Below are 57,671 nucleotides of genomic sequence, written 5' to 3'. Positions count from 1 at the left end.
GTCGTCGAGTTCGCAAGAGGGCGATTGCCCGAACCGGCGTTTACGGTCGTCGAGCCACTCCTGCGCCGCTACTACGACTTCGCGGATGCGGACGATCTGCAAAGCCGCGGCATCGCGGATCTGTACGGCGCGGCCATGGCGCACTGGCAAACCGCGCAGCGCTTCGTGCCAGGCAGCGAACGCCTGCGTGTCTACAACCCGATACTCGAGCAGCACGGCTGGCACTCCGATCACACGGTGATCGAAATCGTCAACGACGACATGCCGTTCCTCGTCGATTCCGTGGCGATGGCCGTCAACCGCCTCGGCCTCTCGCTGCATTCGGTGCTGCACCCGGTGTTTCGGATCTGGCGCGGCAGTGACGGCGGCATCGAACGCGTAGCGCCAACGGACGCCTCTTCTTCGGACGACGGCCGCTCGCAACTCGCGTCGTTCATTCATTTCGAAGTGGATCGCTGTGGCGATGCCGCGAAGCTCGACGCATTGCGCAACGACATCGCGAAGGTGCTCGGCGATGTGCGCGCCGCCGTCGAAGACTGGCCGAAGATCGTCGAGATCGCGCGCGCGACGATCAAGGACATGGCCGTGCGCGAAACGAGCCCGGAAGGCGTCGAAGCGCGCGCGTTTCTCGAATGGATGGTCGCGGACCACTTCACGTTTCTCGGCCAGCGCGACTACGAACTCGTCACGCAAGACGGCCAGTACGGCTTGCGCGGCGTGGCGGGCTCGGGCGCGGGCATTCTGCGCGAATCGATGCGGCCGCAGGGCGGCTCCGACGTGACGCCGTTGCCGCCCGCCGCCGCCGACATCATCGCGGGCGCGCTTCCCATCTTTCTGACCAAGGCCAATTCGCGCGCGACGGTGCATCGTCCCGGCTATCTCGACTATGTCGGCGTGAAGCTCGTCGGACCGGACGGCAAGATTTCGGGCGAACGGCGGTTCATCGGGCTTTACACATCGACGGCCTATACCTCGCCGGCGTCGGAGATTCCGATCGTGCGCCGCAAATGCGCGAACATCGTGCGGCGCGCGGGTTTTCTGCCGAAAGGGCATCTCGGCAAATCGCTCGTGACCGTGCTGGAGACGTACCCACGCGACGAGCTTTTCCAGGCCGACGAGAACCAGCTCTATGACACCGCGATGGGCGTGCTGCGCTTGCAGGAGCATCAGCGCACGCGGATGTTCGTGCGGCGCGACCGCTTCGACCGTTTCGTGTCGTGCCTCGTGTTCGTGCCGCGCGACAAGTACAACACCGATCTGCGCCGGCGCATCGCGAGGCTGCTGATGGCGGCGTTCAACGGCACCAACGCCGAATTCACGCCGCTGCTATCCGAGTCGACGCTCGCGCGCATTCACTTCGTCGTGCATGCGGAGCCGGGCGCGATGCCCGACGTCGATACGCGCGAACTCGAGGCGCGGCTCATCCAGGTGGCGCGCCGCTGGCAGGACGATCTCGCCGACGCATTGCTCGACGCGTTTGGCGAAGAGCAGGGCAATCGCCTGTTGCAGCAGTACGGCGATTCGTTTCCCGCCGGCTACCGCGACGACTACCCGGCGCGCACGGCCGTGCGCGATATCGAACTGATCGAGCGCGTGCAGGGCACCGAGCATCTTGCGATGAACCTGTATCGTCCCATCGAATCGGGGCCGCGCTCATTCCGCTTCAAGGTATATCGCGTCGGCGAGCCGATCGCGCTGTCGCGCAGCCTGCCGATGCTCGAACATCTCGGTGTGCGCGTCGATGAAGAGCGGCCCTATCTGATCCAGGCGACGGGTGCCGCGCCTGCGTGGATTCACGACTTCGGCCTGGAGCTCGCCGACGACACGGAGTTCGACATCGAGCGCGCGAAGGATCTGTTCGAAGATGCATTCGAGCGCGTATGGACGGGCGACATCGAGAACGACAACTTCAATCGCCTCGTGCTGCGCGCGCAACTGAGCGCACGCGAGGTGACGATCTTGCGCGCGTACGCGAAGTACTTGCGGCAGGTCGGCTCGACCTTCAGCGATGCGTATATCGAGCGCGCGCTGACGGGCAATCCGGCGATCGCGCGGATGCTGGTGGATCTGTTCGTCGCGCGCTCGGAGCCGGCGACGGGCGCGACGCGCGACGCGCGCATCGACAAGATGCTGCAAACGATCGAAGCCGCGCTGGACCAGGTGCCGAATCTCGACGAGGACCGCATCCTGCGCCAGTTCCTCGGCGTGATCAATGCGACGCGGCGCACGAACTACTACCGGCGCGATGCGGTCGGGAATCCGCGTCCGTATCTGTCGTTCAAGTTCGATCCGGCGAAGGTGCCGGGCCTGCCCGAGCCCAAGCCGATGTTCGAAATATGGGTGTATTCGCCGCGCGTCGAAGGCGTGCATCTGCGCGGCGGACGCGTCGCGCGCGGCGGCTTGCGCTGGTCCGATCGGCGCGAGGATTTCCGCACCGAGGTGCTCGGCCTGATGAAGGCGCAGATGGTGAAGAACGTCGTGATCGTGCCCGTCGGATCGAAGGGCGGCTTCGTCGTGAAGAACCCGCCGCCGCCGACCGATCGCGAAGCGTGGATGCGCGAAGGCGTCGCGTGCTATCAGACGTTCCTGCGCGGCCTGCTCGATCTCACCGACAACCTCTCGGCCGGCGCGATCATGCCGCCGCCCGATATCGTGCGCCATGATCCCGACGATCCGTATCTCGTCGTCGCCGCCGACAAGGGCACGGCCACCTTCTCCGATTACGCGAACGCGATTTCGCAAGAGTACGGCTTCTGGCTCGACGATGCGTTCGCATCGGGCGGCTCGGTCGGCTATGACCACAAGAAAATGGGCATCACCGCGCGCGGCGCGTGGGAATCGGTGAAGCGCCATTTCCGCGAAATGGGCATCGATACGCAATCGACCGATTTCACGGTGGTCGGCGTCGGCGATATGTCGGGCGACGTGTTCGGCAACGGCATGCTGCTGTCGCCGCATATCCGCCTTATCGCTGCGTTCGATCACCGGCACGTCTTTCTCGATCCGAATCCCGATCCTGCCGCGAGCTTTGCCGAACGCGAGCGTCTGTTCGCACTGGAACGCTCGAGCTGGGCCGACTACGACCCGTCGCTGATCTCGGCGGGCGGCGGCGTGTTCGCGCGCAGCGCGAAGACGATCCCGCTTTCGGCCGCCGTGCAGTCGATGCTCGGCATCACGGCCGCCGCGCTGGCGCCGGCGGAACTGATACGCGCGATCCTTCATGCGCCCGTCGATCTTCTGTACAACGGCGGCATCGGCACCTACGTGAAGGCGAGCCGCGAAACGCATGCGCAGGTCGGCGACAAGACCAACGACGCCGTGCGCGTGAACGGTTGCGATCTGCGCTGCAAGGTGGTTGCGGAAGGCGGCAATCTCGGCCTCACGCAACTGGGGCGCATCGAATTCGCGCAGCACGGCGGCCGCGTGAATACGGATGCGATCGACAATTCGGCGGGCGTCGATTGCTCCGACCATGAAGTGAACATCAAGATCCTGCTCGGCCTCGTGGTCGCGGACGGCGAGATGACGGAGAAGCAGCGCAATGCGCTGCTCGCCGAAATGACGGAAGAAGTCGGCCTGCTCGTGTTGCAGGACAACTACTATCAGACCCAGGCGCTGTCGATTGCGGGACGCTACGCCGCCGAGATGCTCGACGTCGAAACGCGAATGATGCGTTACCTCGAACGCAATGGCCGCCTGAATCGCGTGATCGAGTTCCTGCCCACCGACGATGAACTCAACGAACGTCATGCGGCGAAACAGGGTTTGACGTCGCCCGAGCGCGCGGTGCTGCTCGCATACAGCAAGATGTGGCTCTACGATGCGCTGCTCGAATCCGATGTGCCCGAAGATCCCCTCGTCGCGGACATGCTGGTCGATTACTTTCCGAAGCCGCTGCGTCAGCGCTTCGGCGAGCCGATGCGGCGCCATCCGTTGCGCCGCGAAATTCTCGCGACGCATCTGACGAATGCGCTGATCAATCGCGTCGGTCCCGCGTTCGTGCTGCGGATGATGGAAGAAGCCGATGTGAGTCCCGGCGACATCGTGCGCGCGTGCATCGTCGCGCGCGACATCTTCGATCTGAACGACGTATGGCGCAACATCGATGCGCTCGACAACCGCGTTGCCGACGACGTGCAGGCGCGCATGTTCGTCGAGATCACGAAGCTGCTGGAGCGCGCGGCGCTGTGGATTCTGCGCCATCTGAAGTCGGGCGACGTGAAGGACGCGAGCGTGACCGATTTGATCACGCGTTGCCGCGATGCCGCGCAACGGCTCGCGCCGCAACTGCCGATGCTGCTGCCCGCGGCGGATATCGAAGCGTTGTCCGAGCGGCAGCGCGTGCTCGTCGATGCGGGCGTCGACAGCGAGCTTGCCGTGCGCGTGGCGAGCGGCGACATTCCCGCCGCGTTGCTCGATATCGCGGAAGTCGCGTCGGCGACGCAGCGCAGTATCGAGCTGGTGGCGGGCGTGTATTTCGCGTTGGGCACGCAGCTGAACTATGGCTGGATCGGCGAACGCGCCGCGGAACTGCCGACGCCGGCGAACTGGGACGTGATCGCGCGCGCGGGCGCGCTGGCCGAACTCGGGCGCCTGAAGCGCGCGCTCACCACGGGCGCGCTCGCCGAAACGCCCGACGCGAACGACGCGCAAGCCGTCGTCGACGCATGGCGCAGCAAGCGCGAAGCGGTGCTCGGGCGCTATGCGCAACTGCTGACGGACCTGCGCGCGGCAGGCGGCACGAGTCTTTCGATGCTGCTCGTCGTGGTCGGCGCGATGGCGACGCTCGAACGCCAGTGAGGAAGGGAAGGGCGGCGCGCCCGAAGACGGCGCGCGCCGCCGCGCATGCATGCGGCGCATGCCCGTGCGCCCTGTTCGGCAGCGATGCGGCGGATTGCCCGATAATAGTCGTTATCGACAATCCTTCGCTAAACGATCATGACCGAATCCGCTGCTACTTCCAACGTTGCGTCCGATGTGCCGCGTCTCACGAGCCTGTCGCATGGCGGCGGCTGCGGCTGCAAGATCGCGCCCGGCGTGCTGTCCGATCTGCTGAAGCGGAACATGCCGATGCCGTCGTTTCCCGACCTGCTGGTGGGCACGGAAACGGCGGATGACGCGGCCGTCTACCGCCTGAACGACGAGCAGGCGATCATCGCGACCACCGATTTCTTCATGCCGATCGTCGACGACCCGTATGATTTCGGCCGCATCGCCGCGACCAACGCGCTCTCCGATGTCTACGCGATGGGCGGCAAACCGATCCTCGCGCTCGCGCTGGTCGGCATGCCGATCAACGTGTTGCCGCACGACGTGATCGCGGCCGTGCTGCGCGGCGGCGAGGACGTCTGCGCGCAGGCGGGCATTCCCGTCGCGGGCGGCCATTCGATCGATTCCGTCGAGCCGATCTACGGTCTTGCCGCGCTCGGCGTCGTGCATCCGCAGCGCGTGAAGCGCAATGCGTCGGCGCAGGCAGGCGACGTGCTCGTGCTTGGCAAGCCGCTCGGCGTCGGCGTGCTGTCGGCGGCGCTGAAGAAAAATCAGCTCGACGAAGCGGGCTACGCCGCGATGATCGCCGCGACGACGAAACTCAATCGCCCAGGCACCGAACTCGCGGCGCTCGACGGCGTGCACGCGATGACGGACGTGACGGGCTTCGGCCTGCTCGGCCATGCGCTCGAACTCGCGCGCGGCGCGAAGCTGACGGCGCGTGTGCGCTACGCCGATCTGCCGTGGATCGCGGGCGTCGATGCACTCGCGGCGGCGGGCACGTTCACGGGCGCATCGGGCCGCAACTGGGCTTCGTATGGCGAAGACGCGCGTCTCGCCGACAGCCTGCCCGCGACGGCACGCACGCTGCTCACCGATCCGCAGACGTCGGGTGGCCTGCTCGTGTCGTGCTCGCCGTCCGTCGTCGATGAGGTGCTCGCGATCTTCCGCGCCGATGGTTTCGATCGCGCGGCCGTGATCGGCGAACTGCACGATGGCGCGCCGAGCGTCGAAGTCGTCTGATCCTGCTTCGCTTCCCTCGCATCACGACAACACGAAGAGCCCATGACAGAAGAATCACCGAAGGCCATTTTTTACGCGCTCGCGGCGAACCTCGGCATTGCACTGTGCAAGTTCGCCGCGGCGGCATTCACGGGCTCGGGCTCGATGTTCGCCGAAGCGATTCACTCGACGGCCGATTGCGGCAATCAGTTGCTGCTGCTATTCGGCCTGAAGCAGGCGCGCCGGCCGGCAAGCCTGTTGCATCCGCTCGGCGCGGGACGCGCGATCTACTTCTATTCGCTGATCGTCGCGTTGCTGCTGTTCTTCGTCGGCGGGGTGTTTTCCGTTTATGAAGGCGCGCATCGGCTCGTCGCGCGCGAGCCGTTGTCGCATGCGTATATCGCGCTCGGCGTGCTGGGCGTGTCGGTCGTGCTCGAAGCGTTTTCGCTGATGGGCGCGCTCAAGGAAATCCGCAAGACGAACCCAGACAAATCGATGTGGCGATGGTTTCGCGAGACGCGCGAATCGGAGCTGCTCGTCGTCACGGGCGAGGACGTGGCCGCGCTGCTGGGTCTCGCGATTGCATTCGCCGCAGTGCTTGCCACGATGGTGACGGGCAATCCCGCGTATGACGCGTGGGGCTCGATCGGCGTGGGCGTGCTGCTGATGGTGATCGCGTTCCTGGTTGCGCGCGAGGTGAAGTCGATGATCATCGGCGAATCCGCGAGCCCGGAAGTGCGGCGCGCGATCGAAGCGCATCTGCGTACACGCAACGAGATTCGCAGCATCATCAATCTGATCACGCTGCAATGGGGCCGGCACGTGGTGGTCGCGGTGCAGGCGGAGATGATCGATTACGAAAGCGGCCGCGCAATGGTCGATGCGATCAATGTCGTTGAAGCAGATATTCAAGCGAAGTTTCCGCAGGTGCGATGGGTCTTTTTCGAACCGGACGTGCCGAGAGTGCGCACCGAGGCTTCGCTCGATTAAAACGCGATGATTCTTTATATTTACCTTTCTTTTATGCGCAATAGCTATTCGATTCGCTAATTCGGAAATTGGCTAATGGAAAACAATTGAATGCCTTCTATACTTAGCTCCGCCCTTTTCCGCGAGGGCATGCATTCCATTCCCAATCGACGAATACGCATAAAGGAAGGATTTGTCATGGTGACTCGCACGGCTGGAGCTTTAACCGCATTGGCATTGGCCGCATGCTCGGCCATTTCGCCTCTCGCGAACGCGCAGGATGACGACGGCTTCGCTCAAGGCAATGGCGAGTCGAAAGGCCGTCCCGTCAAGGTGATGATCATTTCGATGTTCGGGCCGGAAGGGCAGGTGTGGCTCGACACGCTGGGCCCGTGGCAGGACATTTCCGTCGCGGGTCTTTCGCCCGATTATCCCGCCATTCATTGCAACAAGCAGGACATCTGCGTGATGACGACGGGCATGGGTCACGCGAATGCCGCTGCATCGACGATGGCGCTCGCATTTTCATCACGTTTCGATTTGCGGCACACGTATTTCATGGTCGCGGGCATTGCGGGTATCGATCCAATTCAGGGCACGGTTGGCTCCGCTGCCTGGGCCAGGTACCTTGTCGATTTCGGCATTCAATGGGAAATAGACGGACGCGAAATTCCTTCAGGCTGGAATACCGGTTATCTCGGCATCAATACGAAAAGCCCGACAGACAAGCCGCCGCTCGACTACAGAACGGAAGTGTTCCAGTTGAATCCACGACTCGCCGATACGGCTTTTGCGCTGTCGCGTAGCGTGGTGCTTTCGGACAATCCGCAAGCACAGGCGGCGCGCGCCAAATACAATTACGCGCCTGCTAATCGTCCGCCCGCTGTCATTCAGTGCGACACGCTTGCGGGCGATACATGGTGGTCCGGCACAAAGCTAGGCGAACGCGCGCGCGAATGGACGAAGATTCTCACGGACGGCAAGGGCGTCTACTGCACGACGCAGCAGGAAGACAATGCGACCTATGAAGCGCTGAAACGCGCGGCGAGCGTGCATCGTGTCGATCTGAATCGCGTGGCCGTATTGCGTGCGGGTTCGGATTTCGATCGTCCATACGATGGGCAGACGAGCGCGGACAATCTGCTCAACTACGCTGCGCAAGGCGGCTTCAATATTGCACTCGAAAACCTCTATCGCGCGGGTAATCCGCTCGTGCAGGATATCGCGTCGCATTGGGGCGAATGGCGCGATGGCGTGCCGCAACGCTAACGCTAAAACGCAAGACATCAAATCAGCATCTGGAAGCGCAAAGCGCTCAATCGTATAAAAGCGATTGAGCGCTTTGCTATTGCACAGTGCTTTCATGCACGCTTACCGTGCACTGATTGCGCACGCGCTGTGCAACTCAATGTGCACGATAAGGCGTCCACACGGGAATGTCCGCATTCCAGTCATCGAGTTCTGACGGGCTCATGATCGGCTCCTGCAATTAAAACGAAGATTGGGCTTACTGGCCGCGAGCGACGCGCACGCTGCGCTGTTCTCGTTCGTCGTTCTGCACGGCGAGACGCTCCGCTTGCGTGCGGCCAACGAGACCTTGTTCCGGATAGGAGGTCTTGTTCAGCGAGGGCAGCGTGCCGTCGCGATATGCATCGGCGACTTCCGCGCGAACTTCAGCACGCGACTTCTGCGCCGATGCGCCCTCCGAATGCTGCCACCACTGATCGTTGTACGAGCCTGCGCGGCCGATGCCGCCACCGCCTTGAGCGAATGCCGGTGCGCTGACGAGCAGCGAGAGAACAAGACCTGCCAGTAGATTGCGCTTCATGATTCACTCCTGTAGCTGTTTGCCGCGCCTCGATCGGGCGCCGCGACAGGGTGAAATGTAGGCTTCGACGTGCGGTCGATAAACCCGACTTTCGTGAAATGAATTGTCGTGATTTCGGAACAATCGCGGCGCGAAGCCGCGATCGTCCTTTTAAGACAAAGGCCGCGCGCACTACGCGACCCACTCCGACATGACGGGTGTCTTGATGTCCGGCGCGGACTCTTTCTGTTCGAACGTGCGCTGCGAGCAGGTCTTGTCGAGGCTCGCACGGCCGCTCAACAGCGGACAACCGTCGAACAGCTCCGCAATCCAGTCGACGAATACACGCACCTTCGACGACAGATGCCGGCTATGCGGATACACGACGGAAATCGGCATCGGCAGCGGTTTCAGATCGGGCAGTACTTCGACCAGCTGGCCCGAGCGCAGATGCGGCAGCACCATGAAGAGCGGCGGCTGGATCAGGCCGAAGCCTTCGAGGCCGCACGTCACGTAAGCGTCCGCATCATTCACGGACACCAGGCCCTTCATTTTCACTTCGATTTCCTTGCCGTCGACGAGAAACGACCAGTCTATAATCCGGCCCGTGCGGCTCGAAAAATAATTGACGGCCTTGTGGTGCTCGAGATCTTCGAGCGTCTGAGGAATGCCCGCGCGCTCGACATACGCCGGCGCTCCGCACGTGACGCCTTCGAATAACCCTATCCGTCGTGCTACCAAAGACGAATCCTGCAGCGCGCCGACGCGCACCACGCAATCAACGCCTTCCTGCAAGAGATCGACAGGGCGATCCGACAAGCCGAGTTGCAGATCGATATCCGGATACTTCGTGTGAAATTCGCACAATGCGGGAATGACGAGCAAACGTCCGATCGATCCCGGCATATCGATGCGCAGCTTGCCACTCGGCTTCTTGTTGCCGCTCTGGAAACTCGCTTCCGTCTCTTCGACGTCGGCAAGAATGCGCACGCAACGCTCGTAGTACGCGGCACCATCGGGCGTCAGCGACAGCCGGCGCGTCGTACGGTGCAACAGGCGCGTGCCGAGAAAAGCTTCGAGATTCTGGATGATCGTCGTGACGGAAGCGCGTGGCAGATCGAGCGTTTCCGCTGCCCGGGTGAAGCTGTTCGTATCGACGACCCGGGTGAACACTTGCATGGCCTGGAGCCGGTCCATTGCAAACCTCCGAAAGAGCCGGAGCACTGGTGAAGCATCCGCTTTAGTTGGCGGTGGCGCCGAATAAAGCCTTTCGATTGTTCAGGTGCACCGAATTGTGTTGCCGGATTATAGGCATTTATTTGGAAGTCTGCTGGACCCACAATTCGCACCATTCGATAGCTTCGCGCATTGCGCTGTTCGACATGGATGCATTCAACCCGCGCCACACCTTTGTACCGCCGGCCACTAGCCTGGCGGAAAACGCTGCGTCGCTCGATGTCACCGACGTGCAGATAGAAGGCTACGCGCAGGACATCACATTGCGCCTTTACCGGCGGGCCGCTGCAAAAAATGGCTTGCCAATCCTGCTCTATTTCCACGGCGGCGGTTTCGTGCGCGGCTCGCTCGAAGAAGCCGATTTCGCCGCGCGTTATTTCGCGCAGCACACGCCCGCACTCGTCGTGTCGGTCGGCTATTCGCTCGCGCCGCGGTTTCCGTTTCCCGCCGCGCCCGAAGATGCCCATCGCGCGGCGCTGTGGGTGCAGACACGCGCACGCGCGTTCGGCGGCAACACGAAGAAGATCGGCGTCGCGGGTCACGATGCGGGCGGTTCGCTAGCGAATTGCCTTGCGTTCATCGGCCGCGATCGCGGCGATGTGCGCATCGATGCGCAGGCGCTGTTCGGCCCGATGCTCGACCCGAGTCTCACGCGTCTTGGCGACGAGAAGCGCTTGAGCTCGGACATCACCGCGAGCGAATGCGCCGCGTGTTATCGCGCGTATCTGCCGCAAGCGGCGCAGCGCATGCACCCGTATGCGGCGCCGCTCGAATCGGTGCGGCTCAAGGGCTTGCCCGCGACGCTGATCGCGACCGCGCAAAACGACGTGCTGCACGTCGAAGCGGAGAAGTACGCGAGCAATCTGATCGAAGCGGGCGTGCAGACGCAGGTGGTGCGCTATCCGAGCGTGTCGCACGCGGCGCTCGCCAACCATTCCGCGGCGCTGCTAGAGGCCGTTCGATTCTTCCAGTGGCGCTTCGACGAGCGCTCACTCCGATAAACAAACTTCTCAACTAAATTCCGGAGTCTGACATGTCTGTTTTTCCTCTCTCGCGTTCGAAGCTGGCGCTCGCCGCGCTGGCCGTCATCGTGATCGCGGGGCTCGGCACGTTTGGCGCGATTCGCGTCGATGCGCGCGCGCCCGCGCAATCCGCGCCGACGATCGTCCCCGAAGTCGATGTCGCCACTGTCGTGCAGAAAACGATCACCGACTGGCAAACCTATTCGGGCCGTCTTCAGGCCGTCGAACGAGTCGACGTGCGGCCGCTCGTGTCGGGGACGATCGTGTCGGTGAACTTCCAGGACGGCGCGCTCGTGAAGAAGGGCGACGTGCTGTTCGTGATCGATCCGCGCCCGTACCAGGCGGAAGTCGATCGCGCGGCGGCGCAGCTTGCGGCGGCGCAGTCGCGCGCGGGCTACGCGCAAAGCGACTGGGAGCGCGCGCAGCGACTGATCGGCGATAGCGCGATTGCGAAGCGCGACTACGACGAGAAGCAGAACGGCGCGCGCGAAGCGAACGCGAACGTGAAGGCGGCGCAAGCGGCGCTCGAAGCCGCGCAGATCAATCTCGGCTACACGAAGATCGTCGCGCCCGTCGCGGGCCGCGTCTCGCGCGCGGAGATCACGGTCGGCAACGTCGTGAACGCGGGCGCAAGCGCCGCGCCGCTGACGACGCTCGTGTCCGTGTCGCCGATCTACGCGGAGTTCGACGCCGACGAGCAGACGTATCTGCGCTACATCAGCCAGGTGAAGAACGACAGCAAGGTGCCCGTCGAACTGGGCCTCGCGAACGAAACGGGCTACTCGCGCAAGGGCACGATCGAATCCGTCGACAACCGGCTGGATACGTCGTCTGGCACGATCCGCGTGCGCGCGCGTTTCGACAACGGCGACGGCTCGCTGGTGCCGGGCCTCTATGCGCGCGTGAAAGTGGGCGGCAGCGCGCCGCATTCGGCGCTGCTGATCGACGATGCCGCCGTCGGCACGGATCAGGACAAGAAGTTCGTGTTCGTCGTCGACAAGGACGAACACGTTGCGTATCGCGAAGTGCAGCTCGGCGATCTGCAAGGCAATCTGCGCGTCGTGAAAAGCGGGTTGCAGCCGGGCGATCGTATCGTCGTGAACGGCACGCAGCGCGTGCGTCCGGGTGCGCAGATTCGCGCGCACATGGTGGCGATGGGCAACGGCGACGCCGACAGCGCATCCGTTGCCGACGACGCGAAAGCAGAAAAAGACGCGCAACTCGACGCAACGAAGCAGAAGCACACCGAACCGCAAGCGCAATCGACTACGCAATCGGCGCCGCAAACGCAGGCGCAATCGCAGCCGCGCGCGAAGACGCACAAGGCGTCGTGAGCGCCGGCCAGCCGACGCAATCCTTCGATGCATGCGTAGAAAGCCGTAGGCGCTCCAACATCAAGAGCTTCACATGAACATATCCAAATTCTTCATCGACCGCCCCATCTTTGCTGGTGTTCTATCGGTCGTGATCCTGCTCGCGGGTATGATCGCGCTGTTCCAGCTGCCGATCTCCGAGTACCCGGAAGTGGTGCCGCCTTCCGTGGTGGTGCATGCGCAGTATCCGGGCGCGAACCCGAAGGTGATCGCCGAAGCTGTCGCGTCGCCGCTCGAAGAGCAGATCAACGGCGTCGAAAACATGCTGTACATGCAGTCGCAGGCGAATAGCGACGGCAATCTCACGTTGACGGTCACGTTCAAGCTCGGCACGAATCCCGACCTCGCGACGCAGCTCGTGCAGAACCGCGTGAACCAGGCATTGCCGCGTTTGCCGGAAGACGTGCAGCGTCTCGGCGTGACGACGATAAAGAGTTCGCCGACGCTGACGATGGTCGTCCACCTGATCTCGCCGAACGACCGCTACGACATGACGTATCTGCGCAACTACGCGCTGCTCAACGTGAAGGACCGTCTCGAGCGGATCAAGGGCGTCGGCGAGGTGCAGTTGTGGGGCGCAGGCGACTACTCGATGCGCGTGTGGCTCGATCCGCAGAAGGTCGCGCAACGCAATCTGACGGCAATGGAAGTCGTCAACGCAATTCGCGAGCAGAACATTCAGGTCGCGGCGGGCGTGATCGGCGCGTCGCCTTCGGTGCCGGGCACGCCGCTGCAACTGTCCGTCAATGCGCGTGGCCGTCTGAAGACGGAGGGCGAGTTCGGCGACATCGTCGTGAAGACCGCACCCGATGGTGCCGTCACGTACCTTCGCGACATCGCGCGCATCGAGCTTGCTGCTTCGGAATATGGCTTGCGCTCGCTGCTCGACAACAAGCCGGCTGTTGCAATGGCGATCAACCAGTCGCCGGGTGCGAACTCGCTGCAGATTTCCGACGAAGTCCGCGCGACGATGAAGGAGCTGAGCGCGGATTTCCCGGCTGGTGTCGAGTACCGGATCGTCTATGACCCGACGCAGTTCGTGCGTTCGAGTATCGAGGCCGTCGTGCACACGCTGCTCGAAGCAATTGCGCTCGTCGTGATCGTGGTGATCGTGTTCCTGCAAACGTGGCGCGCGTCGATCATTCCGTTGATCGCGGTGCCCGTGTCGATTGTCGGCACGTTCTCGCTGCTGCTCGCGTTCGGCTTCTCGATCAATGCGCTGTCGCTGTTCGGGATGGTGCTTGCGATCGGCATCGTGGTCGACGATGCGATCGTGGTCGTGGAGAACGTCGAGCGGAACATCGAGCGCGGGCTCAGTGCGCGCGATGCAACCTATAAGGCGATGCAGGAAGTGAGCGGGCCGATCATCGCAATCGCGCTCACGCTGGTCGCCGTGTTCGTGCCGCTCGCGTTCATGAGCGGTCTGACGGGTCAGTTCTACAAGCAGTTCGCAATGACGATCGCCATTTCGACGGTGATCTCGGCGTTCAACTCGCTGACGCTGTCGCCCGCGTTGTCGGCGATGCTGCTGCGCGGTCACGGCGCGAAGGAAGACATTCTCACGCGCGTGATGAACCGCGTGCTGGGACGCTTCTTCAAGGCGTTCAACAAGGTGTTCCATCGCGGCTCGGACAGCTACGGACGCGGCGTCAACGGCGTGCTCAAGCGCAAGGGCGCGATGCTCGTCGTCTATGCCGTGCTGCTCGGTCTGACGGTGCTCGTGTCGCGTGTCGTGCCGGGCGGCTTCGTTCCGGCGCAGGACAAGGAGTATCTGATCGCGTTCGCGCAGTTGCCCAACGGCGCATCGCTTGACCGCACCGAGAAGGTGATCCGCGACATGAGCGCGATTGCGCTGAAGCAGCCGGGCGTGGAAAACGCGGTGGCGTTCCCCGGCCTGTCTGTGAACGGCTTCACGAACAGTTCGAGCGCGGGCATCGTGTTCGTCGCGCTCAAGCCGTTCGATCAGCGCAAGGGTAAGGCGCTGTCGGCGGGCGCGATTGCGGGCGCATTGAACCAGCAATACGGCGCGATCAAGGACTCGTTCGTCGCGGTGTTCCCGCCGCCGCCCGTGCTCGGTCTCGGTACGCTGGGCGGCTTCAAGATGCAGCTGGAGGACCATGGCGCGCTCGGTTATGCAGAGCTGAACAAGGCGACGGAAGCGTTCATCAAGAAAGCCTCGGCGACGCCCGAACTCGGCCCGACGTTTTCGAGCTATCAGATCAACGTGCCGCAACTCAACGTCGATCTCGATCGCGTGAAGGCGAAGCAGCTCGGCGTGCCCGTGACAGATGTGTTCAACACGATGCAGGTGTATCTTGGCTCGCTGTATGTGAACGACTTCAACCGCTTCGGCCGCGTGTACCAGGTGCGCGTGCAGGCGGATGCGCCGTTCCGTCAACGCGCCGACGACATCCTGCAACTGAAGACGCGCAACGTGAATGGCGAGATGGTGCCGTTGTCATCGCTCGTGACGGTGACGCCGACGTATGGCCCCGAAATGGTCGTGCGCTACAACGGCTATACGGCCGCCGACATCAACGGTGGTCCGGCGCCGGGCTTCTCGTCGGGCGAAGCGCAGGCGGCCGCCGAGCGCATCGCGGCGCAGGTGCTGCCGAAGGGCGTGAAGTTCGAATGGACCGACCTCACGTATCAGCAGATCCTTGCTGGCAATGCGGGGCTGTGGGTGTTCCCGATCAGCGTGCTGCTGGTGTTCCTCGTGCTCGCCGCGCTGTACGAGAGCCTGACGCTGCCGCTCGCGGTGATCCTGATCGTGCCGATGAGCGTACTGTCCGCGCTTGCCGGCGTGTGGCTCACGCAGGGCGACAACAACATCTTTACGCAGATCGGCTTGATGGTGCTCGTGGGGCTTGCGTCGAAGAATGCGATTCTGATCGTCGAGTTCGCGCGTGAACTGGAACACGACGGGCGCACGCCGATGGCAGCCGCCATCGAAGCGAGCCGCATGCGTCTGCGCCCGATTCTGATGACGTCGATCGCGTTCATCATGGGCGTGGTGCCGCTGGTCGTGTCGAGCGGGGCAGGCTCCGAGATGCGTCACGCGATGGGCGTGGCCGTGTTCTTCGGGATGCTCGGCGTGACGCTTTTCGGTCTGATGCTGACGCCCGTGTTCTACGTGGTGCTGCGGACGTTGGCGGGCGGCAAGATTCACGTTGCGCAAAAGGACGCGCCGCATCTCGTCGCGCACACGACGGACGCATGATGGAGAAAACGATAATGACAAGGTTTGAACAGATGCGCGGCGCGGGCCGCGCGGCGGCGAGCGCGTTGCTGATGCTGCTGTTGGCGGCGTGCTCGGTCGAGCCGACGTATCACCGGCCCGACGCGCCGACTCCCGCTGCGTTCAAGGAAGCGCCTGTATCGGCGGCGACGACGGATGGCGCATCGGCCCCCGCTGCGGCATTGCCCGCCAGCGAAGCCGGCACGTGGAAGCCCGCGGAGCCGAATGAAGCAGCGCAGCGCGGCGAATGGTGGGCGATCTTCGGCGATACGACGCTGAACGATCTGGAGAAGCAGGCGGCCGATGCGAACCAGGACCTGAAGGCGGCCGCCGCGCGCGTGCAGCAATCGCGTGCGCTGACAAGGGAAGCTCGCTCCGCGTGGTTCCCGTCCGTCGATGCCGGGTTCGGGCCGACGCGCGAGCGCCTGTCGCCCGCTTCGCAGAATCTGCCGAACGACGCGAATGTGCCGACACAAACGCTGTGGCGCGCGCAGACGACGGTGTCGTATGAGGTCGATCTGTTCGGTCGCGTGAGTTCAAATGTGAACGCAGCGCGCGCCGACGAGCAGCAGAGCGAGGCGCTGTTTCTGTCGGTGCAGCTCGCGTTGCAGGCGGATGTCGCGCAGAACTACTTCCAGCTGCGCGAGTTCGATACGCAGTTGGGCTTGTATCGTCAGACGGTGACGCTGCGCGAGGACGCGCTGAAGCTCGTCGAGCGCCGCTTCAAGGAAGGCGACATCAACGAGCTGGACGTCTCGCGCGCGCGCAACGAACTGGCGACGGCGCGCGCCGATGCCGTCGGCGTCGCGCGTCAGCGCGCGGCGTCCGAGCACAGCCTCGCGATCCTGCTCGGCAAGCCGCCCGCCGACTTCTCGTTCCCCGAGACGCCGCTTGCGCCCGTGAAGGCGCGCGTGCCGGCCGGCTTGCCGTCCGCGCTGCTGGAGCGCCGCCCCGACATCGCGGCGGCCGAGCGCGCGATGGCTGCCGCGAACGCGCGTGTCGGTCTCGCGAAATCGGCGTTCTTCCCGAAGCTCGATATCACGGGTGCGTTCGGCTTCGAGTCGGCGACACTCGGCGATCTGTTCCAGTGGTCGAGCCGCGCGTTCCTGCTCGGGCCGTTTGCGGGCACGGCGCTGACCGTGCCGCTCTTCGACGGCGGCCGACGCAAGGCGAATCTCGCGAACGCGCGCGCGAAGTATGACGAGGACGTCGCGTCGTATCGTCAGCAGGTGCTCGTTGCGTTCCGCGAGGTCGAGGACAATCTGTCGGATCTGCGTCTGCTCGGCGATCAGACGCGCGAGCAGACGGATGCCGTCAACGCATCGCAGCGCGCCGCGCATCTTTCGCAGACGCAGTATCAGGAAGGGCAGGTCAGCTATCTCGACGTGATCGACGCGCAGCGGCAGGTGCTGCAATCGCAGTTGCAGTTGAGCCATCTGTCGGGCACGCAGGCGGTCGCGACGGTGAACCTCGTTCGCGCGCTCGGCGGCGGGTGGGGCGACGTCAAGACGGACGTCGGCAGCGCCGATGCAAAGGAGCAGGTCGCGAAGCAGTAAGCGGTGCCGATGTGTCGTTCGAAGAAGCGGACCGTTCGCGGTCCGTTTTTTTTCGTTTGCTCGCGGATGTGCGGCGCTTCGACCCTGATGGGACGCCGTCGCACGTTTCTTTGTACACTTGGAGCCGTTTCGCGGCACGGCCAGTCAGCAGCCACGCTCTTCATGCCGCAGGTCATTCATCGCGAGGTTATCGGCTTTGCAGTTCAAGCTTCCTACTACGGCAACCGCACCGTTCTGCCCGTCCGAGGTGCAAGGCTCCGTCGCCGTCTCGTCCTCCGCGCCGTTCTGGAAAAAGCTATTGCAGTTCGCGGGCCCTGGCCTGCTGGTGTCGATCGGCTACATGGACCCGGGCAACTGGGCCACCGATATCGAAGCCGGTTCGCGCTACGGCTATAGCCTGCTGTTCGTGGTCGTGCTGTCGAGCCTCTCCGCAATGGTGCTGCAATGCCTGAGCATGCGTCTCGGCATCGTGACGGGCCGCAATCTCGCGGAGCTGTCGCGCACGCGTTACTCGCCTGGCGTCGCGCGCATTCAATGGCTGCTTGCCGAGCTGTCGATCGTCGCTTGCGATCTCGCCGAAGTGCTTGGCGGCGCGCTCGCGTTTCATCTGCTGTTCAAATGTTCGCTGACGATCGGGGTGATCCTCACCGCGTTCGATACGCTGATCGTGCTCGGTCTCAAGGGCAAGAACTTTCGCGATCTCGAAGCGATCATGCTCGCGCTGATCGCAACCATCGGCGTCGGATACGTCATTCAGCTCGCGCTCGTGAAGCCGCACTGGCCGTCCGTGATAGCAGGGCTCGCGCCGTCGTGGCGGGCGCTCGGCGGGCGCGAGCCGCTTTATCTCGCGATCGGCATTCTCGGCGCGACGGTGATGCCGCATAACCTGTATCTGCATTCCTCAGTCGTGCAGACGCGCGCCGTCAAGCGCGATCGCGAAGGGCTCGCCGGAGCGATTTCGCTGTCGCGCCTCGACACGATCGTCGCGCTCTTTCTTGCGCTGCTGATCAATGCGGCGATCCTGATCCTCGCGGGCGCCGCGTTTCATTCGACGGGGCACACGGCCGTTACCGAAATCGAAGATGCCTACCGGCTGCTCGCGCCGATCGTCGGCACGGGTTTCGCGGCTGTGCTGTTCGCGATCACGCTGCTCGCGTCGGGGCAAAGCTCGACGTTCACGGGCACGGTCGCGGGGCAGGTGATCATGGAGGGCTTTCTGCAACTGAAGATTCCATGCTACCAGCGGCGCTTCATCACCCGCGCGCTCGCGCTGATTCCCGCGCTCGTCGGCGTGCAGATGCTCGGCAACGGCGCCGTCGGTCAGTTGCTCGTTGCGAGCCAGGTCGTATTGAGCCTGCAATTGCCGTTCGCGTTGTATCCGCTGATCCGCATGACCGACGACCGCGCGCTGATGGGCGAATTCGTGAACCGGCTGCCGACGCGCATCGTCGCTTGGGCGCTCTTCGTGGTGATCAGCGCGGCGAACCTGTGGCTCGTGGTGCAGACGTTCGGCCTCGCTGGATGAGAACGCAAGAGCTGGGAACGCAAGAGCCCGGAACGCGAGAGCCCGGAACGCGAGAACCCGGAACGCGAGAACCCGGAACGCGAGAACCCGGAACGCGAGAGCCGGGAACGCAAGAGCCCGGAACGCAAGAGCCCGGAACGCAAGAGCCGGGAACGCAAGAGCCCGGAACGCAAGAGCCCGGAACGCAAGAGCCCGGAACGCAAGAGCCCGGAACGCAAGAGCCCGGAACGCAAGAGCCCGGAACGCAAGAGCCCGGAACGCAAGAGCCCGGAACGCTAAAGCCGGGAACGCAAAAGCCGGGAACGCAAAAGCCGGGAACGCAAAAGCCTGGAACGCAAAAGCCGGGAACGCAAAAGCCGGGAACGCAAAAGCCTGGAACGCAAAAGCCTGGAACGCAAAAGCCGGGAACGCAAGAGCCGGGAACGCAAGAGCCCGGAACGCAAGAGCCCGGAACGCAAGAGCCCGGAACGCAAGAGCCCGGAACGCAAGAGCCCGGAACGCTAAAGCCGGGAACGCAAAAGCCGGGAACGCAAAAGCCTGGAACTCGAAAGTTGCCGGCGTAAAAAAAGCGGGTCTCGAGAGACCCGCTTCAAACGTGATGCGTAGCTTCGGATGGACGGTGCGATGCGCGTCGCTAGGCCGCCAAAGCGGCTTCCTCGACGACCTGTTCTTCGGGCGGAGCGATCTCCACGATCTGCGGCACGGGCGCGGCTTCGCGCAGCGCCTCGCGCTTCGCGGCTGCGGCCTTCTTCGTCTTGCCCGCGCGCGACGGCGGCTGGCACGCGCCGCACACAACGTTGTGCTGCAGATCGTGCCTGTGCGCGACGAACTTGCCGGTGCAACGGCAGCAGCGCGTGAGTTGCAGGATGTCGGCGTCGAAGAAACGCACGAGCGTCCATGCGCGCGTCAGATCGAGGACGGGCTCCGTCTGGCTATGACGGCAATGTTCCAGATACAGGCGATAACCCTTGGTCAGCGCGTCCAGATGCGTGCAGCGCGCTTCGTTCTTCAGGAACAGATATGTGTTGTAAAAGAGCGAAGCGTGAATGTTCGCGAGCCACGTCATGTACCAGTCGGCCGAGAACGGCAGCATGCCCTTCGGCGGCGATACGCCCTTCACCTCGCGATACAGGCGGATCATCCGGTCGCGCGACAGCGTCAGCTCGCTTTCGAGCACCTGCATGCGTGCGCCCAGCTCGATGAGCGCGATCGCGCGGAATACTTCCTGCGCGTCTTCGGTGAGGCTCTTTTTCAGCATGGCAGTCCTCTGCGGTTTAAGCGAACTGCTCTGCGGGCTGCCCCGCCAGCAGGATCGCGGCATGCGTAGATGCCACTTCTGCGTTGCGGGACGTGTGCGTCAACGCCGACAGCATCGCGTGGTCGTTGAAGCGGAAGAAGCACAAAAGCTGATCGGAACTGGCCAGCTTGACGATCTGCGCGAGCGACAGCCCGGCAAGAATATCGGCCAGCTCCGACGACAAGCCCAGACGGAACATCCCGACTGCCTTGTCCTCGCGCAACATACGTTGTGCGAGCATGATGTAAGACAAATTGATCTCGCGGATAGAATCCAGCGTCTCGCTGCTACGGTCCATTTTCTCTGTTTCCGAAGCCCCGAATTACTTATGCCGGCTTTTTATGCCGTTTTGGTCTTTTGCCCCGCCGGACACTGATGATCTCCGGCGTCAAGTTGAGTGCAGATACGGCTGCCAATCTTTGATACAAGACGTTACATTTCGTAACAGCTTGGGCGGAATTGTATGAACAGGTTTTACAAAAATCAATCCCCGTCTCAAAAAAAAGATACGACAAAACAACGGTAATTCCGGTAACTCTTTCATGTCGCCGTCATAATCGCCTGATAGTGCGAAAACGTTTGCCGCAGACCGCTCGCAAACCCTTATGAAACAAGGCTTGAAGCAATTTCTTCCGATTGGTTCGCGCGCTGCGCGTTATCCGCGCTTATGCGAAATCGATATGAATTTTGAAAGGAATAGGAAAGAGGCCGCAAAATTCGTCAGGTAAAAAATACGCTGCCGGATGGCGGTTCAGGGATAACCCGAGATGTAACAAAAAAGACGAGAGACCAGTTACAAATCCGGGGAGTTTGTAACTGGTTTGGCCGAATCCTGTTACAGGACTCGGCGAGAGTTTGCGACAGGTCAGCAGCCGGTCGGGCGGACGCGTTCGACTTCGAGTCCGTAGAGGGGACGCAGGCGCGTGCCGATCACGTTGCCCGCGAATGCGGCGGCGAGCCACAGCCAGCCATGCAAGCTGCCTGACACGATGCCGCTGAAGTAAGCGCCGATATTACAACCGTAGGCCAGCCGGGCCCCGTAGCCGAGCAACAAGCCGCCGACGACGGCCGCGACGAGCGAGCGCGCGGGCAGCCGCCAGACGGGCGCGTAGCGGCCCGCCAGAGCGGCCGCAGCCATCGCGCCGAGGATGATCCCCGCATCCATCACGCTCGTCACATCGCGGGTGACGGGCGCCGCGAGCGCCGCCGCGTTCGCATGGGCGTTCCAGTAAGGCCAGTTGGCGACGTCGATGCCCGCGACTGAAAACAGCTTCGCGCCCCACAGCGCGAATGCCGATGTCACGCCCCACGGACGGCCCGACAGCGCGAGAGTCGCGAAGTTGAGCAGCGCGAGCGCGATCGCACCCGCGAACAACGGCCACGGCCCTTGCAGCCACGGCGATGCGCTCGCGGCGCGCGGCGGCTCGCCGACGAGCCGCCCGTGGCGGCGCCGCTCGATCGCGACAGTCAGCGCGGCGATCGTCGCGAAGATCGCCAGGTTGATCGCGATGGCCCAGCCCGCGCCGAGCGTCGTCACGAGCGAAGTCGGCTTGAGCGACGGCAGCGCGGTCCAGAACGGCATATGCGCGGTCGCGACGACGGAGCCGACGATGAACGCGGCGAGCGTCACGAGCATGCGCGTGCTGCCGCCGCCGACGGTGTACAGCGTGCCCGACGCGCAGCCGCCGCCGAGCTGCATGCCGATGCCGAACATGAACGCGCCGACCACGACGGATGTGCCCGCAGGCGACACCAGGCCCGCGACGGGATGGCCGAACAGCGACCCAGCTGACAGCGCCGGGAAGAACAGCAGCACGCCGATCGTGAGCATCAGCATCTGCGCGCGCAGGCCTGCGCCGCGGCCGTCGGCGATGAACACGCGCCACGCCGACGTGAAGCCGAACGCCGCGTGATACAGCGACATGCCGAGCAGCGCGCCGACCACATAGAGGGCCGCCTGGCGCCCGTTGACGGTATGCGCGAGATAGACCGCGCCGAGCGCGATCAGAACGAGGGAGAAGGCGAGCGGCTTCGGATTGATGTCGAAGCGGCGCGGAAGCGGTGTAGCGAGATCGGACATGACGAACGTTGGACGAGCGTGTGAATCGTGCAGTGCGGTGCAGTGCGCGGGCGCCGTGCTGACGGCATGCGCCGCGACTCGTGATGATGAAAATGCGGCCTCGTCTGCATGCTTGCAACCGAAGTGCAACCGAAGAGAAGTGCAGCCGAAAGCCAGTCTAAAACCATAGCACGTTACGCCAGATGATGCTGAGCGCGCCTCGTCCCCCGACGACGGCGCTGATAGAGGGCTTGCAGTGGACGCACGCCGGCGCACTCACGTTGCGTCGTGAAAGATGATGCCGAGCGTTTGCCGATGGCCGGCGTGCAGCCGGCTCACGCCATGCCGCATGTTCACGCGATACGCGCCGCGCGTGCCCTGCACGGGCCGTTGATGCACGGCGAACAGCACGGCATCGCCCTTGCGCAACGGCACGACTTCGACACGCGACTGCATCCGCGGACGCTGCTCCGTCAGCACGAACTCGCCGCCCGTGAAGTCCTTGCCGGGCTCGGACAGCAGGATCGCGAGCTGGATCGGGAAGACGTGCTCGCCGTACAGGTCCTGATGCAGGCAGTTGAAGTCGCCCGCCGCGTACTGGAGGATCAGCGGCGTCGGGCGCAGCTGGCCCGCTTCGCGGCAGCGGCGCAGGAAGGCGGCATGCGTCGGCGGATAGCGCACGTCGATGCCTAGCGTCCTGTTCCATCCGTTCGCGATGAGCGCAAGACGCGGATAAATCGCCGTGCGCAACGCGCCGACGACATCGGGCAACGGATAGCCGTAGTACTTGTATTCGCCGCGTCCGAAGCCGTGCCGCGCCATCACGACGCGGCTGCGGTACAGGTCGTCGCGCGCATAGAGCGCGCCAAGCGCGTCGCATTCGTCGGCGCGCAACAAGCCTTGCAGCATCGCGCAGCCATGCGCGTCGAGTTCGCCTGCGGCGCGCGTCCAGTCGATTGCGTCGACGCGTGGCCCGATCGTCTGAGCCGTCGCGATCGCGGGCGCGGGGCTGGGCGCGTCGTTGCGCGCGTCCTTCTGCTCGGGCTTACGCGCATCGTTGCGCGGCGGCGTATCGAGGTCGAACAGCGCGGCTTGTGTGTCGAATGAGGCTTGCTGCATGAGTGGCTCCGTGACGGCTTTTGCCATATCCATGCCACCCAGTCTACGTAGAGGGGCGTCCGCGAACACTCCGGGTCTTGCTCTGTTATTCGCCCGCGTTATTCGCTGTCTGCGGCGCCCGTACGTCGATGAATCGCACCATCAGATCGGCGTCGTGGTACGTGCCGTCGACGCACAGCGCGTCCGGTTCGCATCCGTACACGCGAAAGCCGAGCGATGCATACAGCGTGCGGGCAGAAGCGTTCGCGCTCGTGACGAGCAGCGTGATTTGCCGCAGCCCGTCGATCTGCGCGGCGCGCGCGAGCAGCTCCATCAACAGCGCGCGTCCGACGCCGCGTCCCGCCGCTTCGTCCGCGACATACATGCCGATCACGAAGCCCTTGTGCCGTTCCTTCTGCCGCGTCTCGCGCATCAGTCCGACGGTGCCGACGAGCGCGCCATCCGTCGACGAAAACGCGCCCAGCAGGAAGTTGCCGAGCGCCGCATGCGTGCCGGCGAGCATCGCGTCGTGCTGCGACGGCCCGCGTTCGACGGCTTCGTCGTAGCTTTGGCCGAACGCGGCGGGATGCGCTTTCAGCCCGCGCAGACGCAGCGCGAAAAACGCGTCGCTGTCTGCGGGGCCGAGCTGGCGAATCGAGATGTCCGAAGCCATGCGCGGCCCTCAGGCGCCGGCGGCGGACGACGCGCGCGCATCCGCGAACTTGCGCAGCGCTTCGCCCGTTTGCGGATCGGCGGGGAAGAACGCCTCGATTGCCAGTTCCGACAGCGTCACGTCGACAGGCGTGCCGAACACGGTCGTCGTACTGAAGAACGACAGCACGCCGAGCTCCGTGCGCAGGCGCAGCGGCACGGCGATCTGCGCGAGCGTGCAAGCGTGGTTTTCGTCGGCGGGCTCGGCGTCAGGCGGCGTCGGGTAGGCGGCGAGCTCGTCGTAGAGCGCGGCGAGCGTCGAGTCGGCGCTCACGTCGATCTGCCGCTGCAGGCGCGACAGCAGATGCGCGCGCCACGCATGCCAGTTGGCGATCTGCGAGGCGATGCCGTCCGGATGCATCGAGAGGCGCAGCGCGTTGACGGGCGCTTCGAGCAGTGCTGGCTTCGCGCTCGTCAGCAACGGCGCAAGCGCGTTGTTCGCGGCGATGATGGTCCAGTGACGGTCGACGGCCAAGGCCGGGAACGGCTCGTGACCCTTGAGCACGAGATCGACGGCTTCGCGGGCCGCGCCCAGTTGCGGATCGCTCAGCTGACGCTCGCGATAGAGCGGCGCGTAACCGGCCGCGACGAGCAGCGCATTGCGCGAGCGCAGCGGCACGTCGAGCCGCTCGGCGAGATGCATGACCATCTCGCGGCTCGGCAGCGCGCGGCCCGATTCGACGAAGCTCAGATGGCGCGTCGAAATGTCGGCCTCGGAGGCGAGCAGCAACTGGCTCATCCGCCGACGCTGACGCCATTCGCGAAGCATGTCGCCGACGGTGCGGCTCATCGGGAGAGCGCCGGACGGCGCGCGGAGGGGGGCGGTGATCGTGTCCATGCCGACGATGATAGCCAAAGTGCGCCGCGATTCCATTACCCAGGAGGTAATGTGCCGCCACGCATGACCGGCCGTCTCGTCCGGCCTATGGACGAAGGTGGATGTAGGCCGCGCCCCCGATCGCTGACGCGCGCAAAGGCAGTCATACTGGAGACCCTTGCTACCGTTGCGGAGGCGAACATGTGGGACAAGATCGAGCACAACGGACGTGAAGTCTGGGTCCTCCCCGTCACGGCCTATGGGCCGCCCGTGCCGGACACCTTGTGGCATTACATCGGCTACGTTTGCCGGCATGGTGCGGATGCGCATCTCGAAGGGCAGAGCCAGCGCTTTCAGGAACTCGTCGCGACGTTCCGCAGCGAAGAAGAGGCCCGCGAAGCCGGGTATGACGAAGGCAGGCGGCTCGCTGACGGACTTCCCGGTGCGAGGGGCTAGCGCACCGTACGGAACGCTTCACATCTTTCCCATCGCGCCAGCGCCTCTGAACGACGCTGGTGCCGACCGATCATTACCTCACGCGTAATCGACTCGCGTACGTTCATCGACGAATCTTCAGTCCGAGGCCGCCGCCGACATGATGCAAGCGGCGCACGTCTCGACCCTCCACCGACTGAAGGAGTTTCTGATGAACGCGCATACCGCACTGATCGACCGTTACTTCGACACCTGGAACGAAACCGACGCCGGCCGTCGCCGCGAACAGATCGCGGCGACGTGGGCGAAGGACGCCGCTTACGCCGATCCCCTGCTGACGGGCGACGGACACGACGGCATCGACGCGATGGTCCGCGCCGTCCATGAGCGCTTTCCCCATCACACGTTTCGCCGCACGACGCAGGTCGACGGCTTCGCGAACCGTCTGCGTTTCTCGTGGGAACTGCTGACGCCGTCGGGTGCTTCGATCGTGAAGGGCTCTGACTTCGGCGTCGTCGATGCGGCCGGGCGGCTGCAGGCCGTCACGGGCTTCATCGACGAAGCGCCCGGCGCTGCCTGACGCGCTATCTGAGGCGTTACCTGAGGCGTTGCCTGAGCGCGCGGCCTGAGCGCACTACCTGAGGCGTGACCGCCCGTCCCGCATAAACAAGGAGAAAAGTCATGCATGAGCCTGCCGTCACGCCGAGCCCCGCCGCGTATGAACGCATGCAGGACGCAATCGATACGGCATCGGGCATTATCGCCGGATTCGCGCTGTTCGCGGGCACCCGCGCGTTCACGTTCATCGCGCTCGTCGCGTGGCGCGAGCCCGTGCTCGGCGGCGCGGGGCTCATGCTGCTCGCGCTCGTCGGCTGGATCAGGTGGTGCTGGCGCGGCAACGCGCGGACGGCTTAGGGCGTCGCGTACAATCGACCCCTCCGTCCCCTCGCGCAGCGACGGCTGCGCGCAAGCGCTGCATCATGAATCACGATATCGCCCAACGGCTCGCAGACGCGCAGCAGAAGTTCACGGCCGGCCAGTTCGACGGAGCCGCTGCGCTGCTGCACGACATTCTGTCGATCGATCCGGACCACAACGAGGCGCTCGAAGCGCTCGGTTACGTCGCCGCGAAACAGGGTGATTACGCGCGCGCCGCGGACTACGCGATGCGCGCCGCGCAACCTGCATCGACGAATGCGCAGCAACTGCATTTCGCCGCGCATCTCTGTCAGATGGCCGGGCGTCACGCGGATGCCGTCGCGCTGTTCGAGCGCGTTCTCGCTGCTTATCCCGATCACGCCGAAGCGCTGCACGGCGCGGCGATGTCGCTCGTGCAAACGGGCGATCACGAGCGCGCGCTGCAATGTCTCGCGCGGCTCACGCAACGCTATCCGCGATCCGCCGAAGCGCATTACAACCGCGGCACGCTGCTCGGCCAGATGGAGCGCCATGAAGAAGAACTCGCGGCGTATCGGCAGGCGATTGCGCTGAAACCGAATTTCGTCCGCGCCCATGTGAACCTGGGCGTCGCGCTGCGCGATCTGCATCGCTTCGACGAAGCGTTGCAGCAGTTCAAGAAGGCCGTGTCGATCGACGCCAACGATGCCGGCGCGCGCACCAATCGCGCGCAGACCAATCTGCTGCTCGGCGAATTCGAGCATGGCTGGCGCGAGTACGAATGGCGCTGGCTCGACGGCACGATGAGCCACGGCCTGCCCGACGCGACGCTGTGGACGGGCAAGCAGCCGCTCGAACACAAGACCGTGCTCGTGCATTGCGAGCAGGGCTACGGCGATACGTTGCAGTTCATCCGCTTCGTCGACCGCTTGAGCGCGAAAGGCGCGCGGGTCATCGTGCGCGTTCAGGACGCGTTGCTGCCGCTGTTGCACGGCTATCCGGGCGCAGCGGACGTGATCGGCGAAACGGCGGCGCTGCCCGCGTTCGACTATCACATTCCGATGCTGAGTCTCGCGTTCGCGCTGAAGATTCGCGAGGCCCATTTCGTCGGCGAGAGTCCGTACGTTCACGCGGATCAGCAGTGGGTCGAGCAGTGGGACGACGTGTTCAGGCAAGGTGGCACGAGACTGCGCGTCGGTATCGTGTGGTCGGGCAGCCGCACGCATCTGAACGACCGCAACCGCTCGATTCCGCTCGCGCAACTATCGCCGCTGTTCGATGCGGATGCGCAGTTCGTCTCGCTGGTGAAGGACGTGCGCGACGTGGATCGCGCGGGCATCGACGCACTCGTGCAGCGCGGCGTGCTACGCGACGTGTCCGATCGCCTAGCGACGTTCGCGGACACGGCCGCGCTCGTCACGCAACTCGATCTCGTGATCTCCGTCGATACGGCCGTCGCGCATCTTGCCGGCGCGCTCGGCAAGCCCGTGTGGCTCGCGTTGCCGTTCACGCCCGATTGGCGCTGGCAACTGAATCGCGACGACAGTCCGTGGTACCCGCACATGCGCCTCTTCCGTCAGTCGAAGCGCAACGACTGGAGCGACGTCGTGCGAGATCTGCAAGCGGCGTTGGAAGCGCGGATTTAGATTGAAGCGCCATCGCGCGTTGCGGGCATAAAAAACGGAGCACTTCGCGAGTGCTCCGTTTTCATTCATCGATTCATTCAGGCGAACGCGTTAGACCAGCTTCACGTCGATGCGCCGGGGCTGCGCCTGCTCGCGTCGCGGAATGACGAGCTTCAGCACGCCGTCCTTCAGATTCGCTTCGATCTTCGACGTGTCGAAGTCGTCGCTGATCGTGAAGCGCCGCGCGAAAAACGGTGCGCGCACTTCTGCATGCGAAAGCCGCACGTTCATGGGCGCGGGCACCGCCGATTCGCCTTCGATCGTCAGACTGCCGTCATGCACGCGCACGTCGAGCTTGTCCTTCGACACGCCGGGCAGATCGGCCCATAGCGTCACGGCCTTGCTGTCCTCGACGATATCGACGGGCGGCGTGAGCGTCACGCGGCGTTCCTGCTCGCGTGCGCCGTTGCGGGTCACCGCGCTTTCGTCGCGCTGGGTCACTTGAGTGTTGTCGCTCATGATTTCACCTCGCTTATTGAACCGTGATCGCGCGCGGTTTCGACGCTTCGCGCTTGCCGACGGTGATCAGCAGACAGCCATCGACATAGCGCGCCTGCACGTTGTCGGGGTCCGCCTGCTGAGGCAACTCGACGACGCGGCGAAACGTGCCGTTGAAGCGCTCCTGCGCATACGCGCGGGCGCCTTCGTCCGACGCGGCGCGCGCCGACGGCCGCTCGCCTGCGATCGTCAGCAGGCCCTTGTCGATCGACAGTTCGAGCTTGGACGGATCGATGCCGGGTGCGAACGCAACGATTTCGATGGCATCGTCGGTCACGCCGATATTGAGGCTTGGAAACGCACCCAGACGGCTTGAACGGATGCTGGACGGAAACGCGCCGAAGCGGCTCGATATGTGCCGCTGCAAGCGGTCGAGTTCGGCGAACAGATCGGTTCCGAAGTAATAGTCACTCATGGTCGCTCTCTCCTCTGAGCGGCAAGACAATCCGGGCTGAGTGTGCCTGTCGTGCCGCAACGAAAGTGGATACATGCAGTGCCCGTCACGTCGACGCGGCGTCTGCCTGGTGATCGATAAATAGGAAGCCTCTGCAAATTTTCAAGCGCAATTTCTGCAAAAAATCAGGCCCTTGAAAAGCGCATCGGATGGCCTCATCTGGCGGCGCCTCGGCTGATATGAATCTCGTTTTCGAAGCCGATTGCTCTGCGCTTAGCGACTCTTCAAAGATCGTTCATTTCGATGTCTCATCGCTGCCGGCAATGCGGGACGCGCTGTGCGCACTTGCCTATTGGTCGAGAGTGATCTGGATGCCAACGGACAATTCCCGTCTCGCCGCATGTCGCCGCGATGTGCGGCGCGGACGCAAGCCCCGTTCGCTGCGCCGCGCTGAACGGCGAAGTGGGCCGCGAGGCCGCGAGGTCGCGTGCCCGATCCATGAGCGGCGTTCCAGCACGCGCCGCGAGTTCGAAGTGGGCACGGACGAACACAACGACGCGCGCTGCCATCACAGACCGCCCGCGACCAAAAGCGTCATAGCCTGACCGCGGCCGGGCCGATTAGCGAGGCGGTTGCTTGGGCTGTTATCCGCACTGGTATCGCGTCTGTTACGCGACCCGCGCGCGGCACGCATTTCTCACAATCCAGGCAGCACGCTTGCCCTGGTGAAAACACCAACTTCTTGCGCCGACGACAACCGAAGCGCCGCCGGTCGGCGCTTTCGCCGCTTCGCGCGACATTTCCCCTATCCGTCGCACGTGGAAACAATCATAACGACGCTTGTTAGAATCCTATCAACCGATGTACGATGCCTGCGAATAAACCATCAGCCGTTGCTGTGCATTGCACAAACCTGCGGACGTCTCATGCCTGAACTTTCCATGCCGTCGTCGGTGGTCGCGTTGCGGCGCGCAGCCCACGTTCATCCCGTGCGCAATCCCGGCGTGCCTTTCGATCTTGCGTGGCTCGACGGGCTGCGCATGAACCAGTCGGCCGTCGAGCGCCGCACGGCGACGCTCGGCACGCGCCGCACCGTGAAGAAAGATGCGCAGGCCGCGTGGCTGCTGAAGGCCATCACCTGCATCGACCTGACGACGCTCAACGGCGACGACACGGAAGGCCGCGTGCGCCGTCTGTGCGCGAAAGCGAAGCAGCCGGTGCGCGACGACATTCTCGCGGCGCTCGGCGTGCCGCCGCGCAGCATCACGACGGGCGCCGTGTGCGTGTATCACCGCTATGTCGCCGCCGCCGTCGATGCGCTCGCAGGCAGCGGCATCCCTGTGGCGGCCGTGTCGACGGGCTTTCCCGCAGGTCTCGTTCCGCATCCTTTGAAGCTGAAGGAGATCGAGGCATCGGTGGCCGACGGCGCGCACGAAATAGACATCGTCGTCACGCGCGAGCATGTGCTGACGGGCAACTGGCAGGCGCTGTACGACGAAGTGCGCGACTTTCGCGCCGCGTGCGGCGAAGCGCATCTCAAGGCGATTCTCGCGACGGGCGATATCCAGACGCTGTCGAACGTTGCGCGTGCATCGATGGTCTGCATGATGGCGGGCGCCGATTTCATCAAGACGTCGACGGGCAAGGAAGGCGTGAACGCGACGCTCGACGTGTCGCTCGTGATGGCGCGCATGATCCGCGAATACCACGCGCGCACGGGCATCCTGATCGGCTTGAAGCCCGCGGGCGGCGTGTCGAATGCGAAGACGGCGCTGTCGTATCAGATCCTGATGAAAGAAGAACTGGGCCGTCCGTGGCTCGAACCCGAACTGTTCCGCATCGGCGCATCGAGCCTTCTCGCCGATGTCGAACGCCAGTTGGAGCATCACGCGACTGGCCGTTACTCCGCCTTCAACCGTCACCCTGTAGCCTGAGCAGACCGATCCCATGAGCGTAGCCGAGTATTTTTCTTCGATGGAGTACGGTCCCGCACTCGAGGACGATCAGCCCGCGCGCGCGTGGCTCGCGCAGCACGACGCGACGTTCGGTCATTTCATCGACGGCGGATGGCGCGCGCCCGCTGCGAGCGAGCGCTTCGCGACGCATGAGCCCGCGACGGGCGAACTGCTCGCGCATGTCGCGCAAGGCGACGCCACCGACATCGACGCCGCCGTCGCCGCCGCGCGCGCGGCGCAGCCCACGTGGTTCGCGCTCGGCGGCGCGGGGCGCGCGCGGCATCTGTATGCGCTGTCGCGGATGGTGCAGCGTCACAGCCGTCTCTTCGCCGTGCTCGAAGCGCTCGACAACGGCAAGCCGATTCGCGAGACACGCGACATCGACATCCCGCTCGTCGCGAGACACTTTCTGCATCACGCCGGCTGGGCGCAACTGCAGGACAGCGAGTTCGCGAGCTTCGCGCCGCTCGGCGTGATCGGCCAGATCGTGCCGTGGAATTTCCCGCTGCTGATGCTCGCGTGGAAGATCGCACCCGCGATCGCGACGGGCAACTGCGTCGTGCTGAAGCCCGCCGAATACACGCCGCTCACCGCGCTGCTGTTCGCCGAGCTTGCGCATCGCGCGGGGCTGCCGAAGGGCGTGCTGAACGTCGTCACGGGCGACGGGCGCACGGGCGCGGCGCTCGTCGATCATCCCGGCGTCGACAAGATCGCGTTCACGGGCTCGACGGAAGTGGGCCGGCTGATCCGCACGGCCACGGCGGGCTCGGGCAAGTCGCTGACGCTCGAACTGGGCGGCAAGTCGCCGTTCATCGTGTTCGACGATGCGGACCTCGATGGTGCCGTCGAAGGCGTCGTCGACGCGATCTGGTTCAACCAGGGGCAGGTGTGCTGCGCGGGCTCGCGTCTGCTGGTGCAGGAAGGCGTCGAGGCGCGCTTCATCGACAAGCTCAAGCGCCGCATGGCGACGCTGCGGGTCGGGCCGTCGCTCGACAAGTGCATCGATGTCGGCGCGATCGTCGACAAGGTGCAGTTCGAGCGCATCGAGGCGCTGGTCGAAGCGGGCCGCCGCGAAGGTTGCACGATCTACCAGTCGCCGGAGGCGGACCACGGCGGCGTGCCCGCGGGCGGCTGCTTCTATCCGCCGACGCTCGTCACGGGCGTCGCGCCCGCGTCGACGCTCGCGCAAGAAGAAATCTTCGGCCCCGTGCTCGTGACGATGACGTTCCGCACGCCCGACGAAGCCGTCGCGCTCGCGAACAACACGCGCTACGGGCTCGCCGCTAGCATCTGGAGCGAGACGATCGGCCGCGCGCTCGACGTCGCGCCGCGTCTCGCATGCGGCGTCGTGTGGGTCAACGCGACGAACCTGTTCGATGCGGCGGTGGGCTTCGGCGGCTATCGCGAGTCGGGTTATGGGCGCGAAGGCGGCCGCGAAGGCATCTACGAATATGTGAAGCCGAAGGCGTGGCTCGCGCTCGAAGAACGGCAGCCGTTGCAGCGCGTGCGCGATGCGTCGTCGCAATCGGACGAAGGGCCGCATCGCGAGTCGAATCAGGCCGACGCATTTTCGATCGACCGCACGGCGAAGCTCTTCATCGGCGGCAAGCAGGCACGGCCCGACAGCGGCTATTCGCTGTCTGTCTACGGACCCGATGGTGCCGTCGTCGGCGAAGTCGGCGACGGCAATCGCAAGGACATTCGCAACGCCGTCGCGGCCGCGCGCGGCGCGCAGAAGTGGTCGCAGGCGAGCGCGCACAACCGCGCGCAGGTGCTGTACTACCTCGCCGAAAATCTTGCGGTGCGCGCGCATGAATTCGCGCATCAGCTCACCGTTCGCACGGGCGCCGGCGAAACGGCCGCGCGCCGCGAAGTGGACGCCTCGGTGACGCGCCTCTTCACGTACGCCGCGTGGGCCGACAAGTTCGACGGCGCGGTGCATGCGCCGCCGTTGCGCGGCGTCGCGCTCGCGATGAACGAGGCGCTCGGCGTGATCGGTATCGCGTGCCCGGACGAGGCGCCGCTGCTGTCGTTCATCTCGCTGGCGGCGCCCGCGCTCGCGATGGGCAATCGCGTCGTCGTCTTGCCGAGTTCGTCGAGTCCGCTTACAGTGACCGACTTCTATCAGGTCGTCGAGACATCGGACGTGCCCGCGGGCGTGCTCAACATCGTGACGGGCGAACGCGGCCCGCTGCTGTCGGCGCTTGCGAAACACGACGACGTCGATGCGCTGTGGTGCTTTGGCTCAGCGAAGGATTCGGCGCTGGCCGAACGCGAGTCGGTCGGCAACCTGAAGCGCACGTTCGTCGATCATGGCCGCGCGTTCGACTGGTTCGACGCATCGAGCGAAGGCCCGGCGTTCCTGCGGCAGGCAACACAAGTGAAGAACATCTGGATACCGTACGGCGACTGATCGCCTGACAATCGTTTCCTGATCGCGAGGGTCTGTTTACATATGAAACGTGCATGCGAACGCCCGATCCGGGCCGCAGGGCAAGGAGTAGAGGAGCGCCGTTTGGCCGCGCCAAACAAGCGACGATCGACGCCGCCATGTGGCTCGGATCGGGCGTTCCCCTGGAATGAACTTCACGTCAGGGGTTGCCCCGTAAAGGGCCGCCCGCTGCGTCATGCTCCTTGCGAATATGCCCCGAAGGAAATCCCCTTGGGGGACGTCCAGTATTCGCGGCGTCGTAGTCCTTGCGAGCGGCCCTTTACGGGGCAACGCATGCACGTTTCATATGTAAGCAGACCCTAGACAAGGCGACAGCGCGCCAACCGAAAACGGAGGAGACAACGTGCTGAAGAATCTGGACCCGCTGTTGAACGCCGATGTGCTGCACGCGCTGCGCGCGATGGGCCACGGCGATGAAGTCGTGATCTGCGACGCGAATTTCCCGGGCGACTCCGTTGCGCGTGAAACCGTCACGGGCAAGCTGCTGCGACTCGACGGCGTCGATGCGCCGCGCGCGATTCGCGCCGTGCTTTCCGTGCTGCCGCTCGATACGTTCGTCGATGATCCGGCGCTGCGCATGGAAGTGGTCGGCGAGCCCGACACGATTCCCGCCGTGCAGGGCGAAGCGCAAGCCGAAGTGAACAACGCGGAAGGGCGCGACGTGCCGTTTGTCGGCATCGAGCGCTTTGCGTTCTATGCGCGCGCGAAGAAAGCGTACTGCGTGATCGCGACGGGCGAGCAGCGCGGCTACGGCTGCTTCGTGTTCAAGAAGGGCGTGTTGCTCGCGCCAGACGCTCCAAGGGAATAACGCCGATGGCCACGCAACAAAAACAAGGCCGCGTCGTCATTCTCGGCATCTACGTGACCGATCTCACGTTCCGCGCGGACCGGATGCCGTTGATCGGCGAAACGATTGCGGGTTCCGCGTTCAAGATGGGGCCGGGCGGCAAGGGCTCGAATCAGGCCGTCGCGGCGGCGCGCGCGGGCGCCGACGTCGTGTTCTGCACGCGCATCGGCAACGACGCGTTCGGCGCGATTGCCCGCTCGACGTGGGACGCCGAAGGCATCACGGTGCGCGCGTCGGTGATCGACGGCGCATCGACGGGCGCGGCCCACATCTTCGTCGACGACATCACCGGCAAGAACGCGATCATCGTCGCGTCGGGCGCAGCGGGAACGATGAACGCGAGCGACGTCGACGCAATCGAAAAAGACATCGCGTCGGCGCGCGTGTTCGTCACGCAACTCGAACAACCCGTCGCCGCCGCGCGGCGTGGACTCGAAGTCGCGCGCAGGCACGGCGTGACGACAGTGTTCAATCCCGCGCCCGCGCTGCCTCTCGACGACAGCATTTTTCCGCTGTGCGACTACATCACGCCGAACGAGACGGAGACGGCCGCGCTGACGGGCATCGAAGTCCGCAACGTCGACGATGCGCGCCGTGCCGCCGACGTGCTGCTGGAAAAGGGCGTGCGCAACGTGATCGTGACGCTCGGCGAAGCGGGCGCCTTGCTGCATTCGGCTGAACAGTCGGTGTTCGTGCCGGCGTTCCAGTGCGGGCGCGTGGTGGAAACGGCGGGCGCCGGCGACGGCTTTACGGGCGGCTTCGCGGCGGCGCTCGCGCGCGGCGCGGATGCCGTCGAGGCGACGCGTTTCGGCTGCGCGCTCGCGAGCATTTCGGTGACGCGCCCCGGCACCGCGCCGTCGATGCCGATGCTCGCGGAAGTCAACGCCGTGCTCGCGCAGTCGCGCGATCCGCTTTCAACGCATTGAGCGAGCGCGCCGTGTTGCGCGGCGCACAGTCTGAAGGAGTTCGTTTCGACATGAAGTCCTCGCTTTTCACTGGCCTCTTTCGCGACCGGCAACTGAACTTTCTGCTCGTCGTCAACGTGCTCGTCGTACTCGTCGCGACATGGGTATCGCAAGGCCAGTTCGTCTCGCTCGACAACCTTCAGTCGATGGGCGGGCAGTTGCCCGAACTCGGGCTGCTCGCGCTCGGCATCATGCTGTCGATGGTGTCGGGCAACGGCGGCATCGACCTGTCGGGTGTCGGGCTCGCGAGCCTGTCGGGCATGGTCGCGGCACTGATCGTGCCGAAGTTCATCAGCGGCGACGACTCGCCGATGCTCTACACCAGCGCGTTCTGCGCGATCGTCGTGTGCATGGGGCTCGTCGGCGGCTTTCTGAACGGCGTCGTGATCGCGCGCCTGCGTCTGACGCCGATTCTTTGCACGCTCGGCACGCAGCTGCTGTTCACGGGCTGCGCGGTCGTGCTGAGCAACGGTGCGTCGGTGCACGTCGATTATGTCGAGCCGCTGTCGGATATCGGCAACGGCACGTGGCTTCAGGTGCCCGTTTCGTTCGTGATCTTTATCGCGGCCGTCGTCGTGCTCGGCTGGGTGTTGCGGCGCAGTCCGTTCGGCTTGCGTCTCTATCTGATGGGCACGAACCCGAAGGCGGCGTTCTATACGGGGATTCCACGCGCGCGGATGCTCATTCTCACGTACACGATGTGCGGCGTGCTTGCGTCGCTCGCGGGTCTGATCAGCGTCACGCATACGTCGAGCGCGAAGTGGGACTACGGCAATTCGTATCTGCTGATCGCGATCCTGATCGCCGTGATGGGCGGCGTGAATCCGGCGGGCGGCTATGGCCGCATCATCTGCGTGTTTTTCGCGGCCACGGTTTTGCAGTTCCTGTCGAGCCTCTTCAATCTGCTCGGCGTTTCGCAGTTTTTCGGCGATTGCGCATGGGGTTTTCTGCTGCTGTTGTCGCTCGCGTTCGCGGGTGGCGAGCGGGTGCGCGCGATCTTCGGCTTCGCGCAGCCGAACCAGAGGCGTTAGCGCGGCATCACCGTACAAGCGGACATCGGAGCCCTGGATATCCGCCGACGTGCATACGCAGATGAAGGGCGACATGGATGGACATTGAGCGACTAAAGACAAAGGAGACAAACGCATGAAGCTGACTCGACTGAGCACTGCCCTCGCTGCCGGCGCACTCGCGGTGGGCGTCATCGCCGCCGCGCAGGCCGCGACCAACGAGACGATCGTCACTGTCGTCAAGGTGACGGGCATCAACTGGTTCAACCGGATGGACGAGGGCGTCAAGCAGTTCGCGAAGGACAACCCCGGCGTGCAGGCGTATCAGACGGGCCCGGGCCGCGCCGACGCCGCGCAGCAACTGAAGATCATCGAAGACCTGATCGCGAAGAAAGTGACCGCGATCGCGGTCGTGCCGTACGATCCGCCGACGCTCGAACCGGCGCTGAAGAAAGCAATGGATCGCGGCATCAAGGTCGTCACGCACGAAGCGGACAACGCGAAGAACACGATGGTCGACATCGAGGCGTTCGACAACAGCGCGTACGGTGCGGGCCTGAATGAGCGCCTCGCATCGTGCATGCACGACGAAGGCAAGTGGGCCGTGCTGGTCGGCTCGCTCGGCAGCCGCTCGCAGGTGCAGTGGGCCGATGGCGGCATCAACAACGCGAAGGCCAAATACCCGAAGATGAATCTCGTCGAGCCGAAGCTCGAAACGAACAACGACGGCGAGAAGGCCTATGAAGTCGCGAAGGAAGTGCTGCGCAAGCATCCCGATCTGAAGGGCTTTCAGGGCTCGTCGTCGCTGGATGTGATCGGCATCGGCCGCGCCGTCGAAGAATCGGGCATGCAGGGCAAGATCTGCGTATATGGCACGGGCCTGCCGACGGAAGCGGGCAAGTTCCTCGAAAGCGGCGCTGTGAACGGCATCGCGTTCTGGGACCCGAAGCTCGCGGGCATCGCGATGAACAAGGTTGCTCAGATGCTGGTCGACGGCAAGACGGTGGCGAATGGCGCCGATCTCGGCATTCCGGGTTATACGAAAGTGACGGTCGAGAAGGGGCCGGGCAAGGGCATCATCGTGCGCGGCCAGGGCTGGGTGAACGTCGACAAATCGAACTACAAGCAATACAACTTCTGAGCGCGGCATGACCGCGTGCCGGCTGTCGAACGAGAGCCGGCACGCGGCGATATTCATCTGGAGCACGGCTTTCGGCATGAATCAAAACGTTTCCTCCACGCCGTTCTTGCAGGTGGTCGGCGTACACAAGCGGTTCACGGGCGTGCATGCGCTGCGCGGCGTGAGCCTTTCGTTCGAGCGTGGGCAGATCTATCACCTGCTCGGCGAAAACGGCTGCGGCAAGAGCACGCTCATCAAGATCATCTCCGGCGCGCAGCCGCCCGATGAGGGCGAACTGATCATCGAAGGCGTGCATCATGCGCGGCTGTCGGCGCTCGAATCGCTGGCGGCGGGCATCGAGACGGTCTATCAGGACCTGTCGCTGCTGCCGAACATGAGCGTCGCGGAGAACGTCGCGCTGACGTCCGAGCTTGCCGAACACAACGGCCGTCTCACGCGCACGTTCGACCGCAAGGCGCTCGCGCGCACGGCGGCGAAAGCGCTCGAAGCCGTCGGCCTGCCCGGTGACGCGGAATTCCAGTCGACGCTGATCGAACAGTTGCCGCTCGCGACGCGTCAACTCGTGGCGATTGCGCGCGCGATCGCGAGCGAAGCGAAGTTCGTCATCATGGACGAGCCGACCACGTCGCTTACGCAGAAAGAAGTCGACAACCTGATCGCCGTGCTCGGCAATCTGCGCGCGCAAGGCGTGACCGTGCTGTTCGTGAGCCACAAGCTCGACGAATGCTATGCGATCGGCGGCGAAGTGATCGTGCTGCGCGATGGTCAGAAGATGGCGCAAGGCCCTATCGGCGAATACACGAAAGCACAGATCAGCGAGCTGATGACGGGGCGGCAGCTGTCGAACGAGCGCTATCGCGACGGCGCAGTCGGCAACGAAGTCGTGCTCGACGTGCAGGGCTTCACGCGCGGCGCGCAGTTCCGCGATGTGTCGTTCAAGCTGCATCGCGGGGAGATTCTCGGCGTGACGGGTCTGCTCGATTCGGGCCGCAACGAACTTGCGCGCGCGCTCGCGGGCGTCGCGCCTGCCGAGAGCGGCAAGGTCACGCTCGACGGCAAGGCCGTCGGTTTGCGCACGCCATCGGATGCGAAGGATCATCGCATCGGCTATGTGCCCGAAGACCGGCTGAACGAAGGGCTCTTTCTCGACAAGCCGATTCGCGACAACGTGATCACCGCGATGATCGCGAGCCTGCGCGACCGCTTCGGCCAGATCGACCGTACTCGCGCGCAACAGCTTGCGGAACAGACGGTGAAGGACTTGCAGATCGCGACGCCCGGCGTCGACAAGCCGGTGCAGTCGCTGTCGGGCGGCAATCAGCAGCGCGTGCTGATCGGCCGCTGGCTCGCGATCGATCCGCGCGTGCTGATCCTGCATGGGCCGACTGTGGGCGTGGATGTGGGCTCGAAGGACATCATCTATCGGATCATGCAGAAGCTTTCGCAGCGCGGCATCGGCATCATTCTGATCAGCGATGATCTGCCCGAGCTGCTGCAGAATTGCGATCGCATCTTGATGATGAAGAAGGGCTGCGTGGCGAGCCAGTATCGCGCGGACCAGTTGAACGAAGCCCAGTTGTATCACGCTCTGTTGTCAGAGGCTGCATGAGATGTCGTCTATCATGAACCGGACCATGACTACCCCCAACGTCGTCGAAATCGCGCCCGAGGTCAAGCCGCCGACATGGCGCGCGAAGCTCTCGCGCAACCCGGAGTGGTTCACCGTGGCGTTGATCGTCGCGATGTGCGTGATCGTCGGCGCGATCAATCCGCGCTTCTTCCAGTTTGCGACGCTGTTCGATCTGCTGCATTCGGCGACGACGATGTCGCTGTTCGCGCTCGGCACGCTCGTCGTACTGGCGTCGGGCGGCATCGACGTATCGTTCACGGCGATCGGCGCGCTGACGATGTATGCGATCACGAAGGCCGTGTTCGCGTGGTGGCCCGATGCGCCGTTCGCGCTGATCCTGATTGCGGGCGCGGTGGGCGGCATCGTGCTCGGCGTGATCAACGGCGTGCTCGTGCATCGGTTGAAGGCGCCTTCACTGATCGTGACGATCGGCACGCAGTATCTGTATCGCGGCATCCTGCTGACGTTCATCGGCACGACGTTCTTCATGAACATTCCGCACAGCATGGACCACTTCGGGCGCATTCCGCTGTTCTTCTATCACACGGCGGACGGCTTGCGCGCGGTGCTGCCCGCGTCGGTGCTCGCGCTCGTGATCGCGGCCGTCGTCACGTGGTGGCTGCTGAACCGCACGATGATGGGACGCGGCGTCTACGCGATGGGCGGCAGTCTCGCGATTGCAGAGCGTCTTGGCTACAACCTGCGCGCGATCCATCTGTTCGTATTCGGCTATACGGGGATGCTCGCGGGCATCGCGGGCATTCTGCACGTGTCGAACAACCGGCTTGCGAATCCATTCGATCTCGTCGGCACGGAACTCGATGTGATCGCGGCCGTGATACTCGGCGGCGCGCGCATCACGGGCGGCACGGGCACGGTGGCGGGCACGCTGCTCGGCGTCGTGCTGGTGACGCTGATCAATAGCGTGCTGATTCTCGTCGGCGTGCCGAGCACGTGGCAGAAGGTGATTATCGGCGCGTTCATTCTGATCGCGGGGACGTTGTTTGCTTTGCAACGCAAAGGTTAGTTTTTTGTCTGCGACGCTGTTTGGTTTTTTGCCTTTGCGCTGGCATCCGCGAGGCGGTTCGCCTTACCCTGCGTTGGCATCCGCGATGCGCCTCGCGGCGCGGGCGTTGCCCCTGTGCGGGGCGGCACCTACTTTTCTTTGCAGCGGCAAAGAAAAGTAGGCAAAAGAAAGCCGCTCACACCGCCAGTGCAATTTATTACCCACGGGCTCTCAACGTCCCCATCCTTCACGCGGCAGCATGCTGGTCCATGTGCGTTGCCAGCGCACTACTTAAACGCCTCACCCGCTTCATGCACCCGCGTTGCGGCCCGCGACGTCGAATGTCCTGCGCCCCTTTGCGGCAAACTGTGTGTAGGCATTCGCGCCGCACAGGACGTGCTCGCTATGCGATACGCCTACGTACTGCGGGCGTTGCCGTGTACGGTGCAGCAACCGCATTCACTACCGAAATGGGGCGCTAAACGTTCGATGGCCTTTGTCGTGCCACAGATGCACGGAGCGGGTAAGGCGTATAGCCAGAACGTTGGCAACGAACACCAGCGAGCACGCTGCCGCGTGAAGGATGGGGACGTTGAGAGCCCGTGGGTAAAGGCCAAGCACTGGCGGTGTGAGCGGCTTTCTTCTGCCTACTCTTCTTTGCCGCGGCAAAGAAGAGTAGGTGCCGCCCCGCACAGGGGCAACGCCCGCGCCGCGAGGCGCATCGCGGATGCCAGCGCAAAAGCAAATGCACCACCACAAAAGAGCCGTCACAGACATAAACCGCAATCGCGGATGCCCGCGACAAAGGCAAAAAACAAACAGCGTCGCAGACAAAAAACTAACCCTTCCGCACTTCCTGCCCCTTCTCGGTGATGATCGACGTAAAGTCTTCGATCTTCGAGAACCGCACGGCCTTCACGACGCCGAACTTGCTGCTGTCGACGACGAGATGGCTTTCCACCGCGCTCGCCATCGCCGCCTGTTTCAGCGCGACTTCGTGAAAGTTCCAGCACGTGACGCCGCGCGCATCGTCGACGCCGCCCGCCGAGATGAACGCCTTGTTGATGCCCATGCGCCGCAGCACTTCGATGCTCTCGTCGCCCGAGAACGAATCCGACGACGGCACATAGACGCCCCCCAGCAGGATCATCCGCACGTTCGGCTTGCGCCGCAGAATTTCCGCAACGTTCAGCGAATAGCAGACGACCGTCACGTGCATTTCGTTCGGAATCAGGCGGGCGAGCGTCGTGAGCGTCGTGCCGCAATCGATGAAAAGCGTCTCGTTGTTGCCGATCAGCTTCGCAGCGATCGCCGACGCCTCCGCCTTGGCCTGCGCAAAGTGGTCCTTTTCCTGTTCCAGCGAATAGCCGGCCGTGTTGGGCACGTCCGTCGCGCTGACGATGTAGCCGCCCAGGTACGTGAAATGGTCCGGGCTCGCCGCAATGTCGCGCCGCACCGTCATTTCCGACACACCGAGCAGCGTCGCCGCGTCGCGCAGGCGCATCACGTTCTGTTTGGCCACCGCATCGGCAAGCATGCGCAGACGTTCGGTTTTCAGCATGGGGAAGGTCTCGCTAACGCAATGGAGGGCGGTGAAAAACGCGCGTTAGATTTTGTTCGATTTCCTGAGAGGATTATAACAAATGCGCGCATCGACGGTCGGGTAATTTGACCTTGATGGTCCGCGACCCGTCTGCATTTCTGTCGTCGCTCCGCGCACGCAAATCCGAGAATTCAGGCAGACTCGGCCTAATCTGTCGCCTTGGAAAACCCGAGCATTGCACTTATTCTGACTTCAGCGCCCGGGAACTGATGACGTGCCGGTCGGTCTGCTGCTTAATTCAATTCAGGAGCCACACCTATGACGCGTCCCGTCGATTCCGGCGTAATTCTTCTTGCCCGGCTCATGCTTGCCGCACTTTTTCTGTGGAGCGGCGTGATGAAGCTGATCGGGTATGCGGGCTTCGTCGGCTATCTGCATTCGAAGGGCGTGCCGCTCGTGCAGATCGCCGCGCCGGTGGCGACGGCCGTCGAGGTGTTGGGCGGCATCTTTCTGGTGGTCGGCTTCAAGATTCGCGCGCTCGGGCTGTTCATGGCCGTATACACGATCGCGACGGCCATCATTGGGCACGACTTCTGGAACATCACCGACGCGGCGGTGCAGCGCGACATGGTGATCCATTTCTGGAAGAACGTCGGCATCGCAGGCGGCTTCCTGTTGCTGTGCGTGACGGGCGCTGGACGGATCAGCATCGACGGCGCGCGCGCGCCGAGGGGCGGCCTGAGCAGCAGCCTGTGATCGTTGCGCGCACAGCGGCGCGAAGCGTTGCGACGGGGCCGGTTCATGTCGCAGCCGGTTCGCGGCACCGAGGTGAGAGCGGGCATCATTCCTGCATCGTTCGGGATGCAGCGTCCGGACAAGCCAGTTTGACTTAAAAGGAGCACGCGATGATTCAAGCTTTCGACCATACGATCGGCGGCACGGTCATGCGGTTTTGCGCGAGTCTCGGCGAAGGGCCGATGCACCACCGCGTGATCATCAGCCGGGCCGATACAGCGGAGACACTGGTCGTTTTCGATGCAGCCGGATTGATCGGCTCGATCAAGGCGGAGATGGAAGAGCCCGACAAGCAGATCGCCGATGCGATCAGCAAGGCACAGAGCGACGGGCTCATCGAGAAAGCGCTTGAAACTGGCGTGATCCAGCAGGCAACGCTGTAGCGATTTTCCGGGTTTGCCGGACATTGCAACACCCACGATGCGCGTGCATCGTGGGTGTTGTGCTTTTAGGGCGCCGTGCTTGCGCCCTGTATCGGTCGCATGTTTGTCATTCGTTCGCGCTGGCGGGCCGCGCGCCGCCCGCAGCGTTGCGTGGCCGGCCGCGCGCATGCGGCTGCGGATGCACGAGACACGCGAGCACGAGCGCAATCAGCAGCAGACACGCGGATATCAGCGTCGATGCCTTGAGGCCGCCGACGATATGCTCGGCGCCCGTGGTACTCGCCGCCGCTGTCGCGCTCGCGAGCGCGCCGAACAGCGCGACGCCGACTGCGCCGCCCGCCTGGCGCGCAGTGTTCAGGACCGCCGATGCCGTGCCCGCGCGCTTTGCGTCGACGCTCGCCAGCACGGCCGTCGTCATCGCGGGCACTGCGAGGCCCATGCCGGAAGGGATCAGCAGGAAGGGCCCGAGCAGCGTCCAGAGCGGCGAAGCAGCGTCGGCGAAATGCAGCAGTCCGTAGCCGAGCGCGGCCGTGATCGCGCCCGCGATCATCGGCACGCGCACGCCGAGCCGCCCGACCACCCAGCCGCTTGCGAGATTCGAAATCAGGAAGCCGCCCGTCAGCGGCAGGAACGCGAGGCCTGCCTGCAACGCCGTCTCGCCGCGCGCGTGTTGCAGATAGAGACTCAGCACGAACACGACGCCGTAGTACGTGAGGTTCACGCAGATGCCGAACAGTACGGCCGCGCTGAACGTGCGGTTGCCAAAGAGCGCGAGCGGCAGCATCGGCGCATGGGCGCGCCGCTCGCTGACGATGAACGCGCATGCTGCGATCAGCGCGAGCACGAAGCTGCCGCCGACGAGGGGATGCGTGAAGCCGAGCGGGCGCCATTCGATGACGGCGCCCGTGAATGCCGTCAACGCGACGATCGCGAGTATCTGACCCGATGGGTCGATGCCGCGTGTGGCCGCGCCGTCGTGTGCCGCATCGTGCGACGACGGTGAAGCAGCCGGCGAAGCAGGCACCCACGCGAACGTCGCGAAGAGCCCGAGCGCGCAGATCGGCAGATTCACGAGAAAGATCGCGCGCCAGCCGAGCGCGGCGATCAGCAGCCCGCCGATCACGGGGCCTGCCGCAATCGCAACCGCGCCCGCCGCCGTCCACAAGCCGACCGCGCGGGCGCGCAGCTTCGGATCATGGCCGCAGGCCTGGTTGAGCAGCGCGAGCGAATTCGGCAGCATCGCGGCTGCGCCGATGCCTTGCACGGCGCGCGCGGCGACGAGCGTCGATGCGTCGAATGCGAGTCCGCACGCAAGCGACGCCGCCGCAAAGAGACCAAGGCCGAACGCGAACAGACGCCGTGCGCCGTAGCGGTCGCCGAGCACGCCCGCCGACAGCATCAGCACCGCAAACGCAAGTGTGTACGCATCGACGATCCATTGCAGGCCGGTGACGTTTGCTTGAATGTCCGAGCCGATCTTCGCCAGCGCGATATTGACGATCGTCACGTCCAGTTGCGTGACGACGAAGCCGATGCTGACGGTCGCGACGATGCGCGCGAGCGTCCGTGTGAAGCGAGGTGTGTGGGTCATTTGGCATGGGACGGGAGCAAGCGATCAAGCACTGACTCCCGTCGACAGAAATATCCATGCCTCGATGATAGGGCTGCCGCGCCATCCGACGTTTCGGACCGGCCCGAAGTGTCGATTGCGGTGTCGACACACCGACGCGCGCAAGCGGCGCGCCCACGCACGCCACTTCATGCGGCTTATCGTGCCGCGTCCCGCTTCACGAAGCACGCCGTCAGCGCGCCGATTGCGCACAGCGCGCCGACGTACAGCGTGGGCGCCAGTGGATTCGACTTCATCATCAGCGACACGACGATCGGCGTGAGGCCGCCGAACACCGCATACGCGACGTTGTACGAGAACGAGATGCCCGAGAAGCGCACGACGGGCGGAAACGCGTTGACCATCACGAACGGCACCGCGCCGATCACGCCGACGAACAGGCCCGCGACGGCATAGAGCGGCACGAGCATCGCGCTATCGACGGCGAGTTGCTGGAAGAGCGCGTAGTACGCGATGCCGAGCGCGACGCAGCCCACGAAAATCGTGCGCCCCGCGCCGAAGCGCCCCGCGAGCGAACCGGCGAGCACGCAGCCGATGGTCAGGCACAGCGTCGCGATGCTGTTGGCGAAGAGGGCCGTCGAAGGCGCGATGTGAAACTGCTTTTGCAACAGCGTCGGCGTCATCAGGATCACGACGACGATCGCGGCCGACAGCATCCACGTGAGCAGCATCGAGACGATCACTGCACGGCCATGATCGCGCAGCACGGCCTTCAGCGGGATTTCCCCGGCGAGCGACTTGCGCTGCTTCATCTCGGCGAACACGGGCGTCTCGTGCAGCCAGCGGCGCAGATAAACCGAGAACAGGCCGAACACGCCGCCGAGCAGAAAAGGAATGCGCCACGCGAAACCGGCGATATCGGCGGGCGCGAAATGGCGGTTCACGGCCGACGCGACCAGCGATCCGAGCAGGATGCCTGCCGTGAGGCCCGCCGTCAGCGTGCCGCACGCATAGCCGACGTGACGCTGCGGCACATGCTCGGAGACGAACACCCATGCGCCCGGCACTTCGCCGCCGACGGCCGCGCCCTGCATCACGCGGAACACGAGCAGCAGCACGGGCGCCATGATGCCGATGCTCGCGTAGGTGGGCAGCACGCCCATCAGCAGCGTCGGCAGCGACATCAGCAGCACGCTCAGCGTGAACATGCGCTTGCGCCCGAGCAGGTCGCCGAAGTGCGCCATCACGATGCCGCCGAGCGGACGCGCGAGATAGCCGGCAGCGAAGATGCCGAACGTCTGCAACTGGCGCAGCCAGTCGGGAATCGATTGCGGGAAAAACAGTTGTCCGATCGCCGGGGCGAAGAACACGAAGATGATGAAGTCGTAGAACTCGAGCGCGCCGCCGAGCGCGGCGAGGCTGAGCGTCTTGTAATCGTGGCGGGTCAGGGGACGCGCGTGCGCGATGTCCCCGGCGTGTGGTCTACCCAGTTGTGTTGCTTGCATTGCCTGTCGTAATGGAAAGAGAGAAGCCGCGCGTTGCGCGCGGGGTACGGCGGTCGTCAGGCGGGGAGTGCGACAGTGCGGGGTAGCGCACGGGACACGGCACGCCGGCCCGGATAAGGCGGCGTGATGACGAATTTGGCCAGCGCGCGATTTTACAGTATGTAATTTGTCGCAGAATCTTTGCAAATTCAGACAAGTCTTATGGGCTTAATGGCGGTGCCTGATGAGAATCGCGATCCGTGATCAATCGTCGGGGGAACCACCATGCGTATCGCCATTCTTCAGCGTGACCCTGTGCAGGGAAAATTGCTGGAAAAGATCATCGTGCAGGCCGGCCACAGCTGCATGCTCTACGACGACGGCCTCGCGCTGTCCAAAGTGCTGGCCCGCTCGACGATCGACATGCTCGTGCTCGACTGGCACGCGCTGCGTCTGTCGGGCACGGACGTGCTGAAGGCGGTCCGCTCGGTCGGCGGCGAGCGCATGCCGGTGGTGTTCGCGTCGAAGGACGACTCGGAAGAAAGCGTCGTGCGCGCGTTCATGCTCGGCGCCGACGACTACGTCACGTTGCCGACGCGGCATGCCGAATTCCGTGAGCGGATTTCCGCGCTGTTGCGCCGCGCTTATCCGGAACGGTACGGCAAGGACAGCTTCGATGTCGGGCATTATCACTTCGACACTCGTCGCCAGCTCGTCACGCTGCGCGGTACGCCCGTGCAACTGTCGGGCACGCAATACCGGTTGGCGTCGCTGTTCTTTTCGAACATCGGCCGCGTGCTGTCGCGCGATCACATCTTCGCGATGGTCTGGGGCCGCGAGTTCCGCGAAGTGACGCGCACGATCGACAGCCATGTGTCGCGGCTGCGCCTGCTGTTGCAAATCGACCCGCACAACGATTTCCGTTTGCAGCCCGTGTACAAGAGCGGCTATCGGTTGCTGCATCTGCGCAACGAAGAAGCCGTCGCTGAGCACGCCGAAGCGGCTTGAGTGCGCTCGGGCATCACGCGTGGCAAATGCGGCGGCTTCGGCCGCCGCATGTTTTTTGTGGTGTGGCTTTTGCGCAATGATTCCGCGCACTGACTTCTCATACCGGCCGTGCCTGCCGGCTACGCCGCACACGCGCTCATGCTTATAGCTTCGGAAGCGCCGGCCGCGTTTCGATCGAATGACGGATGAGCGCTTCGACGGCCTTGCGTTCATCGCCCGCGAGCGGCAGGCGCGGCGGACGCACAGGCTCCGTGCCCAAGCCGACGATCGCTTCCGCGAGCTTGATGTTCTGCACCAGCTTTGGCGAAACGTCGAGCGCCAAGAGCGGCGCGAACCAGCGATAGATCGCGCGTGCTTCCTCCAACCGTCCCGCCTTCAACAGCCGGTAGATCGCGACCGTCTCATGCGGGAATGCGCAGACGAGCCCCGCCACCCAGCCGTGCGCGCCCATCAATATCGCTTCCATCGCCAGATTGTCGACGCCGCACAGAATCGCATAGCGGTCGCCGGCTTCGTTGATCAGGTCCGTCACGCGCCGCACGTCGCCGCACGACTCCTTGATGGCGACGATCTTCTTCTCGTCGGCGATTTCGGCGAACATCTCCGGCGTCATGTCGACGCCATAGGCGAGCGGATTGTTGTAGATCATCAGCGGCAGCGGGCTCGCGTCGGCGACCATGCGGAAGTGGTTCAGCGTCTCGCGGCGGTCGGACAGATAGCGCAGGCCGGGCAGCACCATATAGCCCGCTGCGCCATGTTTTGCGCCCGTTTCAGCCTGACGGCAGCCGTCGAGCGTGCTGTTCTCGGCGATCGTCAGCAGCACGGGCACGCGGCCGCGCGATGCCTCGACGGCCACGTCGAGCACTTGCAGCTTTTCGTCGAGGGAGAGCGTGGACGCTTCGCCGAGCGAGCCGCACACGATGATGCCGTCGACGCCCGCATCGATTTGCGCTTCGATGTTCTTGCGGGTTGCCGCGCCGTCTATGCTGAAATCCGCGTTGAACTTGGTGGTGACTGCGGGCAATACGCCTTCCCAGATGTGCGCCACGACTGCTCTCCTGAAAGTGATGAGTCGAGTGCAGTGTACGCAGCGAATATCCGGGTGTCTTGCGCGAATCGCGCGTCATGCGTGACGATTTCGGCACAGTGATTGTGCGACGGCGATCCATGATTCAAGGTGAATTTATTGATTTGCGACCGTGAACCCCATTGCGCTGCCTCAATGGCGCATGCAAACCGTGCCGCTTCCCGATGCGATGCAATGGCATGCCAATGACCGTTCAATGGACCAGCCGGCAGCGCGTCAAACACGCAGCCAGCGATTTGCAAACTATGCCAAAATCGTCACAATCCACGCGCAGCCGCTTCAAGACTGCGCGGTGCCGCATTCCTACCATGGGCGGCATGAAAACCCTGAACGTAATCGATTCGCACACGGGCGGTGAGCCAACCCGCCTCGTCGTGTCCGGTGGCCCCGATCTCGGCGGCGGCACGCTTGCGCAACGGCTCGACGCGTTTCGCGCGCGCTTCGACGACTGGCGCAAGGGCATCGTCACCGAGCCGCGCGGTTCCGATGTGGTCGTCGGCGCGCTGCTGTGCGAGCCGGATCACAAAGAGTGCGCGGCGGGCGCGATCTTCTTCAACAACGTCGGCTATCTGGGGATGTGCGGTCATGGGACGATCGGACTCGTCGTGTCGCTCGCGCATATGGGACGCATCGGGCCGGGACGGCATCTGATCGACACGCCCGTCGGCATCGTCGAGGCGACGCTCAACGCCGATCTCGGCGTGTCGGTGCGCAACGTGCCCGCGTATCGGCATTGCATGGACGTGACCGTCGACGTGCCGGGCTTCGGTGCATTGACGGGCGACATCGCGTGGGGCGGCAACTGGTTCTTCCTCGCCGCCGACCATGGCCGTACGCTCGATGCGTCGAACATTGCCGAACTCACGCGTTTCAGTTCGGCGATCCGCGATGCGCTGATCGAGTCGGGTATCACAGGGGCGAACGGCGCGCTGATCGACCATATCGAACTGTTCGGTCCGGGCTCGCGTGCAGGGATCGATAGCCGCAGCTTCGTGCTGTGCCCCGGCAACGCGTACGACCGCTCGCCGTGCGGGACGGGAACGAGCGCGAAGGTCGCGTGCCTCGCCGCCGACGGCAAGCTCGCGCCGGGCGCGGTGTGGCGGCAGGAGAGCATTATCGGCAGCGTGTTCGAAGCGAGCTACGTAGATGGCGGCACGCAGAACGACATCCCCACCGTCGTTCCGACCATCACGGGGCACGCGCACATCATGGCCGAAAGCCGTCTGTGCTTCGACGAACGCGATCCGTTCGCTTGGGGCATCCGCACGGTATGACGGCTGACGTGGTGATCGTCGGCGCGGGCATCGTCGGCGCGGCGTGCGCGGCGGAACTCGCGGCGCGCGGCCTGCGCGTGACGGTGCTCGACGCGCAAGGCATCGGCGGCGGCGCGACGGCGGCGGGCATGGGGCACATCGTCGTGATGAACGACTCGCCCGCCGAATTCGCGTTGAGCCGTCATTCGCGCGAACTGTGGCTCGCTCTTGCGCCGCAGTTGCGCGCGCGCGATGCGTTCGCGCGTTGCGGCACGCTCTGGGTTGCCGCCGATGGCGAAGAGCTCGACGCCGCGCGCGCGATGCAAGCGGCGTTCGCCGCGCAACAGGTTGCGGCCGATCTGCTCGATGCGCGCGCGCTGTACGACTGCGAACCATCGCTTGCGCCGGGCATGGCAGGCGGCCTTCTCATCGCGGACGACAGCATCGTGTACGCGCCATCCGCCGCGCAATGGATGCTCACGCAGTCGCCGGCAGCAGCATTGATCGACGTGCGGCTCGATACGCGTGTGACAGCGCTCGACAGCCATCAGGTCACGCTTTCGAATGGCGAGCGTATCGAGTGTGCGCATGTCGTCGTCGCGAACGGACTGCAGGCGGTGGCGCTCGTGCCCGGGCTGCCGTTGCAGCCGAAGAAGGGCCATCTGCTTATCACGGACCGCTACCCCGGTTTCATTCGACATCAACTGCTCGAACTCGGCTACATCAAGAGCGCGCATCACGCGACGGGCACGTCGGTCGCGTTCAATGCGCAGCCGCGTCCGACAGGGCAACTGCTGATCGGCTCGTCGCGCCAGTTCGAGACGACCGATCCAGCCGTCGAGATGCCCGTGCTCGCGCAGATGCTCGAGCGCGCCGCGCGTTATTTGCCCGAATTGCCCGCGCTCGACGGCCTGCGTGCATGGACGGGATTTCGTGCGGCATCGCCGGATGGCTTGCCGTTGATCGGTCCCGCCGGCAGCGCGGCGCCTGGCGTGTGGCTCGCCGTCGGGCACGAAGGGCTTGGCGTGACGACGTCGCTCGGCACGGCGCAACTGCTCGCCGCGCAGATCACGCGGACGCCCGCCGCGATTGCCGCCGACCCGTTCCTGCCCGAGCGCTTCGAGACCTACCATGTCTGACTCTGATGCAAGGCGTGAACGCATACGCGTCGTGATCGACGGCGAGGCTCTCGATGTCGGCGAGGGCGTGACCATCGCCGCGGCGCTTGCGGTCTGCGGCGCGAGCACGAGCGGGACGCGCGCATCGGCGACGGGCGAGTTGCGCTCTGCGTTGTGCGGCATGGGCATCTGCCACGAATGCCGCGTGACGGTCGACGGCCGCGCGCATGTGCTCGCGTGTCAGACGCTGTGCCGCGACGGCCAGATCATTCAGACGGCGAGGCGGCGATGAACGACGCGCACTTCGATCTCGTCGTTGTCGGCGCGGGGCCTGCGGGTCTCGCTGCTGCGCGCGAGGCCGCGAACGCGGGTGCGCGTATCGCCGTGCTCGACGACAATCCGCGCGCGGGCGGGCAGGTGTGGCGCAATGGGCCGATGCATCCGCCGTCAAAGGCGTTGACCGCTCATTTGCAGACGATGGGGGCGATGCGCGCTACCGATACGAACGATTCGAACGCCCGCGTGACGCTGTTGCAATCGGCGCGCGTCGTCGCGCCGCTCGACGGACGCCGTCTGCTGATCGAATCGGCGGAACGCGGCGGCGCGCGCATCGGCTACGAGCGCTTGATTCTCGCGACAGGCGCGCGCGAACGGCTGCTGCCGTTCGACGGCTGGACCCTGCCCGGCGTGACGGGCGCGGGCGGCCTGCAGGCGTTGATCAAAGGCGGCGTGCCTGTGCGCGGGGAGCGCATTGTGATCGCGGGCAGCGGTCCGTTGTTGCTCGCGTCGCTGGCCACCGCGCGTGCGGCTGGCGCGCGGATCGTCGCCGTCGTGGAGCAGGCGTCATGGGCTTCCGTGATGCGCTTTGGCGCGTCGCTTGCGGCGACGCCCGTGAAGCTCTGGCAGGCGGTGCAGTTGACGCGCGGCTTCGCGGGCCCGCGTTATCTGACGTCGGGCGCGGTGCGTGCCGCGCAAGGTGACGGCCGCGTCGAGCGCGCGATCATCAAGCGAGCCAATGGGCGGATCGTGTCGATCGATTGCGACCGCATTGCTTGCGGCTACGGGCTCGTGCCCAACACGACGCTCGCTCAGTCGTTGGGCTGCGCGATGGACGGCGATGGCGCGATCGTCGTCGACGAGTCGCAGCGCACGTCCGTCGACCGCGTGTTCGCGGCGGGCGAATGCACGGGCGTCGGCGGGATGGAACTCGCGCACGTTGAAGGGCGGCTAGCCGGGCTGCATGCGCTGGATGTCGACGATCAGACGCTCGTCGACGCGCTTGTGAAAGAACGCGAGCGTTGGCGCCATTTCGCGCAGCGCGTCGAGACGGCATTCGCGTTGCGCGAGTTCGCGCGTGCGATGCCACGCGACGATACGCTGCTGTGCCGTTGCGAAGACGTATCGATTGGCGAAGTCCGCTCGCACGCGAACTGGCGCGATGCAAAGCTGCACACGCGCTGCGGCATGGGCGCGTGTCAGGGACGCGTGTGCGGCGCGGCGGCGCACACGCTGTTCGGCTGGCAGGTCGCGCAGACACGTCCGCCCATCAGTCCCGCGCGGATCAGTACGTTGCTGCTGGCCACCGACACACAAACGGCCGCCGACTGAGAAGCCGCCAGCGTCAACCGCCGACTGGCAAGCTCCATACGCACCATCAGGCACGCATCAGACGAAAAGCGCCTGCAATCCCGCAAAGCGAATTTCTTCGCGCGCATCGCGCCGCCCTATAATCGACCAGCCCCGCGAGCGTTTGCCGGGGCTGACATCCACCGTTCACCGCAGTTCATGCACGGAACCCGCACGATGAACACGCTCGCACATTCGCTCGACGCGCTCGATCCGGGCGACGCGTCGCTGGCCGGGATGCTCTCGCATTTCGCGTTGCTCGGACCCGTCTTCGACGCGATGCCCGACATCGTGTTCTTCGTGAAAGACGCGCAGGCGCGCTATGCGCTCGTCAACCGCACGCTCGTGTCGCGCTGCGGCTTCAAGGAGAAAGAGGCGCTGCTCGGCAAGACGGCGGAAGAGGTGTTCCCGAGTCGCTTCGGTCGCATCTATACGGCGCAGGACAAGGCCGTGATTCATGTCGGCAGCCAGATGGTCGATCAGCTCGAACTGCATCTGTATCCGGGCCGGCAGCCAGGCTGGTGCCTGACCTGCAAGCAGCCGTTGCGCGATGCGGCGGGGCGCGTGGTCGGCCTGGCCGGCATCTCGCGCGACCTGCGCGCCGACGAAAGCAGCCACCCCGCGTACAGCCGGCTCGCGACGGTCGTTCAGTATCTGCAAGAGAACTATGTGCAGCCGCTGAATCTGAAGCATCTCGCGGCGATGGCGGATATGTCGGTGGCGCAGCTCGAACGGTATTTCCACAAGGTGTTTCATCTGACGCCACGTCAGGTGCTGCTCAAGACGCGGCTCGATGCGGCGACGTCGCTGCTCGTCTCGCACGACAAGGTGACGGATGTCGCCGCGTTGTGCGGCTACACCGATCACAGCGCATTCACGCGGCAGTTCAAGGCGACGGTCGGCGTGACACCGACCGAATACCGGATGCTGTTGCACGGCACTTCGCGCAACTAGCAGTCAATCGCGTCGACGCCCGTCACGAACCGGCCGCACGCGCGTCGTTGAGCGCGCGGCAAGGGCGTTTCCGCAGTCAGAAGAAAACCCAGCAAACGATGCCTGTTCGCCGTCAAAAGCTTCGCTACTACGTATATGTGGTGGCGCTCGACGATACCGTCTGGAACGAGGCGCGCTTTCGGCGCGCGAATCCCGACTATCGTTTCGAACGTCCGTGCGTGTATGTGGGAATGACGGGGCTGGACCCGGATCTGCGCTTCGACCGGCACAAGGCGGGCATCCAGTCGAACCGCTACGTGCGCGACTACGGCGTGAGGCTGATGCCGGAATTGTATGAAGTGTTCAACCCGATGCCATACGAAGGCGCGCGCGACATGGAAGTCGAACTGGCGATCGGATTGCGTGAAGCCGGTTATGCCGTGTGGCAGGCATGATCACGCGGCGCGAGACGCACGGCGCGCTGCCGTAGACGTTCAGCGGACGCCGAGCCCGCGCAGGATCGCGTTGCCTTCGGACGTCAGGCGGATGTGCGATTCGCCCGCATCGGTGGAGACGGTCTCGACCAGACCCGCTTCCTGCAGCATCGGAAGTTCCGGTTTCGCGAACGCGGCGACGGGCGCGTGCAGCAACAGCAGCAGCGTGGCAATTTCGTGCGGGCTCAGTAGCCGGCGCAGAAGCGTCGACTTTTTCGGCGCAGCAGTCGTCGTGTTGGCGGCTTGCGCCGGCGCGGCCGATGATCCGGCTACGCTGCGCTTCTTCAGGTCGTTACGGTCGTTGTGGTAATCCATCCAGGGCACCTTGTGCGGAACGCGGGTCAGTGTCGAAGACGAATCGTGACGGCCAAGACTTAAACGATTCTTAAAGTCCCCGCCCGCCGGCCTTTGCCGGGCGGGCGAAGTTGTTTCATCGGGTTACATCGCGGCAGCGCTCGCAGCGCTGAAAGCCACCTTTAAGGCGCGCATTCCTTACTCGCGCCCTCGATCCACAGATTCGACGTGTTGCGCTTGCCTGCGTAGTAGCGAAACGTCGTGCCGCCGTTATCGGTGCGGACCTTGACGATGTTCGAATCGCCGAAATCGAGCATCTGGCCTTGCGGAATCGGCGTGGCCTTGACGGGCGTGTCGTGCTTTGCCGCAGCCTGGGTCATGCACTGGATGACGTCGTCGGTCGAGCGGTTCGTCATCGTGTCTTTCATCGGATCGCCGGCATCCGGGTTGTGCGACGCCTGATATGCGGCGCAAGCGGCGAGAAACAGCGGAACGGACAGGGTGACGGCTAGCTTCCTCATAACTCTCCTTCGCGTTAGCGGCTGCGCATTGGTGCGGCGTGACTGCCGCGCCCGTCGGCGAAATGCCGCGAAACATTCGGGAAATTATATCGACGCAAGCCACATGCCCGGTTTTCGGACGGCTGCGGCGGCGATGCGGACCCTGCGCAAAGCGCTCGCCGCGCCGGTCGAAAGCGCCGTTTCGAACGCGTTCCCGCTACCGGAGTGCCACTATTTCCGCACCACTTGGTTACTACTATTCGCTGCCTGCTTCACGACAATTCCATGAAAAATAGCGGTTTGTACGATCAAATTTAAAACTAACTAGATCGTACAAATTTAGTAAAAACCCCAAAAGACGCGCGCCGGATACGGGTGCAAACTTCGGTTCACGTTGCGGAACAACGTCGTGGAGGCGGTTTGTGTTTTCCGCACGGAGAGTCAATTTTGTGGAGCGGTCAGTCATGAGCTTTGCGTCGGTGCTGGTCCTGAACGGACCCAATCTCAACCTGCTCGGCACGCGAGAGCCGACTATCTACGGTGCGGAAACGCTCGACGATGTCGCGCGCCGTTGTCGCGAGGCGGGCGAACGGCTCGATCTCGCGATCGATTTCCGCCAGTCGAACGCCGAGCATCAGCTGATCGACTGGCTGCACGAAGCGCGCGAGACGCAGCAGGGCATCGTGATCAATCCCGCCGCTTATACGCATACGTCGGTGGCGATCGCGGATGCGTTGTCGGCGATCGCGAAGCCCGTGATCGAAGTGCATATCTCCAACATTCACAAGCGCGAGTCGTTCCGGCATCACTCGTATGTGTCCGCTGTCGCGGAAGCCGTGATTTGCGGCTGCGGCACGCAAGGCTATGTGCTCGCGCTGGAGCGCATGGCAGAAATCCTGAAGTCGAAGAAGGTGAAGTAATGAGCACGCAATCGTATCTGGTGGGTCTGATCGGCTCGGGCATCGGCGGGTCGCTGAGTCCCGCCATGCATGAAGAAGAGGGCCGTCAGCTCGGCCTGCAATACGTCTACCGGCGCATCGATCTCGAAGCGCTGAAGCTCGACGCGTCCGCGCTGCCGGAGCTGATCGTCGCTGCCGAGCGGATGCGCTTCAACGGCTTCAACGTCACGTATCCGTGCAAGCAGCAGATCATTCCGCTGCTCGACGAGCTCTCCGACGACGCTCGCGCGCTCGGCGCCGTCAACACGGTGCTGTTGCGCGACGGCAAGCGCATCGGCCACAACACCGACTGGTCCGGCTTCGCGCGCGCGTTTCAGCGCGGCCTGCCGGGTGCGAATCTCGATCGCGTCGTGCAACTGGGCGCGGGCGGCGCGGGTGCCGCCGTCGCGCATGCGGCGTTGATGATGGGCGCGCGCGCGCTGACGGTGTTCGACGTCGACAGCGCGCGTGCGAAGTCGCTCGCCGATGAATTGCAGGAGCGCTTCCCCGCCACGACGGTGAGCGCGGGCGAGTTCCTTCAAGGCGCGATGGAGCAGGCCACGGGCCTGATTCACGCGACGCCGACAGGCATGGCGAAGCTGCCCGGCATGCCGTTGCCCGCCGAGCTGCTGCATCGCGCGCTGTGGGTCGCCGACATCGTCTATTTCCCGATCCGCACGGCGCTGCTGCAAGCCGCTGAAGAAGTGGGCTGCCGCACGTTGAGCGGCGGCGGCATGGCCGTCTACCAGGCCGTCGACGCCTTTCGCATCTTCACTGGCCGCGAGCCGGACCCGGAACGAATGTACGCGCATCTGCAGTCGCTGCTGACCCGCTAACACCCGCTACTACGCACCCCTACGCACCCCTACGCACCACTCGCACTACGACAGGTCCTGCCCCAGGGACACGGAGACAACCATGCCGCAATCGATTCAACATCCCGACGCATCGGCCGCCCCGCCGAAGAGCGTGGCCACCGCGCGCCGCTCGAAGGCGCGCTATGGCATCCTCGCGCTGCTTGCGATCGGCACGATGATCAACTACCTGGACCGCACGGTGCTCGGCATCGCCGCGCCACAGCTGACGAAGGAACTCGGCATTAGCGCCGCGCTGATGGGCGTGATGTTTTCGGCGTTCTCGTGGAGCTATGTCGCGTCGCAGATTCCAGGCGGACTGTTTCTCGACCGCTTCGGCAGCAAGATCACGTACTACCTGTCGATGACGCTCTGGTCGTGCTTCACGCTCGCGCAGGGTTTCGTGCACAACGTCGGCGCGCTGCTCGCGTGCCGCCTCGGCTTGGGCGTCACGGAAGCGCCATGCTTTCCGACCAACAGCCGCATCGTCGCGACGTGGTTCCCGCAAAGCGAGCGCGCGATGGCGACGGGCACGTACACCGTCGGCGAATACATCGGCCTCGCGTTCTTCAGCCCGTTCCTGTTTGCGCTGATGGGCGCGTTCGGCTGGCGCTCGCTCTTCTGGGTCGTCGGCGGCGTGGGCGTCGTGTTCGGTCTGGTGTGGTGGCGCTTCTATCGCGAGCCGCGCGACCATCCGGGTGCGAATGCGGCCGAACTGGAGTACATCGAAGCGGGCGGCGGTCTGACTCACCGCAAGGCATCGAAGGAAGCAACGGCTGCCAGCGGTAACAACGGCGGCTTCAGCTGGCGCACGATCGGGCAGCTGCTGAAGCACCGCCAGCTGACGGGCATCTGCCTCGGCCAGTTCGCGGGCAACTCGACGCTCGTGTTCTTCCTGACCTGGTTCCCGACTTACCTCGCGACCGAGCGCCATATGGGCTGGCTGAAGATCGGCTTCTTCGCGATCATGCCGTTCATCGCGGCTTCGATCGGCGTGATGTTCGGCGGCACGTTCTCGGACTGGCTGCTGCGCCGCGGCGTGTCAGCGAACGTGGCGCGCAAGCTTCCGATCATCGCCGGTCTTCTGCTCGCGTCGACGATCATTCTCGCGAACTACGTCGAGAGCAACGTGACGGTGATCGTGATCCTGTCGGTGGCGTTCTTCGCGCAGGGCATGGCGGCGCTCGGCTGGACGCTGGTGTCGGATATCGCGCCCGACGGACTGCTCGGCGTGACGGGCGGCATCTTCAACTTCGCCGCGAACCTCGCGGGCATCGTGACGCCGCTCGTGGTTGGGTTCATCGTGTCGGCGACGGGTTCTTTCGTGGGCGCGCTGGTGTTTATCGGCGTGGTCGCGTTGGTTGGGGCGCTGTCGTATATCTTCATCGTTGGGGATATCAAGCGGATCGTGCTGCACGATTGATGTTTTTTTTGTCTGCGACGCTGTGTCCTTTTTGCCTTTGTCGCTGGCATCCGCGATCGCTTTGCCCTTATCGCGGGCATCCGCGATTGCGCCTCGCGGCGCGGGGGTTGCCCCTGTGCGGGGCGGCACCTACTCTTCTTTGCCGCGGCAAAGAAGAGTAGGCAGAAGAAAGCCGCTCACACCGCCAGTGCTTGACCTTTACCCACGGGCTCTTAACGTCCCCATAGTTCGGGCAATAGCGTGCTGGCTTGTGTTCGTTGCCAACGCTGCAGCTAAACGCCTCACCCACTTCATGCACGTGTGGCACGGCTAAGGGTATCGAATGTTTCAGCGCCGCATGTCGGTAGTGAATGAGCTTGCTATGTCGTACAGGATACCGCCCGCACTGTAGCTGCATTGCGTAGCGAGGGTGTCCTTTGCGGCGCGAATGCCTACACACAGTTTGCCGCAAAGGGGCGAGGGAATATTGATGTCGCGGGCTGTAACGCAGGGGCGTGAAGCAGGTGAGGCGTTTGAGTAGTGCGCTGGCAACGAGCTTGGGCCATATGTGCTGCCGCCAGAAGTACGGGGACGTTGAGAGCCCGTGGGTAAGAGTCAAGCACTGGCGGGTGAGCCCGCTTTCTTTGCTTAGGAAGGTCTGAACAACCCGTTTTTTTATCGCACTTCTGCCGAGCGCCCGAGACAGGGATCGCGGTATCACTGGCACGGCGTCAGACCACTACCGGTCGCGTCTTTTACCCAGCGGCTCGACATC

At 64.2% G+C, this 57,671-nt stretch carries 50 protein-coding genes (1 of these 50 running past the window's edge); 34 read left to right on the top strand and 16 right to left on the bottom strand.

Annotation, left to right across the window (positions count from 1 at the left end; translation table 11 throughout):
• The 4 genes from AB4Y32_RS34275 to AB4Y32_RS34260 form a co-directional block, all read left to right on the top strand.
• On the top strand, positions 1-4,800 hold the 3' portion of the coding sequence (locus AB4Y32_RS34275) for an NAD-glutamate dehydrogenase (protein ID WP_368725553.1). The gene continues 45 nt to the left of window position 1, outside the view; 4,800 of the gene's 4,845 nt are visible here — the last part of the coding sequence; its start codon lies off the left edge, out of view; it ends in the stop codon at positions 4,798-4,800.
• 138 nt (positions 4,801-4,938) lie between these two features.
• Complete coding sequence (gene selD, locus AB4Y32_RS34270) at positions 4,939-6,012, top strand: selenide, water dikinase SelD (protein ID WP_368725552.1); 1,074 nt, start codon at positions 4,939-4,941, stop codon at positions 6,010-6,012.
• A 42-nt stretch (positions 6,013-6,054) separates the two neighbouring features.
• Complete coding sequence (locus AB4Y32_RS34265) at positions 6,055-6,981, top strand: cation diffusion facilitator family transporter (RefSeq protein WP_368725551.1); 927 nt, start codon at positions 6,055-6,057, stop codon at positions 6,979-6,981.
• A gap of 177 nt (positions 6,982-7,158) precedes the next feature.
• Complete coding sequence (locus tag AB4Y32_RS34260) at positions 7,159-8,229, top strand: purine nucleoside permease (RefSeq protein WP_368725550.1); 1,071 nt, start codon at positions 7,159-7,161, stop codon at positions 8,227-8,229.
• Positions 8,230-8,467: 238 nt separating this feature from the next.
• Here the strand turns inward: AB4Y32_RS34260 and AB4Y32_RS34255 are convergent, their stop codons facing one another.
• Entirely contained in the window at positions 8,468-8,788 is a 321-nt protein-coding gene (locus tag AB4Y32_RS34255; RefSeq protein ID WP_368725549.1) for a DUF4148 domain-containing protein, read from the bottom strand.
• A gap of 171 nt (positions 8,789-8,959) precedes the next feature.
• On the bottom strand, positions 8,960-9,964 hold the full coding sequence (locus AB4Y32_RS34250) for a LysR family transcriptional regulator (RefSeq protein ID WP_368725548.1): 1,005 nt from the start codon (positions 9,962-9,964) through the stop codon (positions 8,960-8,962).
• Positions 9,965-10,149: 185 nt separating this feature from the next.
• Between AB4Y32_RS34250 and AB4Y32_RS34245 the strand changes: the two genes are divergently transcribed.
• From AB4Y32_RS34245 to AB4Y32_RS34225, 5 genes are all read left to right on the top strand, one after another.
• Positions 10,150-11,004, top strand: coding sequence for an alpha/beta hydrolase (locus AB4Y32_RS34245; RefSeq protein WP_368725547.1), 855 nt, complete (start codon positions 10,150-10,152; stop codon positions 11,002-11,004).
• A 32-nt stretch (positions 11,005-11,036) separates the two neighbouring features.
• Positions 11,037-12,359, top strand: coding sequence for an efflux RND transporter periplasmic adaptor subunit (locus tag AB4Y32_RS34240; protein ID WP_368725546.1), 1,323 nt, complete (start codon positions 11,037-11,039; stop codon positions 12,357-12,359).
• 73 nt (positions 12,360-12,432) lie between these two features.
• Entirely contained in the window at positions 12,433-15,618 is a 3,186-nt protein-coding gene (locus tag AB4Y32_RS34235) for an efflux RND transporter permease subunit (protein ID WP_368725545.1), read from the top strand.
• A 14-nt stretch (positions 15,619-15,632) separates the two neighbouring features.
• Positions 15,633-17,192, top strand: a complete 1,560-nt coding sequence (locus AB4Y32_RS34230) for an efflux transporter outer membrane subunit (RefSeq protein ID WP_368725544.1) — start codon at positions 15,633-15,635, stop codon at positions 17,190-17,192.
• 196 nt (positions 17,193-17,388) lie between these two features.
• Entirely contained in the window at positions 17,389-18,717 is a 1,329-nt protein-coding gene (locus AB4Y32_RS34225) for an Nramp family divalent metal transporter (RefSeq protein ID WP_368725543.1), read from the top strand.
• 634 nt (positions 18,718-19,351) lie between these two features.
• On the opposite strand, the gene flhC is transcribed toward AB4Y32_RS34225, so the two are convergent.
• From flhC to AB4Y32_RS34195, 6 genes are all read right to left on the bottom strand, one after another.
• Positions 19,352-19,975: a flagellar transcriptional regulator FlhC gene (gene flhC / locus AB4Y32_RS34220; RefSeq protein WP_368725542.1), complete on the bottom strand. Its 624-nt coding sequence runs from the start codon at positions 19,973-19,975 to the stop codon at positions 19,352-19,354.
• Positions 19,976-19,991: 16 nt separating this feature from the next.
• Positions 19,992-20,312 carry a flagellar transcriptional regulator FlhD gene (gene flhD, locus AB4Y32_RS34215; RefSeq protein ID WP_342942775.1) on the bottom strand — a complete coding sequence of 107 codons (321 nt, stop codon included), beginning with the start codon at positions 20,310-20,312 and terminating at the stop codon, positions 19,992-19,994.
• A gap of 567 nt (positions 20,313-20,879) precedes the next feature.
• A complete protein-coding gene (locus AB4Y32_RS34210; protein WP_368725541.1) occupies positions 20,880-22,094 on the bottom strand; it encodes a YeeE/YedE family protein in 1,215 nt (404 codons plus the stop codon).
• 255 nt (positions 22,095-22,349) lie between these two features.
• Complete coding sequence (locus AB4Y32_RS34205; protein ID WP_368725540.1) at positions 22,350-23,192, bottom strand: 2OG-Fe(II) oxygenase; 843 nt, start codon at positions 23,190-23,192, stop codon at positions 22,350-22,352.
• Positions 23,193-23,277: 85 nt separating this feature from the next.
• Positions 23,278-23,844 (bottom strand): GNAT family N-acetyltransferase, encoded by a 567-nt coding sequence (locus tag AB4Y32_RS34200; protein ID WP_368725539.1) that lies wholly within the window; start codon positions 23,842-23,844, stop codon positions 23,278-23,280.
• Positions 23,845-23,853: 9 nt separating this feature from the next.
• Positions 23,854-24,720 (bottom strand): MmyB family transcriptional regulator, encoded by an 867-nt coding sequence (locus AB4Y32_RS34195; protein WP_439899879.1) that lies wholly within the window; start codon positions 24,718-24,720, stop codon positions 23,854-23,856.
• A 180-nt stretch (positions 24,721-24,900) separates the two neighbouring features.
• Here AB4Y32_RS34195 and AB4Y32_RS34190 point away from each other — a divergent pair, with 180 nt between their 5' ends.
• The 4 genes from AB4Y32_RS34190 (at position 24,901) to AB4Y32_RS34175 (ending at position 27,677) form a co-directional block, all read left to right on the top strand.
• Complete coding sequence (locus tag AB4Y32_RS34190; protein ID WP_368725537.1) at positions 24,901-25,155, top strand: hypothetical protein; 255 nt, start codon at positions 24,901-24,903, stop codon at positions 25,153-25,155.
• Between the two features lie 190 nt (positions 25,156-25,345).
• Positions 25,346-25,714: a nuclear transport factor 2 family protein gene (locus AB4Y32_RS34185; protein WP_368725536.1), complete on the top strand. Its 369-nt coding sequence runs from the start codon at positions 25,346-25,348 to the stop codon at positions 25,712-25,714.
• 101 nt (positions 25,715-25,815) lie between these two features.
• Positions 25,816-26,049 (top strand): hypothetical protein, encoded by a 234-nt coding sequence (locus AB4Y32_RS34180; protein ID WP_368725535.1) that lies wholly within the window; start codon positions 25,816-25,818, stop codon positions 26,047-26,049.
• A gap of 65 nt (positions 26,050-26,114) precedes the next feature.
• A complete protein-coding gene (locus tag AB4Y32_RS34175) occupies positions 26,115-27,677 on the top strand; it encodes a tetratricopeptide repeat protein (RefSeq protein ID WP_368725534.1) in 1,563 nt (520 codons plus the stop codon).
• A gap of 90 nt (positions 27,678-27,767) precedes the next feature.
• On the opposite strand, the gene AB4Y32_RS34170 is transcribed toward AB4Y32_RS34175, so the two are convergent.
• Both AB4Y32_RS34170 and AB4Y32_RS34165 read right to left on the bottom strand, forming a co-directional pair.
• A complete protein-coding gene (locus AB4Y32_RS34170; RefSeq protein WP_368725533.1) occupies positions 27,768-28,175 on the bottom strand; it encodes an Hsp20/alpha crystallin family protein in 408 nt (135 codons plus the stop codon).
• A 13-nt stretch (positions 28,176-28,188) separates the two neighbouring features.
• On the bottom strand, positions 28,189-28,629 hold the full coding sequence (locus AB4Y32_RS34165) for an Hsp20/alpha crystallin family protein (RefSeq protein ID WP_368725532.1): 441 nt from the start codon (positions 28,627-28,629) through the stop codon (positions 28,189-28,191).
• A 905-nt stretch (positions 28,630-29,534) separates the two neighbouring features.
• Here AB4Y32_RS34165 and deoC point away from each other — a divergent pair.
• From deoC to AB4Y32_RS34125, 8 genes are all read left to right on the top strand, one after another.
• Positions 29,535-30,542: a deoxyribose-phosphate aldolase gene (gene deoC, locus AB4Y32_RS34160; protein WP_368725531.1), complete on the top strand. Its 1,008-nt coding sequence runs from the start codon at positions 29,535-29,537 to the stop codon at positions 30,540-30,542.
• A gap of 13 nt (positions 30,543-30,555) precedes the next feature.
• Complete coding sequence (locus AB4Y32_RS34155; protein ID WP_368725530.1) at positions 30,556-32,976, top strand: aldehyde dehydrogenase family protein; 2,421 nt, start codon at positions 30,556-30,558, stop codon at positions 32,974-32,976.
• Positions 32,977-33,358: 382 nt separating this feature from the next.
• Entirely contained in the window at positions 33,359-33,823 is a 465-nt protein-coding gene (locus tag AB4Y32_RS34150; protein WP_368725529.1) for an RbsD/FucU family protein, read from the top strand.
• Positions 33,824-33,828: 5 nt separating this feature from the next.
• Positions 33,829-34,788, top strand: coding sequence for a ribokinase (gene rbsK, locus AB4Y32_RS34145; RefSeq protein WP_368725528.1), 960 nt, complete (start codon positions 33,829-33,831; stop codon positions 34,786-34,788).
• Positions 34,789-34,838: 50 nt separating this feature from the next.
• A complete protein-coding gene (locus tag AB4Y32_RS34140) occupies positions 34,839-35,858 on the top strand; it encodes an ABC transporter permease (protein WP_368725527.1) in 1,020 nt (339 codons plus the stop codon).
• A 115-nt stretch (positions 35,859-35,973) separates the two neighbouring features.
• Positions 35,974-36,978, top strand: a complete 1,005-nt coding sequence (locus tag AB4Y32_RS34135) for an autoinducer 2 ABC transporter substrate-binding protein (RefSeq protein ID WP_368725526.1) — start codon at positions 35,974-35,976, stop codon at positions 36,976-36,978.
• A gap of 76 nt (positions 36,979-37,054) precedes the next feature.
• Complete coding sequence (locus tag AB4Y32_RS34130) at positions 37,055-38,587, top strand: sugar ABC transporter ATP-binding protein (protein WP_368725525.1); 1,533 nt, start codon at positions 37,055-37,057, stop codon at positions 38,585-38,587.
• Between the two features lies 1 nt (position 38,588).
• Positions 38,589-39,635: an ABC transporter permease gene (locus AB4Y32_RS34125; protein WP_368725524.1), complete on the top strand. Its 1,047-nt coding sequence runs from the start codon at positions 38,589-38,591 to the stop codon at positions 39,633-39,635.
• An 817-nt stretch (positions 39,636-40,452) separates the two neighbouring features.
• On the opposite strand, the gene AB4Y32_RS34120 is transcribed toward AB4Y32_RS34125, so the two are convergent.
• Positions 40,453-41,175, bottom strand: a complete 723-nt coding sequence (locus tag AB4Y32_RS34120; protein ID WP_368725523.1) for a DeoR/GlpR family DNA-binding transcription regulator — start codon at positions 41,173-41,175, stop codon at positions 40,453-40,455.
• A 300-nt stretch (positions 41,176-41,475) separates the two neighbouring features.
• On the opposite strand from AB4Y32_RS34120, the gene AB4Y32_RS34115 reads away from it, so the two are divergent.
• Together AB4Y32_RS34115 and AB4Y32_RS34110 are read left to right on the top strand one after the other, a co-directional pair.
• The gene (locus tag AB4Y32_RS34115) at positions 41,476-41,913 is read left to right on the top strand and encodes a DoxX family protein (RefSeq protein ID WP_368725522.1); all 438 of its coding nucleotides are present in this window, start codon (positions 41,476-41,478) and stop codon (positions 41,911-41,913) included.
• Positions 41,914-42,062: 149 nt separating this feature from the next.
• Complete coding sequence (locus AB4Y32_RS34110) at positions 42,063-42,335, top strand: hypothetical protein (RefSeq protein WP_368725521.1); 273 nt, start codon at positions 42,063-42,065, stop codon at positions 42,333-42,335.
• Positions 42,336-42,441: 106 nt separating this feature from the next.
• Here AB4Y32_RS34110 and AB4Y32_RS34105 read toward each other — a convergent pair whose 3' ends face one another.
• Together AB4Y32_RS34105 and AB4Y32_RS34100 are read right to left on the bottom strand one after the other, a co-directional pair.
• Positions 42,442-43,926 (bottom strand): MFS transporter, encoded by a 1,485-nt coding sequence (locus AB4Y32_RS34105; RefSeq protein ID WP_368725520.1) that lies wholly within the window; start codon positions 43,924-43,926, stop codon positions 42,442-42,444.
• Between the two features lie 176 nt (positions 43,927-44,102).
• On the bottom strand, positions 44,103-45,410 hold the full coding sequence (locus AB4Y32_RS34100; RefSeq protein ID WP_368725519.1) for an MFS transporter: 1,308 nt from the start codon (positions 45,408-45,410) through the stop codon (positions 44,103-44,105).
• A 264-nt stretch (positions 45,411-45,674) separates the two neighbouring features.
• Between AB4Y32_RS34100 and AB4Y32_RS34095 the strand changes: the two genes are divergently transcribed.
• Positions 45,675-46,397 (top strand): response regulator transcription factor, encoded by a 723-nt coding sequence (locus AB4Y32_RS34095; RefSeq protein ID WP_368725518.1) that lies wholly within the window; start codon positions 45,675-45,677, stop codon positions 46,395-46,397.
• 142 nt (positions 46,398-46,539) lie between these two features.
• Here AB4Y32_RS34095 and AB4Y32_RS34090 read toward each other — a convergent pair whose 3' ends face one another.
• Complete coding sequence (locus AB4Y32_RS34090) at positions 46,540-47,445, bottom strand: dihydrodipicolinate synthase family protein (protein ID WP_368725517.1); 906 nt, start codon at positions 47,443-47,445, stop codon at positions 46,540-46,542.
• Positions 47,446-47,596: 151 nt separating this feature from the next.
• Here AB4Y32_RS34090 and AB4Y32_RS34085 point away from each other — a divergent pair, with 151 nt between their 5' ends.
• The 7 genes from AB4Y32_RS34085 (at position 47,597) to AB4Y32_RS34055 (ending at position 52,869) form a co-directional block, all read left to right on the top strand.
• The gene (locus AB4Y32_RS34085; protein ID WP_368725563.1) at positions 47,597-47,842 is read left to right on the top strand and encodes a hypothetical protein; all 246 of its coding nucleotides are present in this window, start codon (positions 47,597-47,599) and stop codon (positions 47,840-47,842) included.
• The gene (locus AB4Y32_RS34080) at positions 47,793-48,758 is read left to right on the top strand and encodes a 4-hydroxyproline epimerase (RefSeq protein WP_368725516.1); all 966 of its coding nucleotides are present in this window, start codon (positions 47,793-47,795) and stop codon (positions 48,756-48,758) included. Before AB4Y32_RS34085 ends, AB4Y32_RS34080 begins: the two co-directional genes overlap by 50 nt.
• A complete protein-coding gene (locus AB4Y32_RS34075) occupies positions 48,755-49,876 on the top strand; it encodes an NAD(P)/FAD-dependent oxidoreductase (RefSeq protein WP_368725515.1) in 1,122 nt (373 codons plus the stop codon). The genes AB4Y32_RS34080 and AB4Y32_RS34075 overlap by 4 nt, the downstream gene beginning before the upstream one ends.
• Positions 49,869-50,147, top strand: a complete 279-nt coding sequence (locus tag AB4Y32_RS34070) for a 2Fe-2S iron-sulfur cluster-binding protein (RefSeq protein WP_368725514.1) — start codon at positions 49,869-49,871, stop codon at positions 50,145-50,147. Before AB4Y32_RS34075 ends, AB4Y32_RS34070 begins: the two co-directional genes overlap by 8 nt.
• Complete coding sequence (locus AB4Y32_RS34065; RefSeq protein WP_368725513.1) at positions 50,144-51,463, top strand: FAD-dependent oxidoreductase; 1,320 nt, start codon at positions 50,144-50,146, stop codon at positions 51,461-51,463. Before AB4Y32_RS34070 ends, AB4Y32_RS34065 begins: the two co-directional genes overlap by 4 nt.
• A 195-nt stretch (positions 51,464-51,658) precedes the next feature.
• Positions 51,659-52,435, top strand: a complete 777-nt coding sequence (locus AB4Y32_RS34060; RefSeq protein ID WP_368725512.1) for an AraC family transcriptional regulator — start codon at positions 51,659-51,661, stop codon at positions 52,433-52,435.
• Positions 52,436-52,533: 98 nt separating this feature from the next.
• Positions 52,534-52,869, top strand: a complete 336-nt coding sequence (locus AB4Y32_RS34055; protein WP_368725511.1) for a hypothetical protein — start codon at positions 52,534-52,536, stop codon at positions 52,867-52,869.
• 39 nt (positions 52,870-52,908) lie between these two features.
• Here AB4Y32_RS34055 and AB4Y32_RS34050 read toward each other — a convergent pair whose 3' ends face one another.
• Both AB4Y32_RS34050 and AB4Y32_RS34045 read right to left on the bottom strand, forming a co-directional pair.
• Positions 52,909-53,223, bottom strand: coding sequence for a hypothetical protein (locus AB4Y32_RS34050; protein ID WP_368725510.1), 315 nt, complete (start codon positions 53,221-53,223; stop codon positions 52,909-52,911).
• Between the two features lie 161 nt (positions 53,224-53,384).
• A complete protein-coding gene (locus AB4Y32_RS34045) occupies positions 53,385-53,723 on the bottom strand; it encodes a hypothetical protein (RefSeq protein WP_368725509.1) in 339 nt (112 codons plus the stop codon).
• 443 nt (positions 53,724-54,166) lie between these two features.
• Here AB4Y32_RS34045 and aroQ point away from each other — a divergent pair, with 443 nt between their 5' ends.
• The 3 genes from aroQ (at position 54,167) to AB4Y32_RS34030 (ending at position 56,917) form a co-directional block, all read left to right on the top strand.
• Positions 54,167-54,622 carry a type II 3-dehydroquinate dehydratase gene (gene aroQ, locus AB4Y32_RS34040; protein ID WP_087736998.1) on the top strand — a complete coding sequence of 152 codons (456 nt, stop codon included), beginning with the start codon at positions 54,167-54,169 and terminating at the stop codon, positions 54,620-54,622.
• Positions 54,622-55,476 carry a shikimate dehydrogenase gene (locus AB4Y32_RS34035; RefSeq protein ID WP_368725508.1) on the top strand — a complete coding sequence of 285 codons (855 nt, stop codon included), beginning with the start codon at positions 54,622-54,624 and terminating at the stop codon, positions 55,474-55,476. Before aroQ ends, AB4Y32_RS34035 begins: the two co-directional genes overlap by 1 nt.
• 82 nt (positions 55,477-55,558) lie before the next feature.
• The gene (locus AB4Y32_RS34030; protein WP_368725507.1) at positions 55,559-56,917 is read left to right on the top strand and encodes an MFS transporter; all 1,359 of its coding nucleotides are present in this window, start codon (positions 55,559-55,561) and stop codon (positions 56,915-56,917) included.
• Positions 56,918-57,671 lie beyond the last annotated feature (754 nt).

It is taken from the genome of Paraburkholderia phymatum (assembly GCF_040965635.1).
In the GTDB taxonomy this organism is placed as follows: domain Bacteria; phylum Pseudomonadota; class Gammaproteobacteria; order Burkholderiales; family Burkholderiaceae; genus Paraburkholderia; species Paraburkholderia phymatum_B.
Note: the sequence above shows the minus strand (reverse complement) of the source record. Positions and strands in the feature narration are given on the sequence as shown.

Bases quoted from the DNA above. Each gene is read 5' to 3' on its own strand.
- flhD (WP_342942775.1), bottom strand. From the start codon at position 20,312: ATGGACCGTAGCAGCGAGACGCTGGATTCTATCCGCGAGATCAATTTG.
- AB4Y32_RS34165 (WP_368725532.1), bottom strand. From the start codon at position 28,629: ATGAGTGACTATTACTTCGGAACCGATCTGTTCGCCGAACTCGACCGC.
- AB4Y32_RS34115 (WP_368725522.1), top strand. From the start codon at position 41,476: ATGACGCGTCCCGTCGATTCCGGCGTAATTCTTCTTGCCCGGCTCATG.
- AB4Y32_RS34120 (WP_368725523.1), bottom strand. From the start codon at position 41,175: ATGCTGAAAACCGAACGTCTGCGCATGCTTGCCGATGCGGTGGCCAAA.
- AB4Y32_RS34080 (WP_368725516.1), top strand. From the start codon at position 47,793: ATGGGCGGCATGAAAACCCTGAACGTAATCGATTCGCACACGGGCGGT.
- AB4Y32_RS34035 (WP_368725508.1), top strand. From the start codon at position 54,622: ATGAGCACGCAATCGTATCTGGTGGGTCTGATCGGCTCGGGCATCGGC.
- AB4Y32_RS34075 (WP_368725515.1), top strand. From the start codon at position 48,755: ATGACGGCTGACGTGGTGATCGTCGGCGCGGGCATCGTCGGCGCGGCG.
- AB4Y32_RS34210 (WP_368725541.1), bottom strand. From the start codon at position 22,094: ATGTCCGATCTCGCTACACCGCTTCCGCGCCGCTTCGACATCAATCCG.
- AB4Y32_RS34100 (WP_368725519.1), bottom strand. From the start codon at position 45,410: ATGCAAGCAACACAACTGGGTAGACCACACGCCGGGGACATCGCGCAC.
- AB4Y32_RS34135 (WP_368725526.1), top strand. From the start codon at position 35,974: ATGAAGCTGACTCGACTGAGCACTGCCCTCGCTGCCGGCGCACTCGCG.
- rbsK (WP_368725528.1), top strand. From the start codon at position 33,829: ATGGCCACGCAACAAAAACAAGGCCGCGTCGTCATTCTCGGCATCTAC.
- AB4Y32_RS34050 (WP_368725510.1), bottom strand. From the start codon at position 53,223: ATGGATTACCACAACGACCGTAACGACCTGAAGAAGCGCAGCGTAGCC.
- AB4Y32_RS34240 (WP_368725546.1), top strand. From the start codon at position 11,037: ATGTCTGTTTTTCCTCTCTCGCGTTCGAAGCTGGCGCTCGCCGCGCTG.
- AB4Y32_RS34205 (WP_368725540.1), bottom strand. From the start codon at position 23,192: ATGCAGCAAGCCTCATTCGACACACAAGCCGCGCTGTTCGACCTCGAT.
- AB4Y32_RS34180 (WP_368725535.1), top strand. From the start codon at position 25,816: ATGCATGAGCCTGCCGTCACGCCGAGCCCCGCCGCGTATGAACGCATG.
- flhC (WP_368725542.1), bottom strand. From the start codon at position 19,975: ATGCTGAAAAAGAGCCTCACCGAAGACGCGCAGGAAGTATTCCGCGCG.
- AB4Y32_RS34060 (WP_368725512.1), top strand. From the start codon at position 51,659: ATGAACACGCTCGCACATTCGCTCGACGCGCTCGATCCGGGCGACGCG.
- AB4Y32_RS34255 (WP_368725549.1), bottom strand. From the start codon at position 8,788: ATGAAGCGCAATCTACTGGCAGGTCTTGTTCTCTCGCTGCTCGTCAGC.
- AB4Y32_RS34030 (WP_368725507.1), top strand. From the start codon at position 55,559: ATGCCGCAATCGATTCAACATCCCGACGCATCGGCCGCCCCGCCGAAG.
- AB4Y32_RS34130 (WP_368725525.1), top strand. From the start codon at position 37,055: ATGAATCAAAACGTTTCCTCCACGCCGTTCTTGCAGGTGGTCGGCGTA.
- AB4Y32_RS34200 (WP_368725539.1), bottom strand. From the start codon at position 23,844: ATGGCTTCGGACATCTCGATTCGCCAGCTCGGCCCCGCAGACAGCGAC.
- AB4Y32_RS34125 (WP_368725524.1), top strand. From the start codon at position 38,589: ATGTCGTCTATCATGAACCGGACCATGACTACCCCCAACGTCGTCGAA.
- AB4Y32_RS34070 (WP_368725514.1), top strand. From the start codon at position 49,869: ATGTCTGACTCTGATGCAAGGCGTGAACGCATACGCGTCGTGATCGAC.
- AB4Y32_RS34250 (WP_368725548.1), bottom strand. From the start codon at position 9,964: ATGGACCGGCTCCAGGCCATGCAAGTGTTCACCCGGGTCGTCGATACG.
- AB4Y32_RS34260 (WP_368725550.1), top strand. From the start codon at position 7,159: ATGGTGACTCGCACGGCTGGAGCTTTAACCGCATTGGCATTGGCCGCA.
- AB4Y32_RS34110 (WP_368725521.1), top strand. From the start codon at position 42,063: ATGATTCAAGCTTTCGACCATACGATCGGCGGCACGGTCATGCGGTTT.
- AB4Y32_RS34045 (WP_368725509.1), bottom strand. From the start codon at position 53,723: ATGAGGAAGCTAGCCGTCACCCTGTCCGTTCCGCTGTTTCTCGCCGCT.
- AB4Y32_RS34185 (WP_368725536.1), top strand. From the start codon at position 25,346: ATGAACGCGCATACCGCACTGATCGACCGTTACTTCGACACCTGGAAC.
- AB4Y32_RS34055 (WP_368725511.1), top strand. From the start codon at position 52,534: ATGCCTGTTCGCCGTCAAAAGCTTCGCTACTACGTATATGTGGTGGCG.
- AB4Y32_RS34140 (WP_368725527.1), top strand. From the start codon at position 34,839: ATGAAGTCCTCGCTTTTCACTGGCCTCTTTCGCGACCGGCAACTGAAC.
- AB4Y32_RS34265 (WP_368725551.1), top strand. From the start codon at position 6,055: ATGACAGAAGAATCACCGAAGGCCATTTTTTACGCGCTCGCGGCGAAC.
- AB4Y32_RS34065 (WP_368725513.1), top strand. From the start codon at position 50,144: ATGAACGACGCGCACTTCGATCTCGTCGTTGTCGGCGCGGGGCCTGCG.
- AB4Y32_RS34105 (WP_368725520.1), bottom strand. From the start codon at position 43,926: ATGACCCACACACCTCGCTTCACACGGACGCTCGCGCGCATCGTCGCG.
- AB4Y32_RS34170 (WP_368725533.1), bottom strand. From the start codon at position 28,175: ATGAGCGACAACACTCAAGTGACCCAGCGCGACGAAAGCGCGGTGACC.
- AB4Y32_RS34230 (WP_368725544.1), top strand. From the start codon at position 15,633: ATGACAAGGTTTGAACAGATGCGCGGCGCGGGCCGCGCGGCGGCGAGC.
- AB4Y32_RS34245 (WP_368725547.1), top strand. From the start codon at position 10,150: ATGGATGCATTCAACCCGCGCCACACCTTTGTACCGCCGGCCACTAGC.
- aroQ (WP_087736998.1), top strand. From the start codon at position 54,167: ATGAGCTTTGCGTCGGTGCTGGTCCTGAACGGACCCAATCTCAACCTG.
- AB4Y32_RS34155 (WP_368725530.1), top strand. From the start codon at position 30,556: ATGAGCGTAGCCGAGTATTTTTCTTCGATGGAGTACGGTCCCGCACTC.
- AB4Y32_RS34095 (WP_368725518.1), top strand. From the start codon at position 45,675: ATGCGTATCGCCATTCTTCAGCGTGACCCTGTGCAGGGAAAATTGCTG.
- selD (WP_368725552.1), top strand. From the start codon at position 4,939: ATGACCGAATCCGCTGCTACTTCCAACGTTGCGTCCGATGTGCCGCGT.
- AB4Y32_RS34175 (WP_368725534.1), top strand. From the start codon at position 26,115: ATGAATCACGATATCGCCCAACGGCTCGCAGACGCGCAGCAGAAGTTC.
- deoC (WP_368725531.1), top strand. From the start codon at position 29,535: ATGCCTGAACTTTCCATGCCGTCGTCGGTGGTCGCGTTGCGGCGCGCA.
- AB4Y32_RS34195 (WP_439899879.1), bottom strand. From the start codon at position 24,720: ATGGACACGATCACCGCCCCCCTCCGCGCGCCGTCCGGCGCTCTCCCG.
- AB4Y32_RS34235 (WP_368725545.1), top strand. From the start codon at position 12,433: ATGAACATATCCAAATTCTTCATCGACCGCCCCATCTTTGCTGGTGTT.
- AB4Y32_RS34190 (WP_368725537.1), top strand. From the start codon at position 24,901: ATGTGGGACAAGATCGAGCACAACGGACGTGAAGTCTGGGTCCTCCCC.